Consider the following 55,332-nt stretch of genomic DNA (forward strand, 5'->3'; position numbering starts at 1 on the left):
ACAAGTCTCATGGAACGACGCCATTGCTTTTGCCACCTGGGTTGGCGGGCGCTTGCCGAGCGAAGCTGAATGGGAACATGCGGCGCGAGGTGGGAGCCTGCGCCGGCGCTTCCCCTGGGGAGACAAGGAGCCGGATGACACGACCATTTTTTATAATATCTGGCAGGGCCGATTTCCTGAAGAGAATACGGTCTGTGATGGCTATGAGCGCACCGCGCCGACGAGGAGTTTCGAGCCCAATAGTCTGGGATTCTACAATTTGTGCGGCAACGCCTGGGAGTGGACGAAAGATGCTTTCCGGGTGCGTTCGATGTCCAAGCAAGCCCGGCAATGCAATGCGCATGCGCTCATGCATTCGGAAAAGGTTCTGAAAGGTGGCTCGTTCCTATGCCACGCCAGCTATTGCTACCGCTATCGCATCGCCGCACGCATGGCGCTCTCGCCCGACAGCGCTGTCAGCAATGCGGGTTTCCGCGTGGCCTACGACGTACAGCAACAGGCAGATATCTATGAGTGATCTGGACTCCATCGTGCGGGACGTCACGCATTGTGATCGCGAGCGCTTGTGAGCAGGGCTTCCCTGATGGTTCTGATCGGCTGCGACGCCATCAAGGATGACTTGCACATGATATCGATGTCCAACTGCCACAAGCCCTCCTCGACAGGGAGCTGATCGAGGCTCTCGCGTCTCGCGCGCGGCAATATCATCTCGCTGACAATGGCGTAATAATCCGTCGCGACCAAGATTCCGAACATAATGCTCAACGAGCTTGTCTGAAGAACGGGCTGCAGCCTTTCGGCCCGCGAACCGAGCATATGTCGGGACTTCTTTTCAAATTCCCGATCTTCGACGAACCCGACCCTTCCGTATCGCGACAACTCGCGGAGCGACGTCGTCTTCCGTGAGCGCAGAGGGTGCCCCTGGCGGCAGATCACCACCATGTCGCTCTTGAACAAGGGAGTCGCGGCGAAACGCTCCGGCAATGGCACTTCCGGCAAGGCGGCGACGACGACATCCAGTCTCTCGTTCACCAGAGCGTCCACCAATTGGGTCGAGATACCGGTTTCGACGGTCGCCTGAACTTTGGGAAACTGCATGTGGAAGGCAACGAGAACCTGCGGGAACGTGCTGACCGCCAGGACCTGCCCGACACCGATCCTGATATGACCTCCAAGATTCTGGTGCAGTTCCTGGACGTCCAGCCCCGCAAAGCGCGCCTCTTGGTCGATGGCGCGGGCGTGCAGGTAAAGGATGTTCCCGGCGTCCGTGGGCTCAAGCCCACGGCTCGTGCGCAGAAACAGCTCCATGCCGAGCTCGCTCTCCAAAAGCTTCAAGCTTTTCGTCAGCGCGGGTTGACTTACCCCTTTCCGTTCCGCGGCCACATGCATGTTCCGCGCATCGTAAAGGGCAAGAAAGTTCTCGAGATGGCGTGAGATCAGAAGCCGCAAAGCCGATAACTCCTGGAAATCGAATGAGTAGAAACATTCATTATCGTTTATCGGCTTCCTGCGCCATTGTCGTTTTGCAGGGAGGAACCATGCGAACGATCTTTGTCCTGTTCGACTCGCTCAACCGCAGCGCGATGGGTGCCTACGGCAGCGAAGCGGTAAAGACGCCTAATTTCGACCGTTTTGCCGCGCGTGCTGTCACATTCGACAAGCATTATGTCGGCTCGTTACCATGCATGCCGGCGCGGCGCGACATGCATGCAGGTCGGCTCAATTTCACCCATCGGTCCTGGGGACCGCTCGAACCCTTCGACAACTCTTTTGCGCAGATCCTGAAGGATCACGGCGTCTACACGCATCTGATCTCCGACCACCTTCACTATTTCGAGGATGGCGGGCATGGCTTCCACACGCGTTTTTCCAGCTACGACTTCATTCGTGGCCAGGAATACGATCCCTGGATCGCGATGGTTGAGCCGCCGGTCGAGCGGATCAGGGTGAAGTTCGATGAACGCCACTACGATCCTTCCAAGCGCGACAAGCGCCTCCAGCATGCCATCAACCGTGAGCAGATCATCGAAGAGAGAGACTTCCCTGGTCCACGCTGCTTTGCATCCGCCTTCGATTTCCTTGATCGCAATCGGCATGCGGACGACTGGTTCTTGATGTTGGAGTGCTTCGATCCGCATGAGCCCTTTCACGCGCCCGAACGTTTCAAGGCGGCTTACGATACGGGCTATGAAGGGCGTATCCTCGACTGGCCGCACTATGAGCGTGTCGTGGACGGCCCCGAGGAAATCGCCGAAATCCGCGCCAACTACGCCGCACTCGTCGCCATGTGCGACGAGTATTTCGGCAAGCTCATCGACTATCTCGACGAGCACGACATGTGGAAGGACACCTGCATCGTTCTTTCCACGGATCACGGCTTCCTGCTCTCCGAGCACGGATGGTGGGGCAAATGCCGAATGCCCTATTATGAGGAGGTCTCGCATATCCCGCTGATCGTCCATCATCCGGATCACACGGCACAGGCCGGCACGCGCCGGCGACAGCTCACCCAGACGATGGACCTGATGCCGACGTTTCTTGAGCTTTATGGTTTGCCAGTGCCTGCGGAGGTCACCGGGCGAAGCATCCTCCCAGCGCTCGCCGAGGACAGGCCGCTCAGGGAAACGGCCGTCTTCGGCGTTTTTTCAGGCCCGATCGGCGTCACCGATGGCGACTGGGTGCTCTACCACTACCCGCCGGACATATTCCGCGAGGGACTGGTTGAATACACGCTGGCTCCTGCGCACATGACCGCCCCGTTCACGGTCGATGAGCTGCGGACGGCACGGCTTGTCCCGCCCTTCGACTTCACCAAAGGCGTTCCCGTGCTCGGCATCGACGCACTCAAAGAGGCGAAGCGTGTGCCGAACAATGACGGCATCGGCTTCGATGATCTGGGGACAAGGCTCTACGACCTTCGCACCGATCCTCGCCAGGAGAAACCGGTCGAGGATGGAGTAGCAGGTGCGCGACTTTATCGTGAACTGATACGGGAGCTTCGCGCCCATGACACCCCACCGGAAGTCTACCGGTGGTACGAACTCGAATCCGATGAAACCAGGGGAGGTACCCATGAGGAAACTGCTGAGCCTCGCGACGGCGATGCTGCTGTTCGCCGGCACCGCGCGGGCTGAATTTCCCGATCGCAACATCGAGAACATCTATCCGTGGGGGCCAGGCGCCACCATGGCTGCCAGTCAGGTCATCGCCGATGCGATGGGCGCCGAACTCGGCGTGAATATCTCCGTGGTATCCACGCCGGGTGCAGCGGGCACAAAGGCATTTCAGACGGCCCTGTCGAAACCGGCAGATGGCTACACGATCTTCGACGGTTACGTGGCGCCGCTCGTGTTGCAGCCAATGCTGGGCAAAGCCGAGTGGACGTATGAGGACTTCACGCCGCTCTGGTCGGCAACGTCCAACAGCTTTGCGATCGTCGTGCGCAAGGACGACGACCGTTTCCCCGATTTTCCCGCATTGATCGCCCACGCCAAGGAAAACCCTGGCAAGCTGCGTTATTCACCGGGAGTTACGGATGCCTTGCCCCATATGGTCGCCGCGAAGGTGATGCAGACTTCGGACGTGGTGGCGCAGGTCGTTCCGTATCCCGAAATCGACAATGCAGTGAAGGATTTGCGGGGAGGAGTGCTCGACTTCATCGTCATCAATCCGGGCGTCTATACGACGAACAAGGACGAAGTGAGGGTGCTGGCTGTTCTTTCGGACCTTGAAGATGCATCCAAGACCTATGACGGCGCACCGCTCGTCCAGGGGTTCGGTATCGACCTCGGCATGAAGGGGCTCGCGCCGATGGGCTGGAGCTGGTGGCTCGTGCGCAAGGAAACGCCTGAGGATGTCGTCGCTAAACTGCAAGAGGCGATGGGCAAGGCGCTGGCGCGCGAGGATGTCCAGCAGAAGCTGCTCGATATGGGCTATGTGCCGCTTGGCTACGGACCCGAGAGATACGCGGAGATTGTCGGCCCGGTCGCGGACGATCTGAAGTCCGGCATCGATGCGATCGCCTGGGAGAAAGAGCAACTCCAGTCGGTCAAGTAGGGGGGCGGCACGATGGCTGCTCACAAGAGCAGCCACCGTTGAACGGAGACCGCGATGTCACGCTTTCGCGAACACGCATTCGACTGGATCGCATGGCTCCTCTTCGCCTCGATTCCGGTGGTGATCTTTTGGCAGTCAGCCACATCTCTCGCCGAGCAGGGCGCTGCCACCGGAGGTCCGCTCGATAACGCCGCCTTCTATCCCCGTGTGATCGCTGTCCTGATGAGTGCTGCCGTGCTTCTGCACGGCTTACGCCTGCTGCTCGGACGTGTGCAGCATCGCACGGCGCTCGAGGCTGCACCCGGGACACGGCTTGCGCTGAGCCTTTCCGTTCTCTTCGTCGCTTATCTCATCCTCATGCCATATGTAGGATTCCATCTGGCGACGCCGATCCTGCTGGTCATCATGATGCGTGCTCTCGGTGTGAGGATCTTGCAGTCGATCCTGGGAAGCGCCGTTCTCTGGCTGGTCACCTCCTACACCTTCGAGGGGCTTCTCAACGTCGTGCTGCCCGTCGGGATGCTGAACATCTCCATCTTCAGTTGACGGTTCGCCGATGTTGTACCTGCTCCAGGAGGGGTTGCCTCTCTTCTTTAATTTCCAGGCGGTTCTACTGACCACCTTGGGCATCGTCGGCGGCCTCGTCATCGGCGTCCTACCCGGTCTTGGGCCGCTGATGGGCATCGTGCTGCTTCTACCCTTAGCGTTTCACCTGCCGCCCATTCCGGCCATGGGCATGCTCATCGCCATTTATATCGGCGGGTCGGCGGGCGGCTCCATTTCAGCCGTTCTGCTCAGGATACCCGGCACGCCGCTTGCGGCCGCCACGCTCTTCGACGGCTTTCCCATGGCGCAGAAGGGGCGGGCACAGGATGCCGTTGGGCTGGCGATGAGCTCCTCGGCGCTCGGCGGCCTCATCGCAGGCCTGGTGCTCGTTTTCCTTTCGCCGCTTCTGGCCAAGTTTGCGCTGCGCTTCGCGCCGCCCGAGTATTTCGCCATGGCGGTCCTTGGCGTGCTCACCATCGCTCTCGTGTCGGAGGGATCCGCGCTGAAGGGCCTGCTCGCAGGCGGCCTGGGCCTATTCCTGTCGATGATCGGTACGGACGAGTTCACCAACGCCTACCGGTTCACCTTCGGTGACTTCCGACTTTCCAGCGGGCCGCATCTGGTGGCCGTGGTGGTCGGTCTCTTCGCCCTTTCAGAGATATTCTTCCAGATCGAAGCAGGCGGCTATCTCGACAAGCCAAAGGTCCAGCGCCTGCGGGTTTCGTTTGCCGCGCTTCGCATTTTGATCCGGCACAAGCTCAATCTGATCCGCTCGTCGCTGATCGGCACATTCTTCGGCGCCATTCCCGGCGCTGGAGGCGATGTGAGTGCCTTCATCTCCTATGCAACCGCCAAGAAACTGGCCCGGCCCGGCGAAAAATATGGCGAGGGCGCGGAGGGTGGGGTCGTGGCCACCGAATCCGCCAATAATGGCTGCTGTGGCGGCGCGCTCATCCCCACGCTGTCCTTGGGAATTCCCGGCGATGCCTCGACCGCCGTGCTCATGGGCGCGTTGATCCTGCTCGGCTTCTTTCCAGGGCCTGATCTCTTTCGCGACCACCCCGATGTCGCGGGCGGCATCTTCATCGCGTATCTGATGGCAAACATCACGCTGCTCGTGATGGGTGCGCTTCTCGCACCACTCTTCGGATCGGTGCTCAAGGTTCCAAAGGCCTGGCTGTTGCCAGCCGTTCTTCTGCTTTCAACACTCGGCACCTATTCGCTCCAGAATTCGACTTTCGATCTGTGGGTGATGCTGGTCTTCGGTGGCATCGGATACGTGATGCGGCGTGCCGGGTATCCGCTCGCTCCCCTCATCATAGGTATGATCCTGGGAGGCATCATGGAGAGCAACCTGCGGCGCTCGCTCCTGATTTCCCAGGATGGACTCATGATTTTCCTCGATCGTCCGATCTCCGTGGCCATACTTGCGATCGATCTCATTCTCTTCCTGTCCATCGTATATTCGATCGTCAGATCATCACGCAAAACGGAAGACCGTGAGGCGGCGGTGCCCAAGCAGGCGGCGTCATCCACGGCAGAAATGCGGTCAGGTGCCGGAAAGTCATGAAACCTCAGATACCCGAAGGATCTCCCTCCGCAACGGATAAAACCACATCAATCCGGCTGCAGTTCGCAGATATTTTTGAGCGACTACGTCAGCGTGTGGAAGGAATGTTTACGACGTACCATCCCGAGCGCCATTACATGCGCGGTCCAGGCCCGGCAGCAAGCAGAAAGAACGCCGGTTCTCCTGAAGTGTCGGATTGAACCCCTGGGAACCGCTCATGATGGACAGCCCATCAGGCCGATCTACAGGTCAGAACAGTGTCGGCATTCCGATCGGTGCTGATCGTTTTCAAAGGCACATTGATACCCGTCGAGCTGACAATGAAGCCTCACTCGAATTTTTTGCGATTGTCGCGGCAGAATGTGCGCACGCGATTCACCAACCGAGACAGCAGTTGGTTCGGCCCGCTCTCTTGCGCGAGAATGATGCCCGAGACGAAGATCGGGCTTTCGGGATCTTCCATCAGACGAACAACACCGAAACGCGCAAAGAGCGGTGCCATCGACTTCGCCGTCGACATCAACATCTGCGAGCCACGCAATGTCTCGATCGCGTGCATCATGGCGTTGCTGCGATGTGCGAAGACGCGTGCAGTGCGCAGGGCGGAACTCGGATCATAGTCATACTCGAACTTGTGATTGAGCCAAGGATAGGCCAGCAGGTCAGCCTCCGTCGGTGCCCCCTGCTTCAGCAGAGGATGATCCCTGTCACAGTAAACGTCGTAGGGAGCCCGCACGAGCGGCTCGAAACAGTAGCGCCCGCTGTCGAGCATTTCGGGGGAGATCACGCCGCAAGCCACGTCGTAGTTTCGGGTGTCGAGACCGCGTAACCGCTCGTCGTGCTCCAGCAGGTCGACCTGGATGGATACTTCCGGTACTTCACTCCCGAAATCGTTCAATATTCGCGGCAGGATGCCATAGCCCCAGCTATCTCCGCAGCATATCCGCAATGTCCGTCGCTTCAGACGGAGCGCATGCCCGATCTCCTCCTGCGCACTCTGGATCGCCCGCACAGCCCGGCTCGCGTAGAGAAACAGGGTCTTGCCCGCCTCAGTGAGTTCCACCCCTTGGGAGGTCCGCTCGAAAAGCGGAGTGCCGTAGCGCTCCTCAAGAAGTGAGATCGTGCGCGACAGGGCGGGCTGGGAGAGGTTTAGGACCTGTGCCGCCGCCGAAATGCTGCGGTGCTCGGCAACCGCCAGGAAGCGGCCGTATTCATCGTTCATGTGCAAACCGGGCTATCCACTTATTCGATAGCCTATCAGCTATTGGCATTTGCACAACTGCATGCATTTGGGCTTCTAAGTCCGGAGGAGATTTGAGAATGGCGGCTTCACGAAGCAATGGCCTATGGCCGTTAATTCTTCCAACGTTCCTTGCACTGGTCGCCATCACTGTCGCGCCGATTCTCGTCACCTTCGGCATCAGCTTATTTTATATTGACCTCGCCACATGCCGGGTATGAGCCGGTTTGCCGGCGCGGAGAATTATCTTGAGCTTTTCTCCGACAGCCGATTTCTCAATTCGCTCATCGTTACCGTCGAGCTGATCTTCATCCCCGTGGCGCTACAGATCGGCATTTGGCTCCTGTTGGCGATGGTGCTCAAGGAGAAGCTGCCCGGCACCGGCTGGATGCGTTTGGCCTTCCTGCTTCCGGCGGTAATCCCACCCGCCGTCAGCGGTCTTGTCTGGAAGCTCTTCATCGTTCCGGGTGCCGGCGGTCTAAGCTATGGCGCCAGCGTTTTTGGAGTTGACCTTTCGCTCGACCTCCTTTCGATGCCGGGCACTGCGCTGGCCACGGTGATCGTCGCCTCAGTATGGATCGGAACGCCTTTCGTCGCGCTGCTGATGCTTTCGGCGCTCGAAAGCATCGGCGACGAACAATACGAGGCCGCCCGCATCGACGGAGCGAGTTGGTTCCAGTCGCACTGGCACATCTCGCTGCCCGAGATCCGCCCGGTCATCCTGACCGTCGCCGTCTTCCGCATTCTCGAAGCGCTCGATCAGCTTCTTGCCGAGCGGACCGGTGATCGGAGCCACCTCGGCTGGATCGCAGAGGCGCCTGAGGGGGCAAAACTGAAGAACCTCAAGGGCCTGATGGCCCGCCTCGACGTTCTGCGTTCGGCCGCCATTTCTGACGAGCGGCGGAAAACAATTATGCCAATCGCTATGGCATTGTCGCCCGGGATGCCCGCATTCTGCATGCGCGCGAGATACGACGGCTGACATCCGAGCGCCGGTACGCCACGCTGACTGCCTTCGTCACCGAGAGGCAGGCGGCGATCACCGACCTTGCGGTCGACATGTTCTGCAAGCTGATCGGCAGCACCCGTCGCAAGGCCGAAATCAGCCGCAAGGAGCGCCGCCTGAAAAAGGCTGACGTTCTCGATGGAGTGGCGCGCGATCACTTCAAGCTCGGCGAGGCGATTCTGGCCGCCCGCGAGAGCAACACCGATCTCGCATCCGCTATCGCAACCTCTCTCGGCTGGGATGGGTTGATCGCCAGCATGGCGGCAGCCAATTCTGTCGTGCGCCCTGATCGCAGCGACGAGTTCGACGAGCTCGTTGAGCGGCACAAATCATTGCGCAAGCTGGGCAGGCTCATGTTCGGTGCGTTCTCTTTCCGGTCGTTTCGTCCCGATGATCCGGTTCTGCGGCAGTTGACCATCTGCGTGCGCTCTACAGCGGCCGGAAATTGCCCGCGCAGGTGCCGCTCGCGTTCATGACCCGCAAGTCGCGGCGGCGCGTGCGCCCGGATGGTATCAACATCGACCTGCGCGCCTGGGAAGTTGCGGTGCTCGTTCACCTGCGGGAGCGCCTGCGGGCCGGCGACATATGGGTCGATGGCAGTCGAGAGCCTCCGTGCGGCCCTCCAGATGCTCGCGGATCTCGGAACGAAACGGCTCCTCGCGGCCCGCCACCTGCTTGGCCGAGTATTCCACAAAACCTTCCGCCGTCTTTAGCCGCCCGCTGCGCATCCCGTTGCGGTAACCTTGGCCGGGCGCGGCGCCATGTTCCTAATAGTCCCGACCGACCGCATCTCGGCTCTCCCCCTCCAACGCTTCCTCAACAATCAGGCGGGTCGCAAGCTTCATGAGCTCGGAGCGCCCCGCCGGTGCGGAAACACGCCCTTCAATCAGGTCGGAAAGGGATTGGCGCGTGCGCATCGATGCCGGTATTCTCGTCGTCAGGGGTGCCTCCCTTTCCGGTGCCGGCGCCAACCGGCATGGGTTTTTGATTCCTCAGCAAAGGATGCACCCCGCCCTCAATTTCCAGCAACTCTAGGACTTCACGCCTTGTCCGGCCGAGGCGGACGGCAAGGAACGGCAGTTTTTGCCCGTCCGGATCTTTCGGATCGGCCGGTAGCCGTTCTTCCTCCACCAGTTGCTCGATGCGCAGCGGACGCGATCTCGGCGGGCCGCCCGAGGCGAAGGCGGCGAGCAGCAGCGCGAGATCGCGGACGTCGCCCAGGCGGTCGCCGGCACAGCTCTTAAATTTAAGCGGGGCGGTCAGGATGTCGGCCGTCAGCACCTTTGTGCTCTTGCGCGTTCTTGGCCGTGCGCTGGCGCGAACCGCCAGTTTGAGCGCGCTCCGTAGGCCTGGCGCGTTGAATCTTCCGCGTAGTCCGCGCCATCTGGTCAGCGTCGACCAGCTCGACAACCGCCGGCGAACGGTGGACGGCGCATGCGGGCGATTCGCGCGCAGCAGCCCGTCTGCTCGAAGTACCGCGGCCACCTTATCGGGCATGCCGCGCGAAGAATCGGTCTCCCGATTTGCCGGAGGCCCGCGAGCCCCGCAACATTTCCGGCTATCCGGTTCAGTGCGATATCAGCACTGGAACCGTCGTATTTTTCAGAACCGCCCGGGTCACGCTTCCGAAGAGCAACTGCCTGGAGCGACCGTGACTGTAAGCACCCATGACAATCAGGTCGGCATTGTGACGAATGGCGGCATTCACGACGGCGTCGGCGATAGATGCGCCGTCGGACTCAAGTTGTTCAACGTCCACCGGGGCTCCATGGCGTGCCAGATGGAGAGCGATGTTGGCGCCGGGTTCTTCTCCATGCCGGCCGGGATTTCTGTTTGGATCGACAACGAGTATTTTGACGAGTTCGGCCTCTGAGAGGAGCGGCGACGCATCTGTGGCGGCCCTGCGCGCTTCCTTGCTGGCATTCCACGCAATCAGGATGCGGGTGCCAACGCTGTCCGACGTCCAGCTATTCGGCACAATCAGCATCGGAACGCCGGTCGCAAGCAGAAGATGCTCGGGAAGCCAATGTTCTGGCAACCCACGCGGCTCTGTTTTGACCTACGATCACCAGATCAGCATAGAAAGAATTGAGAAGAATATTCCGGTCACTCTCTGTATTCCATACCAGCCGCAACTCTGCCTGAAAACCTCTATCACCCACCAGATCGGCAAATTGCCGCCCCGCTTGCAAAACGGCCCGTTCCTGCGACGAACGGTGACATTCGAGTACCTCCCGGACAGCCCGCTGGCCACGGGCAAAGCCATCGTGTGAATGATGATCGATGTTGTCCGGGACGACGTAGATGCCGATCAGATGAGCCATGCTCCGCCGCGCGAGATCAGCCGCAATGCGAAGCCGGTGCATGCTTGCTGATGATGCATCGATGAAGACGATTATATCCTTGTATGCCATGTGGCTTCCGCTTTGGAGATTTTGGTCAAACCGAAATGAGGCTGAACGGCGCCTAGAGACGCTTCTCTACGCTCCCCTATGTTGCCGTAACATTGCATTGAGGTTGTTTATGACGGCGGACGCGGTTAGAGCTGACTCTCGGGGACCGACCGCCTTCCAGGTCATCCGCCGCATCACCACCTCGCGACCGATACGAAAATAGAGCACCTGGCCTATCAGAGTGAAGACGGTGATGCGTGTTGTCTCTTCCTCGGCGGGCTCGCCCGTCGCCGCTTCCCACAACCGGCACAGGTGACGGTGAACCGGTTCTACGACGCCTGTATAGATTCGGTCCAGCGCGGAAGTCGGATGCGCCATCTCGCGGAGTATGAACTGGACAATCGACGACATTTCCGGGCGACTCATTAAGAAAATGGCCATGGTTTCCAGCGCCACGCGCAATTCCTCGGCTGCAGTGTCCGGGTCAGCGGCGTTGACCGGGTCACGACCGTCGGAGGGGAATGCGCGTGCGGCGGCGCCTGCGATCGTCTCGACGATGAAGTCCGCGCAGGCATTCCGGAGGCCTTCCTTGCCGCCGAAATGATAGGTGATGCTGGCGATATTGGCTTTCGCTTTGGCGGCGATTTCGCGGGTCGAGGTACCGTCAAAGCCCTTGCCGCCGAATAGCTCCAGTGCGGCGCGGATCAACGCCTGCCGTGTCTGCTCGGAAGCGCCGGCGTGATGGGGTCGGGTTTGCATGGGTTCGTTTCCAAGTCACTGGCGCCCGAATTCGCGCGAGGCACGGTTCGATGCTGCCGCGTTGATGCGGCTGGCCGCCCGGCCGAAGAACGCCGTGCCCGACATCGTCAGTCGGTCGCGCCGACAGGGGCGCTGTGCGCGTCGAGTTTATGACGCGTTTCGGCGCGATACAGCAGCCATGTCGGCAACAGCGCAATCGAAAAGACGATCGCCACAACAATGAAGCCGTCGCGGAACGCGGCCGTATTCGCCTGAATTGCGATGCTTTGCGCGAGAAAGGACATCGCCGCCGGCAGTTGTTGGAAATCCGGTATGCCGGCCGCCTTGACCATTCCGGCAACCTGGTTCAGCAGCGAAATTGTCGCGGTGTTGTCGCTGGTCTGGGTCGCGGCGAACGCGTCGGCGTGCATCACGGTCCGTCGCTCGAGGAAGACGGCAAGCAGGTTGACGCCGAAGGCACCGCCGAGCTGTCGTATGAAATTGATCGCTCCCGACCCCTGGGCGACCAGCTTTGCGGGCAGCACCTTCAGCGAGCTCGCGGTCAGCGACGGGAAAATGAGGCCCAGACCGACCCGCGACAGCACGGTGAGCCAGGCGAGCGTCCAAAAGCTCGTGTTGATGTCGATGTCCGACGTGAGATAGGAGGAATAGGCGAAGATCGCGAGACCGGAGCCGATCAGCCAGCCTGATGGGAGGCGATCGGACATGCGTCCGGCGATGGGGAACACGAGCACCAGAACAAAGCCCGAGGGCATCAGCAGCAGGCCCGCCTGTGTCGGCGTCAACCCCTGGATCGTCTGCACGAACAGCGGGACCAGATAGGTCGAGCCGAAGAGGCCCGCGCCCATGATGAAGCCGACCAGGCAGGCGGAGGCGAAGGGCAACTGCGCGAAAAGCCGCATGTCGAGCATGGGCTTCTCGGTCCTGATCTCCCAAAGAACGAACCCCGACGCTGCAAGCGCGGCAATCGCGAACTGCGCCAGGATCGGATCCGAGGTCCAGCCCTCGCGCTGGGCGTTGGTCAGTGCGTTCAACAGAAAACCGAGAAAGACGCAAAGAAGGATCATGCCGGTCCAGTCGAATCCCGGGCGCGGCCCTCTTTCGACCCGCGACGGCAGAAAAAGGTTCGACAGGACAATGGCTAGCGCGGCAAAGGGAAGACCGAGATAAAAGACATACCGCCAGTTGAACGCATCGATCAGGATTCCGCCGATCCACGGGCCGAGCGCCGGTGCGAGCACGACGCCAATGCCGAAAATCCCCATGGCGGCGCCGCGCTGGTTCGCAGGAAAGACCTGAAAAAGCAAAACCATTGCAAGTGGCTGTACGATTCCGGCGGCCGCCCCCTGGATCACCCGCGCAATGGTCAGCACGGTTTCGTTGGGAGCAAGCCCGCCCAGGACCGATCCCGCAGCGAACACGACGAGCGCTGTGATCATGCTTAGCCGTTGGCCGAAGGCCCTGTTGGCCCAGTCGGCCAGCAGCATCGTCGCCGTCATCGCGGCGAGAAATCCGGTCGAAATCCATTGCGCCTCGACCTGGCTGATGCCGAACGTCCCCATGACCCCGGGAATTGCGACATTGACGATCGTGGTCGAGAGCACGACCGCAATCGCGGCGATCATCACGGTTCCCGTCGCCAGCCAACGGTAGGCCGGACCATAACGGTCGAAGAGATTATCGATCGACGACATCGATGCTGACTTCCACCATCATTCCGGGACGCAGCAGACCGTCCTGCTTTCCGATGGAAATCCGCACCGGCAGGCGTTGGGTCACCTTGGTGAAGTTGCCGCTCGGATTGGGGCTGGGCAGCAGCGCGAACTGGCTTGTAGCCGCCGCGCCGAGCCGCACGACCTCGCCGTGGAACTCCCGTCCGGGATAGGCGTCAACGGTGATCCGAGCGGGTGCGCCGATTTGAACATTCCGGAAATCCGTCTCCTTTACGTTCGCATCGACCCATACGTTCTCGGGATCGTGATAGATAAGCAGCCTGGTGCCGGGCGAGACAAATTCACCGGCGTCAACGAAGGTGCTGTCGATCACGCCGTCGAACTCCGCTCGGATTTCGCGCTTCGTCAGGTCGATGCGCTTCTGTTCGATCTGCGCGGTCAATGCTTCGATCTGCGCGTCAAGCGTTGCGATCTGCCGTTCAAGTACACCGATCTGGGCCTCCTCCGCCTCGACCACCTGCAGATTTGCCTTGGCGGTCTCAATGCCTGCCGCGGTCGAACGCTCCTGTTGCGTAGCGGCCGCGAGCTGGGCTTCTGCATCCTCGAGCTGCTGGATTGACACAACATTTCGCCCTGCAAGAGCCGCGATACGGTCGAACTGGGACTGCGCGCTCTCAAGCGTCGCCTCGGCAGATGCGTGCGCGGCTTCCGCGGCGGCAATTTGGGCGCGGGCCGCGTCGAGCTTGGCGGCGACCTGGGTTCGTATCAAGTCCTGCTGCGCGCGCAACTCGTTCTGCTGTGACTTGGCGCCGGATACCTGAGCCTTCAAGCCTTTCAGCTCTTGCGTGACCGAGGCCGACTCCAGCGTCGCAAGAACCTGGCCCCTTGCGACTCTGTCACCCGCCATAACAGAAAGCGTCACGATCCTGCCGGAGACCTCGCTGCTGACGGCGACCAGATTGCCGGCGATTCGGGCATCGTCGAGGAAGACATGGGTCCACCGCGCCGCCAGCCACGGATAGGTGAAATAGGCTGCAACACCAAGCGCCGCCAGAATCACCACCGTTCGGACGAGGCGGCGCACTCTTCCGTCGCGCCGCCCTGGCGAGGCGGTCGTTTCGACGGTGTCCCCCGAAGGCTCGGCTTCGGCGACGTCCAGCTCCCTCACCTTCGCGTACTGCGAGGGCTTTGCTTCCATGTTCATTCTATAGTCCTTCAAGTCGGCTGCCGATGAGACGCAGCACGCGATGCGCGGTCGCCACATCGTCCGGGTGTATGCCTTCCATCACTTCTTTCCTGAAGGCATCCGCAATGCGGTCTATCTCGTCAATGAGCGGTGTGGCGCTCTCGGTGAGGTGGATTTTCTTGACGCGCCTGTCATCGCCGGCCTCGAGGCGCTCGATCAGCCCCCGCTCCTGGAGCGCGTCCAGCAGACGCACCAAGGTGGGTCCTTCCACGCCGATCTTGTCGGCGAGGTCCCTTTGCGCAAGACAGCCTGAGTGCCGCAGATGCAGAAGTGCAATCCACCGCGCCTGCGTCAGTCCCAGATGCTTCACGCGCGCGTCGAGGAGCGTTCGCCAACGGCGCCCGACCCGGCCAAGTTCCACGACAAACTCTCTGCTTGGATCCAAAGTCTTAGCTTTCTTATTGATAGTGTGCTACTCAATAGCTTAGCCTCGATCATGAAGCAAGGGCTACTGATATGTACCGCAAGATGCTGCTGGCATATGATGGGTCTGTCGACGGGCGTCTTGCCCTTGGCGAGGGTGCGCGGCTCGCGCAACTGTGCGGAGCGCAGGTCTGCCTGCTGGCGGTGGTGCAGATTTCCACGGGCATCGTGCTTGCGGAGGGCGTGCATTCGGGAATTGTCGGCGACCAGAGCGAGGTCTACCGAAACATTCTCGCCGAAGGCGAGCGGCGGTTGCGAGACATGGGTCTTCGGCCCGAAGCCCGCCTCAATATGGGCGACCCCGGACCGGAGATTTGCGCCGTCGCAAGGGAGATCGAGGCCGATCTCGTTGTCGTCGGCCACCGCCAGCATGGAACCTTGGCAAGGTGGTGGTCAGGGTCGGTGACCACGTATCTCGCCGACCATCTGGCCTGCAGCCTGCTGATCGGGCGGATGGAGATGTCCAACCCACACGTCGACAGGCCGAAGGTCCGATCAAAGGCTCTTTGACAAACCATGGCCGATAGAGTTCCGAAAGAGGTCGCCCTTGCCCTTGAAGCGCTCGCCTTTGCCAAGTCGTTCCACCGACAGCTTTCGCTCGCACTCGAGGCTGCGGGGATTGCAGTGACGCCTACCCAGGCGCGCGTGCTCTTGACGGTGGCGGAAAATGAAGGTCTCCGCCAGACGCAATTGGCGCAATTGCTTTGCTGCGAGGCCATGACCCTCGTCGGCGCGCTCGATCGCTTGCAGGCTGCCGGCCTGGTCAAGCGGGAGCTTGACGAAGACGACCGCCGAGCGAGGCGGGTTCTATTGCAGCCCGAGGCGATTCCACTCGTCAGAAGGATCAAGAAACTCGTAACAGAGCTCTGCGTTGCCACTGGCAACGAATTGGACGACCAAGCGGTGAAACGGTCACGGGATATCCTATCGCGAATGCGTGGGAATCTTGCCGAGCTTGCGGCAGGCGCGTCTCCTGCGCGCAGAACTGATCAGAGGGCAGAGGAGCGTTCCGGCAGCGACCAGAAATACAGTGTCGAGCACAACCAAGATCGTTACCTTTCTCCGTCTCAGTGCCGGATGGCCAGAGTAGGGCTGGGACTCTCCGTCCGTGAACTCGCGAGACAGGCAAAGGTCTCTGGACTTACGGTTACCCGCCTTGAGAATGGCAACGTCTCGTGCCCTGACGAAGTGCTAGACGCTCTGAAACAGGTCTTGGAATCAAACGGCGCGGAGTTCATCAACGAGAATGGAGGCGGTCCGGGTGTGCGGCTCCGAAAGTAAAGATTTCCGGTAGCGACGGCGTGTCTTTTCGCAGAACAACCATCAGCATCAGTGTGGCGAGGCAAGGAGCGTGCCCTGGTTGAGGTGAAATGCCGCCGTCGCCAGTGCGCAGCACCTAGCGAGCCGGATTTCCCAGAGGGGCGCAGAATCGGAACTGGAACCTCTAAGTTCCTCCAGACCGGATGATGCTTCCGATTTGTTTTTCATCCGAAGTTTCATGCTCTGTAAACTGGCTGTTCGTCCGCAACCGGCATTGTGGCAAACTCAATCGTATCGAGCCGGAAACCGAGAACTCCTGTCCGTCGCAATCTCGCCTCATCGGGCTTCCCGGGTAGTGTCGATAGTTCTGCAAATTCGCTGATTGGGGCGGTCACGGCCGCGCGCCTGAGGCCGAGCCGTTCTTTCAGCTCCACGCCCAAGTTCGCAGGATGCTGGAATCCGTCGACCTGTGCGCCGTGACCGCAGCCGCCACTTATGGCAGTCGGCGCAGCCCTTTGTCGCCACAGCGCAATATGGCTGTCGAAACCTATGAAAACCGGCTCGAGGCAGATCGCTGCATCAACAGCGGCGACCTCAAGGAACACAAGTAACTCGTGCTCAATGCTGCCGCGTGGCCAATTACAAGGCCGACCCAACTTGCTGAACTTGACGCACACAACCGTGAGCGCCACGACGAGCGCAGCCTTGGCACGCCGCGCGTACGGACGGAAGATCTGAACGGCGAGCTTCGTGATCGATTACGGGCACCGTTCCGACAGCCAGAGCCGAACGTGCTATCACTATTCAAGCCCAAGCGTAGCGGGGATCGCTCCTTCAGTGCTGCTCTACGCGAGGGACTTGAAGCGGTGCTCATCTTGATTGCTGTGGGCGCAGGCGGGGCCTCCTGTGATCGGCAAGCATCGGCGTGGCAGCAGCCTTCGCACTGTTCTTCCTCGTCGCAACTTGTTCCCCGGCCGCTGTCGCAGGTGCTGGAGAACACGCTTGCCGTTGGAGTTGAGTGGGGCGGTGGTTCGGCCGTCCGTAGCAATGGAGTTCGTCGGCGGAAACAGAAAATTCAGGATATTGTCAGGCGAATGACAACCGTGACGAGTGCTAGGACACTGACGCTCGCTACCCAAATCCCGACGAACCAGAGCCAGCGTGAGAAACGGGAACGACCGAACATCAGTGATACCCGGCCTCCGGGTCCATCTTGCCGCGGAACACCCAATAGGCATAGGCGGTATAGGCTAGGATTATCGGGATCAAGACTGCTGCGCCGACGAGAGCGAACGCAAGACTGCTGTCGGGCGCTGCAGCTTCCCAGATCGTGAGGCTCGGCGGCACCATCATCGGATAGAAGCTGATCCCGATTCCGACGAAACTGACCACGAAGAAACCGAGGGCCGAGAGGAACGGCTGCAGATCCCTATGGTCGTTCAATCCTGTGTAGAACAGCCAGACCAGCGTTAGCATGACGAGCGGGACGATCATCGTCCAGAGACTGCCCGGCAAGCTGAACCAGCGCTGAAAGTATATCCCGTCCTGGAGCGGGGTCAGCAGACTGACGAGCCCGATCAACACGAGCGTGGCCGTGCCGAGCCACCATGCGTGTCTGCGCATCTGCGCCTGGACGTCGCCTTCGGTCTTCATCACCAGCCAGGCGGCGCCGAGGAGCGCGTATCCGACCACGACGGCAAGTCCCGTCAGGATCGAGAACGGCGTCAGCCAGTCGAACCAGCCACCTGCATAGGCGCGACCTTCGACTTCGATCCCCTGCACGAGGGCGCCGAGCGCGATGCCCTGACAGAGCGCTGCGAGGAACGATCCGCCGAAGAAGGCCGCATCCCAGACGCCTTTCCAGCGCCGTGTCCGCCACCGGTACTCGAAGGAGACGCCACGGAAGACGAGCGCCAGAAGCATCAGGGTGATCGGCATATAGAGTGCCGGCATGACGATGGCGTAGGCCAGCGGGAAGACGGCGAAGAGCCCGCCGCCGCCCAGCACCAGCCAGGTTTCGTTGCCGTCCCAGACCGGAGCGACCGAGTTCATCATCAGGTCCTTGTCGCTCTCGGACCGGCCAAATGGAAACAGGATTCCGATCCCGAGATCGAAGCCGTCGAGAACAACATAGGTGAGCACGGCGAAGGCGATCAGGCCGGCCCAGATGAATGCAAGATCGAACGGCATGGGGCCCTCCTTACTCTCCGGGGATGAAATCAGGATCAATCTCGGGGGCGGGCGTAATGCCGGCGGTCCGGATCGGTCCTTCGCGCAGACCCAGCTTCGGTGTGCCGGCGCGCATGTTCATCATTCGGAGCATGTAGAACGTACCCGCACCGAAGATGAAGAAATAGACGACGATGAAGGCCAGAAGCGACGTCGCCACGGCGGGGGCATCGACCGGAGCGAGACTGTCGCTGGTGCGAAGCATTCCGTAGACTGTGAAGGGCTGCCGGCCGACCTCGGTGGTGATCCAGCCCGCCAGAACCGCCACAAAGCCGCTCGGCCCCATCAGGACGGCCGTGCGATGCAGCCACAGGCTGTCATAGAGCCGCCCGCGCCAGCGCGCCCAGAGGCTCCAAAGCCCGAGTCCGAGCATCGCGAAACCGAGCCCCACCATCACGCGGAAGCTGAAGAAGACGATCCCGACCGGAGGCTCCTCATCGTCGGGAATGGTGTCGAGGCCCTCGAGAGGGGCGTCCCAGTGGTGTTTCAGGATCAGTGAGCTCAGGTTCGGGATCTCGAGCGCGTAGTCGATCCGCCGTTGCTCTTCGTTCGGGATTCCGAACAGGATGAGCGGGGCGCCATCAGGATGGCTCTCGTAATGACCTTCCATCGCCATGACCTTGGCAGGCTGATGCTCGAGCGTGTTGAGGCCATGCAAGTCGCCGGCGAAGATCTGGATCGGGGTGACGATGGCGGCCATCCACATGGCCATGGAGAACATGCGCCGTGCCTCCCGGTCCGAGCGATCGCGCAGGAGGTGAACTCCGCCGACCGCGCCAACGACCAGGGCGGTCGTTAGGAAGGCCGCGAGCACCATGTGTGCAAGGCGGTAGGGAAAGGACGGGTTAAAGACGATCGCCCACCAATCCTCCGGCACGAATTGGCCCGCTTCACTGATGGCGTGGCCCTGTGGCGTCTGCATCCAGCTGTTGGCTGACAGTATCCAGAAGGCCGACATCAGCGTGCCGAAAGCGACCATGGCCGTGGCGAACATATGAAGCCGGTCGCCGACCTTCTCGCGACCGAACAGCATGATTCCGAGGAACCCTGCCTCGAGGAAGAAGGCCGAAAGAACCTCATAGGCCATAAGCGGGCCGATCACCGGTCCAGCGCGATCCGAAAAGACCGACCAATTGGTGCCGAACTGGTAGGACATCACGATGCCCGACACGACACCCATCCCGAAGGCAATGGCGAAGATCTTCTTCCAGTAGTCGAACAGCTTCAGATACGTCCTGTCCCGTGTTCGCAGCCAAAGGCCGTTCAGGACGGCAACATAGCTGGCCAGGCCGATCGTGAAGGCTGGAAAGATGATGTGGAAGGACACGGTGAACGCGAACTGGAACCGGGCAAGCGTTTCTGCACTGAAGCTGTCGAACATGAAAGTTCTTCCGATTTGTGCGTCAGGCGACGGTGAACTGTCCCATCATGCCGCCATCCTCGTGTTCGAGGATGTGGCAGTGGAACATGTAGGGTGCCGCGCGGTCGGCGGGTTTTCGGAATTCGACGAGGATCTCCGCCTTGCCGTCGACCAGGAGGATGTCCTTGGCTCCCAATTGTTCGAAGGGAACGCTGCGTCCGTTGCGGCTCAGGACGGTGAACGCGGTGCCATGCACATGGAAGGGATGCGCCATCATGTCGGATGACACCTCCCAGAGTTCGACCTCTCCACGTCGCGTTTCGAAGTCGATCCGGCCCATGTCGTAGGATTGGCCGTTGATGGCCAGCGGGTTGCCGGCGCCGCGCATGGCCATCGGACCCATCTGAAGATCGATCCGCCGGCGCCGCACCGGCTCGGCGGTGATTGGCGCGGGTCCGCCGGCAAGGACGCGCGGCAGTGCCTGCGAAGCGGGTGCGGGGCGGTCGGGTGTAAGGCTCAGGACCGCGAATGCGCCCTCATCCGTCACGGCTTCCGGATCAGTGCCATCCATACCGCCCATCATGCGCTGCATCATCCCGCCGCCGCCCATCATGCCTTCCATCGGCGAATTCGCATCAGGCAACGAAACCATCCGGACGGTTGCACCATCCGACAGGTCCATGACAATTTCGGCCCGCTCGGCAGGAGCCAGCACCAGCGAATCCCGCGCCACGGGCGCGGGCAGAAAACCACCGTCCGACGCGATCTGGTGAAACCCGCGCCCGTCTTCGAACTTCAGCGTGTAGATCCGTGCATTGGAGCCGTTCAGCAAACGCAGGCGCACAAGACCGCGTGCGACGCTGGCGTTCGGCTGCACCGCGCCGTTGACGAGGATCGTATCTCCTTGAAAACCGTGCATGACGGTCGGCATGTCGAGGTCATAAGCGAGTTCCCCGCCGCGCCCGAACCGACGATCCTGAATGATCACCGGTATGTCGTCCACACCCCACTCCGAGGGCAGCCCTGGATTTTTCGCACCCGGATCCTCGACAATCATCATGCCGGCGAGCCCGTGATAGACCTGTCGTCCGGTCTGTCCGTGAATGTGCGAATGATACCAGAGCGTCGCCGCCGGCTGGTCAATCTCCAACTCCGGCGCCCATGTCCCGCCCGAGGCAATGGCGAGTTGGGGACCGCCGTCCACAGCACCGGCAACATGCGCCCCGTGCCAATGCGCGGTCACGGGACTGTCGAGACGGTTCCTCACCACCGGCCTGGCAATCTCGCCCCGGCGCATTCGCAGCACCGGGCCGAGATAAGATTGGCTGTACCCTGTTGTGCGAGCCGCACCGCCGTCGACAAAGGCCGTCGTGCCCTGGATCGCCTCCAGAACAGCGTCGGCGGAGCCCGTGACATCCAGGATGTCAGGGATCGGCAGGGACTGGCCCGCGACCGGGCTCGCATTGGCGCGACCAATCAGACCGGGAATGGCCAGAGTGGTGGCGGCAAGGGTCAGGAAGCGGCGGCGGTCCATTTACGAGGCTCCGTCAGTAGACAAGGGTGTGCGGTATCAGGCGTTCAGCTTTACCTTGCGCAGATAGGGGCGAAGTTCTTCCCAGCCCTGGGGAAACAGCCCCTTGGCCTGATCGTTCGGGATCGACGGCGGGATAATCGCGTAATCGCCCGGACGCCAGTCGGCGGGGAGCGCAACGCCCATTGCATCGCCGGTCTTCAGCGCGTCGATCACACGCAGGATCTCGTCGAAGTTGCGCCCGACACTCATCGGGTAGGTCATTGTCAGGCGCAGCTTCTTTTCATTGTCGATGATGAAGACCGAGCGCACGGCGGCGGTTTCGGACTGGGCCGGATGGATCATGTCGTAGAGCCGCGCGATTTTCAGATCCGGGTCCGCGACGATAGGGAACCGCAGCGTCGTGTTCTGCGTGTCGTTGACGTCCTCGATCCATTTCAGATGCTCATCGACCGTGTCGGTGCTGAGCCCGATCGGCTTGACGCCGCGCTTGTCGAACTCGGCGCTGAGTTGCGATGTCCGGCCCATCTCGGTGGTGCAGACCGGCGTGAAGTCCGCCGGATGGCTGAAGAAGAAGGCCCAGTCGTCTCCGATCCATTCATGGAACGAGATCGGTCCGAGCGTCGTGTCGGCGGTGAAGTCCGGAACGGTGTCTCCTAGTAGCAGAGGCATGATGTTTCCTTTCAGTGGGTTGCCCGGCGGATACCGCGCCTCGCCGTGCCGTTCAGTGACATTGTCACCCAGCTTGCAAAAAAGTTATATGCTGGGTAGAAGTTTCACCGGGAGACATGATGAAGCTCACGGCATATTCCAACTACGCGCTTCGATCACTTCAACTTGCCGCACTTAGGGCGCCGGATCTTATCCGCGTCGATGACGTGGTGCGGGTGCATGGGCTGGCCCGGCCGCACATCGTCAAGATCGTCCACGAGCTGGGACGCGCCGGCTTCGTCAAGACCCAGCGCGGGCGGGGCGGCGGGTTCCGTCTTGCACGTCCGGCCGAGGAGATCGTCGTGGGTGACGTCATCAGGTTGACCGAGGGACCGCTCGATGTTGTCGAATGTTTCAATCCGGCCTCGAATACATGCCCCCTCATTGGGATATGCCGGCTCTCCTGGGGCCTCCACGAGGCGACGCGGGCGTTCATGGAGGTGCTCGACGATCTCACGCTGGCTGACATCTCCGCCAATCACGATCAGCTGCTGGGGCGCATCGCGACGGTCGAGAAGGGCGCCCCGGCGCCGACGCGGAACGCGACATGAGCATCGGCGACTGGACCGAACGGTTCCAGGGTATGCGCGGTCTTCCCCGGACGGTGCGAGACAGGCTTCTCGCCAGCGCACGGGTTGCGCGATACGCACGCGGCCAAACTGTCTTCAGTCCCGACAACCGCCCTGACAATCTGCTGTTTCTGGTCGAAGGAACGCTCCGGGTCTCGCAAACGGCGGAATCGGGGCGCGAGATCGTGCTCTACCGGGTGGAGGCGGGTGAAAGCTGCGTGCTGACGACGGCCTGCATGCTGGCCGAAGAGGCCTACAACGCCGAGGGGGTGGCGGAAACGGCGCTGGTTGCCGTTGCGCTCTCGCAAGAGACCTTCGATCTGCTGGCGGCGGAGGAACCGGCCTTTCGCAAGTTCGTGTTTGCGGCCTATTCGCGCCGTCTGCTGGATCTCCTACATGTCGTGGACGAGGTGGCCTTCGGACGGATCGACGTGCGCCTTGCGGCGAGGCTGCTCGCCCTCGCCGGTACGGCCGTCGAGGTGTCGGCAACGCACGACGAGCTCGCCCGGGAGCTGGGCACGGCGCGCGAAGTCGTGTCCCGCGTCCTGCAGGACTTCCAGAAACGCGGGTTCGTAAGCCAGGCGCGCGGTCGGGTCCGGCTGCTCTCCAGGGAGAGTCTGACGCGGATCGCCGAAAGCGATTGAACGAAACTCACCGCACGCGGCCTCCGGCGACCGACTTTTCCTGCGCTCAGTGACAATGTCACTGAAGCTTGTGCGGCAAAGTTATATCCGTCAGACAGCTTTCATCCTGGAGGATCTGCCGTGAGCGTCAATGTTGGAACCGTCGATCGCATCTTTCGGGCCGCCCTTGGCCTCGCGCTTCTCTATCTCGCGTTTCTGAGCGGTCTGCCGCTCTTCGAAGGGGCGCTGCTCAAGTACGGCGCGGCTGTCGTGGGGCTCGTCATGCTGATCGTTGCCGCGACCCGTGTCTGCCCGATCTACTCGGTGCTCGGCGTCAAGACCTGCCGGGCCTGAGCCGATGGAGACCGTGTTCACACCCTGGGCCTCCCTCGGCGGTGGCGTTCTGATCGGTCTCGCGGCCACGTTGCTGATGCTGTTTCTCGGCCGGATCATGGGCGCGACCGGCATTCTTGCGGGCTTGCTCACACCGTCCTCGGGCAGCGAGTTCGCATGGCGCGGCGCGGTGCTGCTCGGCATGGTGAGCGGGCCGCTTGCGCTGCTCGCGATCACCGGCGAGATGCCAGCGGTCCAGGTGCCCATTTCGACAGCGATGCTGATCGGGGGCGGGTTGCTGGTGGGTGTCGGCGTGACCTTCGGGTCCGGCTGCACGTCCGGGCATGGGGTGTGCGGCATGGCGCGCTTGAGCGTCAGGTCGGTCGCAGCGACGCTCACCTTCATGATCACCACCTTCGCCACGGTCTACGTCGTTCGTCACGTTCTGGGAGCCTGAGCCTTGCGTTTGATCGCCGCCTACATCATCGGACTGGTGTTCGGCACCGGAATCGCACTCTCCGGCATGGCGAACCCGGCCAAGGTGCTGAACTTCTTTGACATCGCGGGCAGTTGGGACCCGTCGCTCATCTTCGTTATAGGCGGAGCGCTGGTGACGACCTTCATCGGCTACCGGCTGGCCTTCGGGCTGCCCGCGCCCATTCTGGCCGAGGCGTTTCAGGTGCCCATCAGCCGCACCGTCGATGCCCGCCTTCTGGGCGGCTCGGCGGTGTTCGGTATGGGCTGGGGCATCGCCGGCTTCTGCCCGGGCGGGGGCTGCCCGCGCTCGGGACCGGCCGGTGGGAGGTGATCGCCTTCACCGCGGCCGTGATCTCGGGGATCTTCCTCGCGAAATTTCTGCAATCCCAAGGCGGCGGCGGGAGGCGCGAGGGCGGAAAACGGTCTTTGAGCCCGCAGCTTTGATAAACCTGGTCGAGGGCCTACGATAAGCGGACATCGACTTTGCGACTGTAACAACTGAACCGGTTCCGAGCTGTTCCGAGTCCGAATTGATCAAACCAACCAACCAAAGGAGAATGAAAATGACGAGCAACATCGAAATGACTGACGAAGCCAAGAAGGCATGCGCTGAGGCGCTCTCCAAGGTCCTAGCGGACACCTACGTCTTGTACCTCAAGACCCACAACTACCACTGGAACGTGGAAGGGCCGAAATTCCGTAGCTTGCATGAAATGTTCGAGGAGCAATACCGTGATCTATGGAGCTCGATCGACGATATCGCTGAACGGATTCGCGCCCTCGGGCATTATGCGCCGGGGACCTACGCGAAGTTCCAGGCCCTCTCCACCGTCAAGGACAACGAGGACATTCCGGCCGCGGACGACATGCTCAAGGAGCTGATCGCGGACAACGGAATGGTGGCCAGGACGATCCGCTCCGCGCTCCCGACGATCCAGGAGGCCGGCGACGAGGCCTCGGCCGGGCTGCTGGCCGACCGTCTCACGACGCACGAGAAGCAACTCTGGATGATGAAGAGCATGCAGGCCTTGTGACGCGGCCTTCGCAACCGTTTGCCCCGTTCCGCGCGCCGATACAGGCCGTTTCCCCGCCGGGTCGCCCGTGATCTCGGGAAAGTCGGCCCTCGAATGCCGTTCGATCTGATCGAGAGACTCGGCGAAAAAAACGTACAGCGCCAAATTCTTTGCCGTTGGCGACAACGATGACAAAGACCCGTCTGCATAGCGATAGAGATCATTTCTGATCTGTCGAAACGAATACCAGGCGGGCCCGCCAGATCAGGAGATGGAGGAACCGCTTCATGAATGTCAACCGTATCGACGACCGACTTGCCGTGTCGCCGCAGATCGCCCCCGACGACCTCGCTACGCTTGCAGCCGAGGGCTATCGGGCAGTGATCTGCAACCGGCCCGATGGAGAGAGCGCGGACCAGCCGTCATTCGAGGAAATCGAGCGTGCGTCGCGCGAGAATGGCTTGGAGGCGCGGTATCTGCCTGTGGCGTCGGGCCTCGTGCGTGACGAGGATGCGGAGGAATTCACCGGAGCGATGCGCACCCTGCCTGGTCCCGTCCTGGCCTATTGCCGCTCGGGAACACGCTCGGCGACTCTTTGGGCGCTGTCCGAGGCGAAACGCCGTCCGCTCGCTGAGATCCTCGGCAAGACCAAGGCCGCGGGCTACGACATGTCGGGCGTCGCGCGCCGCGTCGCCAATGGGGGCAAGACACCGACCGACACGGGCGACGCCCACTACAAGGTGGTGATCGTTGGCGCGGGGGCAGCCGGTATTGCCGTCGCGGCAAGCCTCAAGGCGCGCAAGTCGGACCTCGAGATCGCGATCATCGATCCCGCCGAAATACACTATTACCAGCCCGGCTGGACGATGGTCGGTGGCGGCATATTCGAGGCGCAGGAAACCGCCAAGACCATGGGCATCCTGATCCCGAAGGGTGTCACCTGGATCAAGGCCGCGGTCGCTGCGTTCGAGCCGCAGAACAACGCTGTCATCCTGGATGGCTGCCGCGTGGTGAAATACGACCGGCTTGTTGTCTGCCCTGGTCTCAAATTGGACTGGGGCAAGGTCGAGGGGCTTGTCGAGACGCTCGGACGAAACGGCGTGACCTCGAACTATCGCTACGACCTCGCGCCCTATACCTGGCAACTGGTGCAGGAGATGCGGGGCGGGACTGCGATCTTCACGCAGCCTCCGATGCCCATCAAGTGCGCCGGCGCGCCGCAGAAGGCGATGTATCTCTCGGCCGACCACTGGCACCGGTCCGGACGGCTCAAGAATATCGACATTCACTTCTGCAACGCGGGCGGCGTTCTCTTCGGCGTGAAGGACTACGTGCCGGCGCTGATGGAGTACGTGAAGAAATACGACGCCAAGCTCGACTTCTTCCACAACCTCGTGGCGGTGGACGGCCCCGCCAGGAAAGCCACCTTCGAGGTCAAGGAGCCGGAGAAAGAGCCCCGGCGCGTCGAGATGGCATTCGACATGATGCATGTCTGCCCGCCGCAGACTGCGCCGGACTTCATCCGCGTCTCGCCGCTGGCCGATCAGGCCGGCTGGGTCGATGTCGACCAGGCGACACTACGGCACAAGAGGTTCGACAATATCTGGGCGCTCGGCGACGTGATGAACGCGCCCAATGCCAAAACGGCCGCCGCAGCGCGTAAGCAGGCGCCCACGGTGGCCGAGAATATTGTCGCCGATATCGCCGGACGTTCGGCCGTGGCGCAGTATGATGGCTACGGCTCGTGTCCGTTGACGGTCGAACGCGGCAAGATCGTGCTGGCGGAGTTCGGCTACGGCGGGGTGGTGAAGCCGACCTTCCCCTCCTTTCTGATCGACGGAACAAGGCCGAGCCGGGCGGCGTGGTTTCTGAAGGAAAAGATGCTGCCGCCGATCTACTGGCAGGCGATGCTGAAGGGCCGCGAATGGATGGCGAAGCCTGAGCTTGATGTTGCCGCCGAGTAATAGGAACGCGCGGCCTTTCCTCCCGCTGAACGCGCGTCAGCGAACGCGGCGCACCGGTTGCGCCCGTTCCCTAAACCCCAGAGCGTACCCGCAATGATGCCAAGACTTGCCCGCTATTTTCCGATCCTCAAATGGGGGCCTCACTACGACCGCTCTGCGCTGACGAACGACCTTCTCGCGGCGGTGATCGTGACGATCATGCTGATCCCGCAGTCGCTGGCTTATGCACTGCTGGCGGGCCTGCCGCCCGAGGCCGGGATCTATGCTTCGATCGCCCCGATCCTCCTCTACGCGGTCTTCGGCACCTCCCGCGCGCTCGCCGTGGGCCCGGTGGCGGTCGTGTCGCTCCTGACCGCATCCGCCGTTGGACAGGTGGCCGAACAGGGCACGGCGGGCTATGCCGTCGCCGCGCTGACGCTCGCGGCGCTCTCGGGCGGGTTCCTTCTGCTGCTCGGCGTCTTCCGGCTGGGCTTTCTGGCGAATTTCCTCAGCCATCCGGTGATCGCCGGGTTCATCACCGCTTCCGGAATCCTGATCGCGACGAGCCAGCTCAAGCACATCCTCGGCATCGATGCGGGCGGCCACACGCTGATCGAGATGGGTGGTGCGCTTGTCTCGCATCTCGGGCAGATAAACCCGACTACGGTAGTCATCGGCGTCGCCGCAACAGCATTCCTGTTCTGGGTTCGCAAGGGGCTGAAGCCGCTCTTGCGCGGGATGGGCGCGGGCCCGCTTCTCGCCGACATCGTCACCAAAGCCGGTCCCGTGGCTGCTGTTGTGGTCACGACACTCGCGGTTTGGGCTTTCGGTCTCGCCGAGCGCGGCGTCTCCATCGTCGGCGAGGTGCCGCAAGCGTTGCCGCCTTTGACCATGCCGGGCCTCGCACCCGAGCTGATCCGCCAACTGGCGATCCCGGCGATCCTGATCTCCATCATCGGCTTCGTGGAATCCATTTCCGTCGCCCAGACTCTCGCGGCCAAGAAGCGTCAGCGTATCGATCCCGACCAGGAACTCATCGGGCTGGGCGCCGCCAACCTCGGTGCGGCCTTCACCGGCGGCTATCCCGTCACCGGCGGGTTCGCGCGCTCGGTCGTGAACTTCGACGCGGGCGCCGAAACGCCGGCGGCCGGCGCTTTTACCGCAATCGGCCTAGCGATTGCCGCGCTCGCCCTGACGCCGCTGGTCTACTATCTGCCCAACGCCACGCTGGCAGCAACCATCGTCGTCGCCGTGCTCAGCCTTGTAGACTTCTCGATCCTGAAGAAAACCTGGTCCTACTCGCGCGCTGATTTTGCAGCGGTCGCTGCAACGATCCTTCTGACCCTGACTCTGGGCGTCGAGATTGGCGTCGCCTCCGGTGTGATCCTGTCCATAGCGCTGCACCTCTACAAGACGTCGAAGCCCCATGTCGCCGAGGTCGGACTCGTTCCTGGAACGAACCATTTCCGCAACATCAACCGGCATGAAGTCGAAACGGATCCGGAGCTCCTCACCCTGCGCGTGGACGAGAGCCTCTACTTCGTGAATGCCCGGTTCCTCGAGGATCTCATCCAGGACCGCGTGGTCGACGGTCATTCGCTACGGCACGTGATCCTCATGTGCTCCGCGGTAAACGAGATCGATTACTCGGCCCTCGAGAGCCTGGAGGCGATCAACCGCAGGCTCACGGATCTGGGGGTCGGACTGCACCTCTCGGAAGTGAAGGGGCCGGTGATGGACCGCCTCGAGAGCACACACTTCCTCGACCAGCTCAACGGACGTGTCTTCCTGTCCCAGTATGACGCCTGGAAGGCCCTCGCCAAACTGGCCGATCCGGCCAAAGCCGCAGAATGACCTGAAAGGAAAGGACTGCATGACAATCCCGCATTCGAAAAGCGCATCCCGTGGACCTGGAAGCCCCGATGTCGTCGGTTTCTACGATGAGGCCTCGGGCAGTTGCCAGTACATCTGCATCGACCCGGCGACGAAGAAATGCGCGCTGATCGATGTGGTTCTCGACTTCAATCCGGCCCGCGCCCGCACCTCGACCGAATGTGCCGACTGGGCGCTCGACTGGATTGAGCGCGAGGGTCTGATACTCGAGTGGATCCTTGACACGCACCCCCATGCCGACCACCTGATGGCGGCGGCATATCTCAAGGAAAAGACCGGCGCGTCCAACGCAATCGGAGAGAAGGTGCGCGAGATCGCAGAGCTCTGGCGCGACTTCTACAACACGCCGTACGCATTCGACCCGGAGGCCGATTTCGACCGGCTCTTCGCCGATGGCGACACGTTCCGCGTGGGCGAGATCGACGTGCGCGTGATACTGTCGCCCGGCCATACGCTCGGCTCGATCACCTATGTGGTGGGCGATGCGATCTTCGCGCATGACACCTTCATGCAGCCCGACAGCGGCACCGCGCGTGCCGACTTCCCCGGCGGTTCGGCGGCCATGCTCTACGACTCCCTGATGGCGATCCTCGCGCTGCCAGACGAGCATCGCATCTTCATTGGCCACGACTACGGCGCGGAGGGCCGCGATGGCCCAGCCTGGGAAAGTACGGTCGCGGAGCAGAAGGCCTCGAACAAGCACCTTGGGGGCGGCGTTCCGAAAGAGGAATACGTGAAGGTCCGAGAGGAGCGCGACGCGACACTCAACCTTCCCGACCGGATGCTACATGCGCTGCAGTTCAATCTTCGAGGCGGCCGCCTGCCGGAGCCGGAGGGAGACGGAAACAGCTACTTCAAGGTACCAGCGAACAGGTTCTGATCATGGCACAACTCGAAAACTGGACCCCGGAAAGGGTAAAGGCGGCTCTCGACGCGCAGGAGATCGTATTGATCGATGTACGCACGCCGCCCGAATACATCATGGAGCATATCGACGGCGCGCTGCTGATGCCCATGGCGTTCTTCCGTCCCGAGGCGCTGCCCACACAGGACGGCAAGCGTATCGTGTTGCATTGCGGCTCGGGCGCCCGGTCCGGCAAGATGGCCGAGATCGCCCTGAAAGCAGGACTGACGCCACTCGCTCATATGGAGGGCGGCTTCGGTGCATGGAAGCAGGCCGGTCTGCCCTACACCGGCACCGATATGGCCACGGGCGCGCCCAAGCCTATGAATGCCAGCTCGTAACTTGGGATCAGCGATTTTCCGAAAAGGGCTACCTCTTCGGCCTGCGCCCGCGCGGTTTCTGGAACGCAAGGCGCCGCGGCAGATGGCGAGCCTGCTGTCGCGATCCGAGAAGGCGCATCGCCGACAGCGCGCTCGCAGCGGTGACGTCATCTTCGCAGCTTAAAACGCCGCGAAATGCTGGTTGCTTCAGGTGTCATTGAGGCACCGCAGGTGCGCAGTCTGTCCCAAAGCGCTCGATGGGCATCGCACAAAATGGGGCGGCCATCCCTTCTATAATCGGACCCTGGGCGTCAAGACGGGATTCAATCCAATCTACCCGCGTATCTCGATGGCTCAAAAGAGCTCATTGAGCGCAACGGCAACCAACACCAGTCCCGCCACCGCTTCGAGAGTTCTGGCCACGCCTTCGATCACCTTGGGGCGCGTCGCAAGCAGCTCGACAAGTTGACTGCGGAAGAACACGGTGACGATGGCGACGGCAGAAAGCGTCAGCGCTACTCCCATCATCATCGTGACGGCGAAGGCGATCCCGGCCTGCGGTACGCCTCTGGTGATGGCAAAGATCATGACGAACAGCGTCAACGGACAAGGGATCAGTCCGGCCATGATGCCGACCGCCGCGCCCTCTCCACCCGCGTGCGTATGTCCGGCGCGGGTGGCCGCGCGCCACAGCATCCACAGTCCGATGAGGCCGAGCAGCCCCCGGCTCACATCTTCCAGAAGCGGTGCCCGCCCGACGCTGCCCAATGCCACGGACACCAAGGGAAGCGAGAGCAGCGCAATCAGGACGGCCATGCCCACATGGACGAATGAGAGGACGAGCGACACAACCAGGCTGCGTCCCATACCCGACGACGATCCGGCCAGATAGGTCGCGAGGATGGATTTGCTGTGGCCGGGGGTCATGGCGTGCACCGCGCCGAAGACGATGCCCATCGGCAGGAAAGCGGCAAGCGCCGTCCAGCTTCCTCCTGCCGCGAACGCCTTTATGTGATCGGCAAACGTGAGGTAGATGTCCCGTTGTATATCGATGAGCCATTGCAGCATGGACGACTCTACACTCTCCTCAGGGCTCGCGTGGCCACTGCGGATGCAGATCGTCGATGATGAAGGCGTGGACGTGACGATGCCCGCCGCTCGGTGTGCCCTCTTTCCAGTGCGGATCGTTGTCCGGCAGGTTGGGATGTCGATGCGCGATGGTCTCTTTGTCGGATACCGGCCAGAGAAGCAACGCGGCGGCCAGAGCAGTGGCGGCGATGACCGCGAGGACCACGAATGTCGGGTTCAATCCGATCGTGGCGCCCAGCCACCCTGCCAGCGGGTAGGTAGCAAGCCAGCAGGCATGCGACAGGGCAAATTGCGCCGCAAACAGCGCGGGCCGATCCTCGGCATGCGAGGAGCGCCGCAGCAAGCGGCCGGACGGCGTTTGCGCGGTGGAATAGCCGATCCCGATCACGAACCAGAGCGGCAGAAGCGCGGCAAAGCCGGGAAGCACCGTTCCCGCGACAAGCCCGGCGATCATGAGTGCAACGCCGGCCAACATCGCCGTGCGGTCCGAGACGGATTCGAGAAGCCGCGGCAGGGTCAGCGCAGCCAGCATCGACCCGCCACCGAAAGCCGCTAGCGCCAAAGCCGTCGATTGTTGCGACAGCTCGAACGCGCCTTGCACGATAACCACCGTATTGACGATGACCATCGCGCCGGCGGCGGCAACGGCCATGTTGACGGCCAGCAGACCACGTAGTCGTGGTGTGGCGAGATAGATACGCAGCCCGCGCGTGGTCCGCTCATAGATCGGGCGCGGCGTGCTCGGCTTCGGGCTGGGCAGCAGAACTGACACGACAAGCGCGGCCGATGCGAAGAAGCCGATGACCGTGCCCGCGAACAGGGTATGAAAGCTGACCAGAGTGAGCAGGAGCGCGGCTAGCATCGGACTGACCAGGCTTTCGAGATCATAGGCCAGCCGCGACAGGGACAAGGCCCGTGTATAGTCCTTCTCGTCCGGCAGAACATCGGGGATCGTTGCCTGGAACGTCGGAGTAAACGCCGCCGAGGCCGATTGCAGCAGGAAGATCAGCACATAGATCTGCCAGACCTCGGTGACGAATGGCAGCAACACCGCGATTGCTGCGCGCACCAGATCGAGGTTGACCAGCATCGCGCGCCGTGGCAGACGTTCGGCAAAGGCGGCGGCAACCGGCGCGACGCCGACATAGGCGATCATTTTGATGGCGAGTGCGGTGCCGAGCACCGTCCCTGCATCGGCTCCTGCCAGATCGAAGGCCAACAACCCGAGAGCAACGGTTGCGAGGCCCGTACCGATCAGAGCGATGATCTGTGCGCTGAACAGATGCCGATAGGTGCGGTTCGAGAGGATATCGAGCATCGGCGCGTTACAGGTACTTCGCGATCGCCTTGAACTCGGCGATCGATTGTTTCTGCGCGTCCGGCAAGCTCTCCGCTGCTTCGCCCAGGCAATGGTCGAGATGATCGCGGATCAGCGTTTTCTTGGCTTCGGCGATCGCTTTTTCGACAGCATGAAGTTGCTGCGCGAGATCGAGGCACGGACGGCCGTCCTCGAACATGCCGATGACACTTTGCAGGTGACCTCCGGCGCGTCTGAGACGTTTGATGATGGCGGGATGGGTGGAATGGAGTGCTTCCTTCATGCTTTGATCTTATCCTCCCTGGGGGGATAGAGTCAAAAGCATCCCGCATGCCGGAGCCGGACGCAAAGGTGGCTCGAGACAAGTATTCTGGGCAGTCGCGCGTTACGCGCGACCGTGCTCTATCTCCAGCCGGCAAGCCGGCTTCCTACCGAACCCGCTTTTGAGCGGTTTCGGCCCATTAGGGTCACGATCACTCTGCCGGTTAGTCCGCATCACTCTTCTATTCGGAGTCGCATCTTTTGCGCTCCATGATGGGTTTCGATGAGGTGGTCGTCCACGCTGACGGCGCGTGCTCTGGTGATCACAGGGATGGCCTCGGACTGACCGGCACAGGGATCGCGACGGACTGACTTTCTCCCTTCGGAGCTGAACGTCTCCGGCGGAACCTCCGGTCAGGCGGTCGCGGCCTCCTGTTGATCGCTGCTGCCGAACCGGAAGCATTCTCCTGTAATCCACATCTGGTGCATGACGATCGCAATGCGGCGCGCGAGCGCGACAATCGCCTTGGCTGTTCCCGAACGCTTTGCGACCTTTACTGCCCACGCTTTGAGGGAACACCATTTCTTGGACACCAGCATCATCGACGTCGCGGCTTCGACCAGCAGATAGCGCAAGAGCTTGTCGCCGGATTTGGAGACATGCCCCGACCGGTCGGTCTCTCCCGATTGATACACCCGCGGCGTCAGTCCCAGATGCGCTGGAACCAGTTTCGAGCGCTTGAAGCGGCTGGGATCGTCGATGGTCGCCTTGAACGCGAGCGCTGTCAGTCGGCCGACCCCCGGTATCGTCTGGAACAGCTTGCAGATCGGATCGGCACGCGAGGCGCGTTCCAGGGCATTGTTCAGCTTGCGCATTTGAGCACGCATTTCATCGCGCGCCGCCAGAAGCGGTTCGATTGCCGGCAGCAGCAAGGGTTCCTCAGCACAGAGTTCCTTGACGCGCTCGCTGAACTGGCAGCGGTGAACCTTTCCAAGTTTAAGCCCCTGGGTGCGTAAGAGGGCCCGGATCGTGTTCTCGATCTGCAGCATCGTCGTCATGAACTGGCGGCGGCCGATCAACAAAGACCGGACGAACTGCGACGGGCGGCTATTCACATGCACGGGTTTGAAGTGCCCGACACGCATCATGGTTGCGATCCCGTGCGCATCGTTGCGGTCGGTCTTGTTCGGCCGCGTTGAGAGGAAACGCTGTGTATGTCTGGTTTCCAGGCAGAACACCGGAAAGCCCGCGTCCTGCACAGCGCTGTAAATCCACTCCGACAACGGACAGGCCTCGAGCCCGACCAGGGTTATCTCCCCTTTCAGCTTCGACAGTTTCGCGATGATTTCCGCCGGTTCTGAGCGAACCGTGACCTGAAGAACAGGTGAGCCTTCCTCATCGATGGCGCACGTCCCCGTTTTGTTGAGACCGAGATCCAATCCGATAAATAGTTTCATTGCCAGATTCTCCATCATGTTTCGAACCAGGCACGAGGGTAGCAGAAGCCCAGGGTCCGATTATCCCATCTGACGCGGTAGAGAATAGGGAACGGGGCTATGATCGTCGTGATCCGCCGTTGGTTCGAACACAGAAGCGCAATCCGCCGGCGCTGGCAGGCCGATGCCCGTCGCCTCGCCGCGGCCGAGGGGCCCAACGCCTACTATGAGGCGCAGCGCCGTGCCGTCCTGGCACGCGTTCGCGGCGAGACAACCGAATTCTATCACTGGGCCAAGGTCGCCGCGGAAGTCGCCCGCATCTCTCCGCAGGCGGAAATAGACATCGAGATGGTGACCGCGATCGTCGCCGAGGAAGAGCGACGCAGCGGTTGACGTGCGCGTGTGCGTGCCGCTTGCGCGCTGCGCCCGGCAAGGGAGGCTTCGCCGCGGCGGGCGAGATCGGTCCGGCCCCGCGAATCTGCCGGGTTGCCCGCCGCGCCCTTGCCCGTCTTGCTCTTCGCGGCGTGCCGATCCTCGTCCCGGCACAGAGCGGGAGCGGGAAGCGGATAAGAGGAGCGCGCGAAGGCGCAGGCGAGATATGGAAAAAACAGACCTGGAAGAGCTGAGAGGAAAGGTGCCCTGCAGCGCCGTGCTGGAGGACGCGGGGTTCGCGCTCGATCTCAAGGAGAGCAGCCGAAAGGCGATGAAGTATCGCCGCGCCGCCGAGATCATCATCGTCATCCATGACGGCAAGGGCTGGTTCGATCCCTTGTCGGATGCAAAGGGCGATGTCTTCTCTCTGGTGGAACATCTCGACGGCGTTCCATTTGCCGCCGCGCTCTATGTCGTCGCCGAACTGGTCGGCTTTGTGCCGTCCGAACCGGTCTGGACACGCGAGGCCAGGGACCGCGCGCCCGACCTGACGATCATGGAACGCTGGCTGGTCCGGCGCAAACCCTGGCCCGGCTCGGCGACATGGCGCTATCTGCGCGACACGCGCCACATCCCAGAACGTGTCATTCGGAAGGCCATCACCGCGAACCTCCTGCGCGAAGGCCCGAAGGGCAGCATGTGGGCCGGCCACACCGATCACGCCGGCGAGGTGACCGGCTGGGAGGAGCGCGGTCCCGAGTGGCGCGGCTTCGCGACCGGCGGCGCCAAGATGCTGTTCCGTCTCGGCCGGCCCGATGCGCCTCGACTCTGTGTCACCGAGGCGGCGATCGACGCCATGAGCCTGGCGGCGATCGAGGGGCTTCGCGCGGATACTCTCTATCTCAGCACCGGCGGCGGCTGGGCCCCGGCCACGGCCGAAGCTCTTAAAACATACGCCCACCGGCCGGGCGCCCATCTCGTGGCGGCCACCGACAACAACGCGCAGGGCGAGATCTATGCCCGCCGACTGCAGGCCCTTGCGGCCGAGGCAGGATGCGGGTTCGAGCGGATCTGTCCGCTGAAAGACGATTGGAACGCCGAACTGGGAAGGAGTGAGGTATCGAAAGGAAGGGAGAAGCCGAAGGAGGATGGCTGCCGCATTCCCGCCGGCCGCCTCAAGGGTGACGCTTCGCCCGGCTGACGCCGGCCCTTGACCCGGCCGGACGGAGAGGCGGCCGCTTGAGAGGGGTCCGGAAGGGCTGAAGACGATGGCGACGTCGAGAGGATGAGCCGCGCTCCAGCCCCGGAGGCCAAGGAGCCCACCCATGACCCTCTCTCCCATCCGCAAGATCTATTTCGGGGTTGCCGATCGCCGGCAGATGTTCCGTCTGTTCGATCGCCACGCCCAGCGCCCGAACCGTTGGCAGAACGACGATGGTGCCCTGTTCGCGGGCGAATGGTTCGAGATCGCCCGGCCCGAACACGATTACATGCTCGATATCCTGCCGCCGCTCTGGATGCGCGGCGAGATGTTCGCCCTGGGCGAATTCCTGACCGGCAGCATCACCAGCGTGTTCTATACGCTGCGCATCAACGGGGTTGACCGCTACTTCCATGCCTATTGCGATCTCGCCCGGCCGGGTTCGCCGGTCGAGATGCGCGACGCCATCGTCGAGCGGGAGTGCCGCCCGGTCAAGGCGATGACCCGCGAGGAGCAGATCGAGCATATCTGGAGCGTCACCGAGGACCGGTATCGCGGCTATGCCGGGCCGAATTTCCGGCCCGAGCATCGGGGCCAGCGCACTGTCATCGTCTATGGCAGGCATGAAAGCAGCTTCGCGCTGCTGGATCATCTGACCGACGCGCAAATCTCGGAAAAGCTCCCGGTTCATCTGCGCCACCTGCCGCTCGCCGAGGCCGCGTGAGGCCGCCATGTTCACGTTCCCGATCATGGCCGTGCGCAAGGTCATCGCGCGCGGGGAAGCGGACGCGGCCGCCAATGGCGGCTTCCGCAATCCCTATTACGGCTTGAAACCCGGCCAGGGCGAAAAGCCCGGCCTGTGGCTCGTTGGCGACGAGGGGGTCTACATCATCTCGAACGGAAAACTCGCCGACGGACAAAAGCCGCTCGTCGTCTATTCCGCCGAATGCCACCCTAAGGGCAATCCGGATTGGTGGGACTACAAGCGCCGGCATTTCGGTGGCGATGACGGCGTCGAATTCATCGATGCCGACCTGCTGATCCCGAGCTTCAACGGGAACTTCGGCGCCACCCATCTGAGGGTGCAGCTCACCGAGCACGACATCTCGTTCGCGCTGATCACCCGCTGATCCCATCCCGAATCTGTCGCGTGCGTCGCGCCACCGGTCATCCGGCGGCGGGCGGGCGTGCATCTCAACACACGGAGAACAACCGATGCCCAAGGACGACCCCTTCACGCTCGATCTTTTTGGCAACACCTCCCTTTCATCCGGTCTCGGTCTTGGCGTCACCGCGTTCGGCACGACGATCGAACCGCTGGAGGATCATGATGATACGCCGGAAGAGCCGGTGCCGGCGGCCTCACAACGCGCCGGCAAGGCCGCCGACAACGAACGCGGCGAGGACTTCCATCTCGCCGGCGATCGCGGTCTGGCCCGCGGCTGGAGACAACGCGCCAAGGACAACATCGCCGCCATCGCGCTCGCCCAGACAATCGAATCCGAAGCCCGCCCAGCGACGGCCAAGGAACAGGCGGCGCTCATCAAGTTCACCGGGTTCGGCGCCTCGGAACTGGCCAATGCGGTGTTCCGGCGTCCGGGCGAAGAGGCGTTTCGCAAGGGTTGGCAGGAGATCGGCGCCGATCTGCAGGATGCCACCACCGAGCAGGAATACGCTTCGCTCGCCCGCTGCACGCAGTATGCGCATTTCACGCCGGAGTTCATCGTACGGGCCATCTGGTCGGGCTTGCTGCGGCTCGGCTGGCGCGGCGGCCGGGTGCTCGAACCCGGCATCGGCACGGGGCTGTTTCCCGCCTTGATGCCTGAGGACCTGCGCCCGGTCAGCCATGTCACCGGTATCGAACTCGACCCGGTCACGGCGCGGATCGCCCGCCTGCTCCGGCCCCGCGCCCGGATCGTCAATGGCGACTTCGCCCGTACGGATCTGCCGGCGCATTTCGATCTGGCGATCGGCAATCCGCCCTTTTCCGATCGCACGGTGCGCTCGGACCGGGCGTATCGCGGCCTCGGTCTGCGGCTGCATGACTATTTCATCGTCAAGGCGATCGACCGGCTGAAGCCCGGCGGGCTTGCGGCTTTCGTCACCTCCAGCGGCACCATGGACAAGGCCGATACAGGTGCCCGGGAGACGATTGCCAGACAGGCCGATCTTGTCGCCGCCGTCCGCCTGCCGGAGCGCAGTTTCTGGGCCGAAGCCGGCACGAACGTGGTGGTCGACATCCTCTATTTCCGGAAGCGCAGGCCAGACGACGATGGCGACATGTCCTGGCTGGAAACAGAAGAGGTCCGGCCTGCAACCGAGGACGAGGGCCCCATCCGCATCAATCGCTGGTTCGCGCAGCATCCGGATCACGTGTTGGGAACACATGCCACGACGTCCGGACCTTACGGCGAGACCTATACCTGCCTGCCGCAGCCTCATGTCGATCTGGAGCACGCGCTTGCCGCCGCCATCCATCTTCTTCCGGAAGCGATCTATGACGGCGAGCCCGAAGCCATCGCTCCAGAAACCGATGCCGGCGATGCCGACCAATTCGACGGGCCCGAAGGGCAGGGGATCCGCGAGGGCAGCTTCTTTGTAGGGAAGAACCAGGCGCTGATGCAGATGCGCGACGGTGAACCCGTCAGCATCACGGTGCGCAAGGGCCGCGCCGCTGACGGCATCTCCGACAAACATGCCAGGATCATCCGCAAGTTGATCCCGATCCGCGACGCCGTGCGCGAGGTCCTGAAGGCCCAGGAGCTTGATCAGCCCTTTAAGCAGCACCAAGTCAGGCTGCGGATCGCATGGTCGAATTTCGTGCGTGCCTTCGGTCCGGTCAATTCCACCTCCGTGTCGGTGAAGGAGGATCCCGAGACCGGCGAAGTCCGCGAAACGCACCGTCGTCCCAATCTCCAGCCCTTCCTCGACGATCCCGATTGCTGGCTCGTCGCCTCTATCGAGGATTACGACCTCGAGACGAACACGGCGCGCCCCGGTCCGATCTTTACCGAGCGCGTGATTGCTCCGCCCTCGGCGCCGGTCATCGCTTCTGCCGCCGATGCGCTGGCCGTGGTGCTCAACGAGCGCGGTCATGTCGATGTCGATCACATTGCCGAGCTCATGCACGCCGATGTGGACACCGTTATCGCCGAGCTGGGCGACGCCGTTTTCCGCGACCCCGAGACCGGGTCCTGGCAGACCGCCGACGCCTATCTCTCGGGCAAGGTGCGCGACAAGCTCAGGGCCGCGGAAGCCGCCGCTGCACTCGATCCGGTGTTTGAACGCAATGTCAGGGCGTTGCGTGATGTCCAGCCGGCCGACCTGAACCCCTCCGATATCACGGCACGTCTCGGTGCCCCGTGGATTCCCGCCGCCGACATTGTCGCCTTCGTCAGGGAGATGATGGGCGCCGAAATCAAGATCCGCCACATGCCGGAGCTCGCCTCTTGGACGGTCGAGGCGCGCCAGCTTGGGGTTTGCGCCGCGGGGACCTCGGAATGGGGCACGGATCGACGGCACGCGGGCGAGCTTCTCGCCGATGCGCTCAACAGCCGGGTGCCGCAGATTTTCGATACCGTGAAGGAAGGCGACAGCGAACGTCGCGTCCTCAATGTGGTCGACACCGAGGCGGCCAAGGAGAAGCTCACAAAGATTAAGACGGCCTTCCAGGCCTGGATCTGGTCCGATCCGGACCGCACCGACCGGCTTGCCCGGGACTACAACGACCGGTTCAACAACATCGCTCCGCGAACGTTCAACGGCGATCACCTTCAGCTTCCGGGCGCCTCGGGCGCCTTTTCTCTTTATGGGCACCAGAAACGCGGCATCTGGCGCATCATCTCGGCGGGTTCGACCTATCTCGCCCACGCCGTCGGCGCCGGCAAGACCATGACCATGGCGGCCGCCATCATGGAGCAGAAGCGGCTCGGGCTGATCGCCAAGGCGATGCTGGTCGTGCCCGGTCATTGCCTCGCCCAGGCGGCGCGCGAGTTCCTGGCGCTCTATCCGACCGCCCGCATCCTCGTTGCCGACGAAACCAACTTCACCAAGGACAAGCGGCATCGCTTCCTCGCTCGGGCCGCCACGGCCAAATGGGACGCGATCATCATCACGCATTCGGCGTTCAGGTTCATCTCCATTCCGTCCGTCTTCGAACAGCAGATGATCCAGGACGAACTGGAGCTTTACGAGGAGCTACTGACCAAGGTCGACGGCGATGACCGTGTGTCGCGCAAACGGCTCGAGCGGCTGAAAGAAGGCCTCAAGGAACGGCTCGAGGCGCTCGCCACGCGGAAGGACGATCTACTGACCATCTCCGAGCTCGGCATCGATCAGATCATCGTCGACGAGGCCCAGGAGTTCCGCAAGCTCTCCTTTGCCACCAACATGTCGAGCTTGAAGGGCGTCGATCCTACGGGCTCACAGCGGGCGTGGGACCTTTACGTCAAGTCCCGCTTCGTTGAAACGAAGAACCCCGGCCGCGCGCTCGTGCTGGCGTCGGGCACCCCGATCACCAACACGCTCGGCGAGATGTTCTCGGTGCAGCGCTCCCTCGGCATTGAGGCGCTGAAGGAGCGTGGCCTGCACGAGTTCGACGCCTGGGCCTCGACCTTCGGCGATGTGACGACCGAACTCGAGCTTCAGCCATCGGGCAAATACAAGCCGGTCACGCGCTTTGCCACATTCGTCAACGTGCCCGAGCTCATCGCGATGTTCCGCTCCTTTGCGGACGTCGTGCTGCCGGAGGATTTGCGGCAATATGTGAAGGTGCCCGCGGTCTCGACCGGCAAGCGGCAGATCAGGACCTCCAAGCCGTCTGCCGCTTTCAAGCGCTATCAGACCGTGCTCGATGCCCGCATCAATGCGATCGAGGAACGGGAGGGACCGGCGCAGCCCGGAGACGACATCCTGCTGTCGGTGATCACCGACGGCCGTCACGCTGCGATCGATCTGCGCCTGATCGATCCCGACAATGGCGACGAGCCCGACAACAAGCTCAACGACCTGATCGGCAACGCCTTCCGCATCTGGTCGGAAACCTCACAGAACACCTATCGCAAGCCCGATGGCGATTGCTTTGAGTTGTCCGGCGCCGCGCAGATGATCTTTTCCGATCTCGGAACGATCAGCGTGGAAAAGAGCAGGGGGTTCTCTGCCTACCGCTGGATCCGGGACGAGCTCGTGCGCAGGGGCGTGCCGGCGTCGGAAATCGCCTTCATGCAGGATTTCAGACGCGCGCAGGCCAAGCAGCGGTTGTTCGGTGACGTCAATGCCGGCAAGGTCCGGTTCCTGATCGGCTCGTCGGAAACCATGGGCACCGGCGTCAACGCCCAGCTGCGCCTCAAGGCCCTGCATCACCTTGACGTGCCGTGGCTGCCCTCGCAGATCGAGCAGCGTGAGGGGCGCATCGGCCGGCAGGGCAATCAGCATGACGAGATCGACATTTTCGCCTATGCCACCGAAGGCTCGCTCGACGCCACCATGTGGCAGAACAACGAACGCAAGGCTCGGTTCATCGCCGCCGCGCTTTCCGGCGACACCTCGATCCGCAGGCTCGAGGACATGGGCGAGAGCCAGGCCAACCAGTTCGCCATGGCCAAGGCGATCGCTTCGGGCGACCCGCGCCTGATGCAGAAAGCCGGGCTCGAGGCCGACATCGCCCGGCTGGAGCATCTGCGCGCCGCCCATTTGGACGATCAGCATGCGGTCCGCCGTCAGATCCGCGAGGCCGAACGCGACATCGAGATCGCGACCCGCCGCATCGCTGACATCGGCATGGACATCGACCGGCGCGTTTCGACAGCGGGGGAGGCCTTCGCCATGACGGTCGCCGACAAATTCTTTTCCGAGCGCAAACCCGCCGGCAGGGCGCTGATGAAGGAGATCCTCACCCTGGTCCAGCTCCAGCAGGAGGGTGATGCCGCGATCGCCTCGATCGGCGGCTTCGATGTCGAATTCTCCGGCGAGCGGGTCGATGGGGACGGATATCGCTACACGACCATGCTGATGCGCACCGGCGCTGAAGACGAGACCGAACTTCCCGTCACGACGACACCGCTCGGCGCTGTCTCCAGGCTCGAGCACGCGCTCTCGGGATTCGAGGATGAGCGGGTTCGCTATCGCCAGCGTCTGGCGGACGCGGAGCGCAGGCTCGCCTCCTACCGCGCTCGCCAGGGCGAGGCCTTCGCCTTTGCGGGAGAGCTTGAAGACAAGCGCCGGCAACTGGCCGAGATTGAAGCCGAGCTCGCGGACACAGCGACAGTGTCCGAACGGGCCGCCGCGTGATGAAACTGCGCGGGCGTTGACCTCAACCGTTCAGCGGCTAATCTTGCAAACTGCCTGAGCACACGACGGAGCCGGGCAGTTTTCATGATCTGCCAAAGGAACCGAAGCAGATCGCAAAGGTCAGAAGTCGGCCAGAGTCTTCGTCAACGAACCGTCGACGGCTGGAATCGACCTCAAGTCGGTGGTTCTGGGTCGGAAGGCCGTGTCGCGAAAGCGGCCGTGATACCATTGCCTGTGTCGGCCATGCGCCTCTACGGCCAGAAGGTCTTCAGGGGCTGGTGGATGAGCCAGCCTCTTCGTTCTTCTTTCGCCGAAACCGCAGCAGGTACTCAAAGAGCGTCGGGCGCGGCTTGGTGCCAAAGTGTTCAGCAATGAAATCCTTCATGCTGTCGTCTCGTGCGAACACGAACTTCCTTGCAGCCCCGGCGATCGATTTATTTAGGCCCGTTACCCATTGTTCAGGGGCGCAAGATTCAATCCTGCGCTGCGTCTCGAGATTATTCACTGCGCAGAATGCTGCCTTCGGACCGATTGGAAGAATGACGTAGGAGTCGCGGGCGGCAAACTCATACCAAGTGATGATGGGCCGATCGCTGGTTAAGAACTCCGCATTCCCTTCTATCCGCCGAATGAACCAGCGCATATTGTTGAGCAACCCACCGATGGGGGCGTGGTCCACTAGGGTGGGGAGAACGGTGATCATCCAACTCCGCATCTCTTCGGGCGAGCGCGTGTCCATAAATTCGGCGAACGTGGGCGGGGCGTCCGAATTCTTCTTCTCTGCATAGGCCGTTTCCAATTCAGGCATGTGACGAGCCCACTCCTCGGCTAGCCCCGTTTCGAGCGTATCGAGATGGTCCGGCATCCGCATCATGAGCGACATGAGGAAGCGGGACCACGCGCTGCGCATCCGTGGATCCCGCCGGATGCGCGGGTCCCCCTGTTCGAGCGCGGTCAGAGCTTCTGCCGCAAGCGAATCCAGCGGCGACATGAACCCTGTCTCCAGAGCCTGCGCACTTTCTGGCACCGCAACCGGGTCCGTATACAGCAATTCTTCTCCGCCGGAGACCTGAGGCGAAACCCACTTCGCAACCAGCCTGTCAGCGTGCGGCTTGCTGAACCGGCGTAGTTTGCCATTTTCGCCCGCCCAACGCGCCTGATAAAACGAGGGCAGATAGTGGTGGTACAGAGGCTGTTCGGTCATCGGCGAAATCCAAATGACGGCAAAGTAGTTGCACCAGAACCTAACTTGCCAGATCTCGAACGTCTAATATCCCAGCGGACCGCCCATAAGCAGACCTTCGGCTCCCCACCCCACCGTGGACGGGCAAGCGCGTGTGGAGAGCGGCGCATCTGACAACCCGCTGCCAACGCCACATAAAAGGGGAGAGGGACGGAGAGGGACCCCTCGCAGAGCGGCCAGGCCGCTGACGGTTTCACCTCAACCGCGCCGCTCGCGATCCCGGCCGCGTCGTCCTGCGCAGGGCTGCCAGCCCTGCTCGCCCTGCCGGGCAGGGATGCTCCGCCGCAGTTGCACCGGCCCGTCCGCTCCGCGGGCCGGGGGATGTCTTCGGGAAGAAGACGAAAGGGACCGGCGTGGTGCCGGATTCCCCAACCCCGAAAGGAGCATCCCGATGGAAATCAAGCTCGTCGATCCGCGCGCGCTCGTCGAAAACCCCGACAAGGCCCGCCGCTCAAAATCCAATCCCCAGGCCGATGCGCTGCTGCTCGCAACGATCAAGGCGGTCGGCATCGTGCAGCCGCCCGTCGTGGCGCCTCAGCGGGGTGGCGGTAACGGCTTTGTCATCCAGGCCGGGCACCGCCGCGTCAAACAGGCGATCGCCGCCGGTCTCGAAGAGATTACGGTCATTGTCGGAGAGGCCGCCGAGGATGGTGGCGCCATGCGTTCGCTCGTCGAAACGCTCGCCCATGAAGGGCTCAATCCGGTCGACCAGTGGCGGGCGATCGAGCGCCTCGTCGCCATTGGCTGGACGGAAGAGGCGATCGCCGTGGCGCTCGCGCTTTCGGTCCGCCAGATCCGAAAGCTGCGGCTGCTCGCCAATGTGCTGCCGGCCATGCTCGATCATATGGCCAAGGGCGACATGCCGAACGAAAGCCAACTCCGCACGATCGCGGCTGCCTCGCTCGAGGAGCAGAAGGAGGTCTGGAAGGCCCACAAGCCCAGCAAGGGCGATCCTCATGTGTCCTGGTGGAGCGTGGCCAACGGCCTTTCCAAGACCCGCATGTATGCGCGCGATGCGAGTTTCGACGACGAGCTCGCTCAGGCCTACGGCATTTCCTGGGTGGAGGACCTGTTCGCGCCCGCCGACGAGGACAGCCGCTACACCACCGACGTCGAAGCCTATCTCGGTGCGCAGCAGGAGTGGATGACGCGGAACCTGCCCAAGAAGGGGGTCATCACCGAGGCCAACACATGGGGCCAGCCGGAGCTGCCCAAGAAGGCCGAACGGGTCTATGGCAAGCCGAAGAAGTCCGATCACTCCGCCATGTATCTCGATCGCGACGGCAAGGTGCAGACCGTTCACTTCCGTATGCCGGAGCCGAAAGCGGCCAAGGGCAAGGGGTCTTCGGGCGACGACGCCGTCGTGATGCCCAAGACGCGGCCCGACGTCACTCGCAAGGGCTTCGAGATGATCGGCGACTTCCGCACCGACGCCCTTCATGAGGCGCTCGGCCGCGCCCCGATCGAGGACGACACGCTGATGGCCTTGCTGGTCCTCGCCTTCGCCGGCCAGAATGTCAGGGTGGACTCCGCCAATGGGGGTGGAGACGATTACTACTATGGCAATCGGCGGATCGCGCGCCACGCGGCGTCGCTCTTCGACGCCGAGGGCAAGCTCACCTTCGACATGGAGACCCTGCGCGTCGCGGTCCGCTCCATGCTGATCGAGGTGCTCTCCTGCCAAGAGAACCGGACCAATAGCGGCATCGTTGCCCGCGCTGCGGGCGAAGTGATCGGCGCCGACGGTTTTTTGCCAAACATGGGCACGGAGGAATTTCTGTCCTGCCTGTCGCGCTCCGCCCTCGAAGCATCGTGCGAAGGCACGTCCGTCCTGCCCCGGCCCCGGGTCAAGGATACGCGGGCGGCGCTGGTCGATGCGTTCAACGAGCAGACTTTCGTTCATCCCTCGGCGTTCTTTGCACCCGACCGCGACGCGCTCGCCGCGTGGCTCGCGTCCAACACGGTCACCGAGGAGAACGAGGAGCCGGACGGCACGGGCGCCGAACCGGTCGACCCGGACCACGACGACAGCGAAGACTTCCGTGAGGCGGCAGAATAGCCCCACCACCCTTCTCTTTCGAATGCCCAATCCGCCGCCGGCCCGCTCCGGCGGCGCTTTCGTTTTCAGCATCCAGAACAGGAGGACGTCATGTCCGCGCAACTGATCTTCGACCACGTGCCGCTGGGCGCGATCATCCGCTACTCCGACGGCTCCCCGCGGCCTCCCGAACGAAATCGGCGCAAGCTGCGGGCCTGGGACAGTCGAAACAACACGGGCCGGCTCGTCAGGAAACAGACCGGCACACGCGTCGGGGAAACCACAATACCGGCCGCGATTACGCTTCATGAGGGCGATTTCGGCAGCAAGGCGGTGATCGTGCTCAAGGTATTCAAGACCTTTTCGGTCGATAGCGACCTCGCCTTCACGGTGGTCGAACGGCCCGCCATCGGCTCCGTCCTCGTGCTCGACCGCCCCGGCGATGAGGCCGAGCTCGTCCATGTCGCGACCAGTCGGCAGGCCGCCGATGAATGGTTGTCGCGGCACGGTTATCCAAATGCCGTGCTTCGTGAGGTGACCGCCGACGAGGCCGCGGCCGACCAGGTCGAGGGGAGGGCGGCATGACCATCTATCTCGTCGCGGTGCACATTCTCATCGATACCACCGGCGCCGATCCTCGTTCGGCCGTCTCCGCAATCCTGGAGAGGCAGCTCGACGGACCCCCTGCATCCATTCTTCCGGCGGGCGCGATTGTCGACTGGGCCGTCGCCGGCGAGGATCTCGCTGCATCCATGACGCCTGCCGTTATTCCGCCGGGCTACACCGCGGGGTCGACACCGTTTCCGGATTGGCATCGGCTAAGAGCGGGAAGGACGCCACGATGATGCGGGTTACCCGCTTGTCACTGCTTTCCCGAATGGAAGCATCCTGCCGGGAAACGCGCGCGCATCTCGACAGGATCGAGCGCCAGATCGCGGCCCGTGCCGAAAGGATGACGGTAACCGCCAAGGCGAAGGCGAGATTGCACCGGAGAGGTGGTTCGCGCTGGACACTGTCGGACGAAGCCCTATTCAGGGCGTATGTCGATCAGCTCGGTTTTGAGCGGCGCGGCGAGATTGATGCCCTGTCTCGCAAACTCTTGCGTCAGGAACGGGCGATCGCCGTCGTCAGGGCAAAGAGCGGCAACGACAATGAGGATCGGCTATCCTCGGCCGTACCCGGCCTGGCGGAGTGACTGGATGCGCGGCCCCGGGCGTCATCGTCATTTCCTTCATGACACGGCCGGGGGGACGCAAACTCCATGCCGGCCCTCCCTTCGGTTCTGGCTTCGGTCCTAAACCGGTGGCCGGAGGCTTCAAGGCCGCTGGCGCGCCGCGGAGCGGCCGTGAGCACCAGCCTCGGCAAACCAGCCCCGCGGGTCGGCGCAAGGGCAATAGGCCCTGCTTGCCCGCAAGGCTGGTCCGCTCGGCTTTGGTCCGCACGGACCCTGAAGCCTCCTCCTTCCGCCGGTTTTTCTGGACCGCGCCCGAAGGGAGGGCCGGCAGGGGTCGGCTCGAGCCTTCGGCCAGACCGTGAAGGAAAGGATCTCACATGACCAGAACCGCTCGTTCCAGCCGTCAATCCAGCAAGGTCGTCCAGCTCCGAAAGGGCGCCTCCCTCGAAATGGTCCGCCTCGCCTGTCCCGACAGCGCCCAGGCATCGCTCATTTCCGAAAGCTTCGGCCTCCCAGTCATCGACAGCGACGGCATCCGCGATCTCCATCGCAAGATCATCATCGACACAGCCGAGTCCTTGAACGAAGGCCTCGGCGAACGGGCCATGCAGATCCATCTTCAGCGGATCGTCGGCTCCTATGTCGGCTCAGCCCACGGCGCCGGTCAGTTCTATTCCCGGTCGGTTTCGGAAGCCCGCGATGCCACGGCCAGAAGCGCCAACGACGCCCGCGACGCGGACCTCGATGGTCCAGTCGGTTTCGACAGCGCCGCCCAGCGCAAGCGCGAATTCGCCGCCGATATGGGCATTCAGGCCCACGCGCTCCGCTGCGCCGCCGAGGGCGTCGTGGCCGCCTACGAAGAGGTCGTCGGCGAAGCCTGGAAGCCCTTCGAGCGCCATGTCGAGAATCCCGGCCAGACCGTCGATCGCAAGGCGGCCGAAATGCAGATGTCCGCTCTTGGCTGAGCGGCTCGGGCGGAGCTCCGGCTCCGCCCGTTGTTTCGTCTCCGACAACTCGGATTGACAGAATGACGTAAAATACCTATTTTACGTGAAACACCGGAGCCAAGAGATGAAACAGTACACCTTCTCCGACATGAACCGCTCCTCGGGCGAAATCCTCGAGACGGCGATGATCGAGCCGGTCGTGCTCACCAAGCACGGCAAGGAAAAGCTCTATGTCCTCTCGGCCCGGGATTATCACCGAATGCGGGGCGAGCCGAGCCCGACAAAGGCCTATTCGCTGCATGATGCGCCGGACGATGTCCACGAGGAGCTCATGTCGGGGATAGACGCCATACTTGAACCTGCCAAGACCGATGTTTGAGCAGGGCGACGTCACAGAGTTCCACTATCTCTGGCACCGCGAAGCACAAAAGGGCGAGGAATCCGGACGGAAGCCTCGCCCCGTCTGCATCGTCATCAAGATACCGGGCAATCCGGATGTCGTTTTTCTCTTTCCCTTAACGTCCAAGCCACCTCTTGCCGGCCAACTCGCCCTGAGCGTGCCCGAAACCGAATGCCGCCGCATAGGACTTGCCGCGCCGTGCTGGATCATCCTCGACGAGTACAATCGCGTCGAAATGGACAAGGACTACGACTTTGTTTCAACCGAGCCCATCGGATCGGTAAGTGCTGCCTTTCTCCGCGAGATTGCCGCGACCATCAAACAGTCGGCCCGAACAGCCGCCATCAAGGCCGTGAAGCGCACATGATCTTTTCAACCGCCACCGTGTCCGCAATCGGACAATTGGATGCCGTCGAGTTTTGTGTAGAAATCAGTCACGCGGTAGTGGTATCCGAAGTTGCGTAGTCGGGTCGGCGAAAGAAGTTGCGCGCCGGCACAATTTTGTTACTCAATCTTCAACCGCTGTTGCTTCCAATGCGTCTCATGCGATCGGGTGGCGCGCGCGTGTCGCGCGATCCTGCTAACGAAGACCTCTGGCGACTGCATGTATGGCTCCAACTTGTGCTCACGCATGAGCACAACAAAGAGCGCACACGACTTTGCTTGGCAGTTCACAGATTTTGCAGGGTTAAACTCGATATCGGTGAAGCCGGCATACTCTACGTCTGAGGTGATGCGCTTCATCAGCCATTCGCGATGAGGAAATACCGCTTGCAGATAGAGCCAATCGTAGAACACGGTCGTCGGGTTCAATGGAAAGTTGATGCTCTCGAAGCCAAATCCAACGAGTGGCCCAGACTCCCTTAATCGAGCATCGCGTTTGGCCTCCCTCGGTTCCACGCGATACAGGTCAATGAACGGTCCACCATTTTCGAAGATCTTGCTGCCTTGGAATGCATTCTCTAGCGGGATGCTGTCATCTTCGAAAGGCACTCGCAGATGAAATGCGCTCAGGTGGCGACCTGCCTTTACATCCGATTTGCTGGAAATCTCTAGAAGGGGAGCGTACCCGGCTCGTTCTGCCGCGCTGTGCAGAGCTCGGATGTTCTTCTGTTTTTGCACGTCAGCGAAGCCGCCCGCCCAAGGAATCTCAAAGTCCACCCGCTTGACGTATCCGTCCTGCTCACTCGTCGGGACAAAGATTGGTCGTTCCGCCATGCTAGACGTTCCTTATCAACGCGAGCGGGATAGCATGGGGGACTAGCACTTCGCACTTCTCGGCCTGCTGGAGGCGCGCCAAAATAGCAGGGTCGTTCCAATCGGTTCGCGTATAGAGAACCTCGAAGTCGATCATTGGTTCAGCGTTGGCTATGGGAATAGGAACGACACCTGCCTTGTTGGCGACATCACTTGTGAACCTTACGCCCGGCCACTGCAAAACCGAAGCATGGATTTGGAGGAAGATCGTGTCTGCGATCCGACCGTCCTGGCGAGCGACATGCTCCATCGGGTGATTGTTGCGAAAACAGAGGTGAACGTCACCGTCCACACCCTTCATCGCATCGGCGTCATGGCTCCAATCGTTCCCGCCTGGCGCAGCGATAGCGGCGCCTTGCTGAGCCAGCATCGAGTATGGATACAGTCCGCCAAGCTGACGGATGGAGTCGAGATTCCGTCTATCAGTAAAATGATGCAGAAGTGGTATTTGCCCAAGTGTCGTGATGGCCATGCCTACCTCCCGCCAACGGTCAGTAGATGTTACGGGATTCTTGGGTTAGTGGCCATGCGTGCACAAGAAGGGCACAATGAGTTGCTTGTGACATCATCGCCTTAATGTCCTTGAGAAATGGCCAAGTCTCAGGGATGCGGAACATTGTGTAGCGTAGCAGGGCGGTGACGAAGATCGTGCACTTCCGACTGCACGAAAAACGTACAACCTTGAACGGTCCAACCCCGCTCGTTAGGGATGGCATCTCTGGTGCGGCCGCGGAACTTCCACGATCAACCAATAGACGGTCCGCTAGCACAGCTGCTGCGGCCGTTGGGCCGACACCAGCACCGTGATCGCCTCCGCTTCTCGGGCCGGTGGAAATGGCGATTGGGAACCCCGGCGAGCTCTATGCCCGCAACCGCGCTGCCGACGCGGAAACTCATCGAAACACACGGCCGCTGCCGACATTAAGATAGATCCGGTCGGAGCCGCCTCCGCAGTAGCTGAAATAGATGCCAGCGCCCTTGTTCGACGACTTCATCCAGCCGCCCCATTCCTCGAAATCCGATGCCCGGCACGTTCCGGAGGCGATGAGTTCGTCCGTGGCCTTCACGAAGGCCTCTCGGTGCAGCCGGAAGTCATCGCTCTGGCCGATGAGCGCCGCTGTCCCGGTCGCCCCCTCGGACGGATCTGCGGGGCGTTGTGCCGTCAGCAGGTCGGAGAGCACCCATTCGGCAAACTGCCCGCCTTCGAACCCATTAGTTGGCGAGCAGTCGGCTTTCCCCGATTCCACATAGGCCGACCGCCCTCCCGAACAGGCGGCGTCGTAGTATTGAGACACCCGGGACCAGCCGTTCCGGGTCTCGAAGACCGTCGCCGACTCCCGATAGAAGAGCATGCCGACGCTGCCGCATTCAGTCGACGGGCAAGTGCGTCGGTGGGCCGAGTCGACGGACGTCCACATCTGCGTCTGCGCCACCGCCGGAACAGAAATCGCGACTGCGGCTATGGCCGATAGCAGTAGAATCTTCCTCATCGGTGTTCCCCCGGTCAATCAAGGAAAGCTATCCCGCGTTGCCAAGTCCGGCAACCGTCATAGTCTCCAACCGTCGGTCTGTCCTTCGCCGGGTCCGTAGGCACACTGTCGCCTGTCTGCCGCAAGCACGAATACGCTCAACTCGGACTCGTTCCCAGGACAGTCCAATCCCGCTCTTCAGGGATGGCATTCCTGGTGCGGCCGCGGAACTTTCACGATCAACCCGTAAAGGGTCCGCTAGCAAAGCTGCGGCCGTTTGGCTGACGCCTGCACGGTGATCGCGCCCGCTTGCCGCACACTGACGGAGCCATCAGAGCGGGAATTGGCCCGCTCCAACGATGGAGCCCTCGGATGTCAAACGATCTTTCCCTTGCCCAGAAACACGCCTGGAGACTCGCCCGCACCCTGATGACCCCGGTGGTCCTCTTCCAGTCCGACGACGCATACGGGGTGCTGCCCGCCGATGAAGTCGAGGAGTCTGAGGTCAACATACTCTTCGAATACGATCCCTACACCGGTGGACACGCGGTCCATTGAACCGCCCTTCAACTCACTGTCCGCAACGGCGGCGCCTGGCGCCGCCGCCCCTTTTTGTTTGGACCGCCCGCGGCCCGTCTCGGTCGGTGGCCTTGGCGGTGCCGGCCGCGCCAGCAACGGCTTGCGCCGTCCTCCCCTTCGGTCCGGCCCTGCGGGTGCAGGCGCGCCCTGAAGCTCCGCCTGAACCGGCCCCGTGACGGGGGCCGCGATCGGCGCGGCCTCCAGATACGGAGGTTGAAATGAGCAGGAAAGAAAAGGGCGCGAAGTCCGATATCTACGCGCGCATCACGGAAAAGATCGTTGCCGATCTGGAGAAGGGCGTGCGGCCATGGGTGAAACCCTGGAGCGCAGGCCATGCCGACGGCCGGATCACCCGGCCGCTGCGCCATACCGGTGAACCATACACCGGCATCAACGTCCTGTTGCTGTGGTCGGAGAGCCTGGCGCGCGGGTTCACCGCGCCGCTCTGGATGACCTATCGGCAGGCGGCTCAGATCGGCGCGCAAGTCCGCAAGGGCGAAACCGGCGCGACGGTGGTCTATGCGAGCCGGTTCACGAAAACCGAGACGGACGCCCAGGGCGAGGAACTGGAGCGCGATATTCCGTTCCTCAAGACGTACACCGTCTTCAATTGCGATCAGATCGACGGGCTTCCCGATCACTATTACCACCGGCCCGCGAAGGTCATCGATCCTGTCGAGCGGATCGAACATGCCGACCGGTTCTTCGCCAACACCGGGGCCGTGGTCCGGCATGGCGGCGCGCGAGCATTCTACGCGCCGGCAAGCGATCACATCCAGATGCCGCCCTTCGAGACGTTCCGGGACGCCGAATCCTACGTCGCCGTGCTCAGTCACGAAACGGTCCATTGGACCTCGAGGCCCGATCGGGTTGGCCGCGATCTGAGCCGCTACGCCAAGGACAAGACCGAGCGCGCGCGCGAAGAGCTCGTGGCCGAGGTCGGCTCGGCGCTGCTTTGCGCGGACCTCGGCATCGTTCCCGAACTCGAACCGCGGCCGGACCATGCGTCCTATGTTGCGAGCTGGTTGCGCGTCCTTTCCGACGACCGAAGGGCAATCTTTCAGGCCGCCGCCCATGCGCAACGGGCCGTGACCTACCTGCACGGTCTGCAGCCCTCCGCCACCGGCACGGGAAAGTTGGAGGCGGCCTGATGCTTTCCTTTTCGAATGCTGCTGCAGAGGGCATCGAGCCCTCCGCCATCCGGCTGCGCGTGCTATCGCTCGGCGCCGGCGTCCAATCGACCACCCTGGCGCTGATGGCCGCCCATGGCGAGATCGGCCCGATGCCCGATTGCGCCATATTCGCCGATACTGGCTGGGAGCCGAAGGCGGTCTATGAGCATCTCGACTGGCTGCGGTCGCCCAACGTTTTGCCGTTCCCCATCCACGTCGTTTCGGCGGGCAACATACGTGATCAGCTCATGGGAGCCGCAAAGGGTAAACGCTGGGCGTCGATTCCGGCGTTCGCCAAAACGGTCACGCGGGCGGGCTCGACCGCGCCGGTGTTCGACGAGGATGCGGCCGGTGCGCTCGTCGAGGTCTCCACACGGCGCACAACACGCGACACGGTTTCCATCGGCATGATCCGGCGTCAATGCACCACGGATTTCAAGATCGTACCGATCCGCCGGAAGGTGAGGGAGCTTGCGGGGCTCGCCCGGAAGCGCTCGCCCGGCCATGCCGTTGTCGAGCAATGGATCGGAATCTCGTGCGATGAGATCATGCGCGTGAAGCCGAGCCGCGAAACCTGGCAGGTCAACCGCTGGCCGTTGATCGAGATGCGCATGAGCCGTCAGGGCTGCCTCGCCTGGCTGCGCCGCCACGATTACCCCGAACCGCCGAAATCGGCCTGCATCGGGTGTTCATTTCACGACAACGCACGCTGGCGCGCCATGCGCGATCATGATCCGGATGCCTGGTTCGATGCCGTCGAGGTCGATCGAGCCATCCGGACGGGTTTGCGTGGCATTCGGGGAGAGGTCTTTCTCCATCGGTCCGCCGTTCCTCTTGACGAAGCCGATCTGTCGACGCTGTCCGACCACGGGCAACTCGACCTGTGGCCGAACGAGTGCGAGGGCATGTGCGGTGTCTAGGCAGCCTTCGATCCTTCCGATTGCCGTCCGGTCGCGAGATATCGTGGGCATCGGGCATCGGGCTTCCAGCGGATGCCAGAAGCGGACTCTATCGAAGCTGGCTGACCAGCGGAGGACGGTAAGGGCGACGGTTAGTTCTTCGACCGACTGGGCACGGCACCGCTCGTCCTGCGCGCGAGAACCAGCGAATGGAGCCCGGTTGCAGGCGTGACAGTCTGCCGTCAAAGTCGCCGGCGTCGAGCGCGCGATTGATCCCGCCGACGGACGTTGCTGAAGCGCAATGGCTCCGGGCCCGGGCGCCATGTCGTGTTCCCCTCATCTCGATGATTTGGAGCTCGCCCAGCGCGTCTCGATGGGGCATGTCTGACCGGGACCGGCTTCGCCTCGCCCGGCCTCTGCAACGCCCGTCCGGAACTTTCTTCCCCTGCGAACGTGAGTTCGCATTCCTCGCGCAAGAAAGTTCCTCCCGGCCGTCCTCCATTTCATTGCGGCCTTTCAGGTGCATGCCGGTCGTTCCCGATCTTTTCGACAGCCATCGAGACCGCGATGGGCGCGGCTCGGAACTTCGAAAGGAACACGACAATGGCTAACATCGGCACCTTCACCACCACCCGCAACGGTTTCACTGGCACGATCAAGACCCTCACGCTGAACGTCAAGGCCCGCTTCGAGCGCGTCGAAAGCCCTTCCGAGAACGGACCGCATTTCCGCATCTTCTCGGGCGCAGTCGAGCTGGGTGCGGCGTGGCAGAAACAGGCCAAGCAGACCGAACGCGACTACCTTTCGGTCAAGCTGGATGACCCGAGCTTTCCGGCTCCCATCTACGCCACCCTGATCGAGGTGGAAGGCCAGGAAGGCGTGCAGCTCATCTGGTCCCGCCCCAACGGCAATCGGGACTGACGAGATCCCCAACGGCCCCGCCGAAAAGGCGGGGCCGTTTTTGGGTCAAACGGTCGCCAGATTAGACCCCAGTCTCCACCTCACTCCCGCCTGCCGCTCAGCGAAAAATGCGGGTCGCGATAGCCCCGGCGCCGCTTCCTGCGTTCGAGCCGCAACATCGCATCGCCGGCCTCGGCGGGCGTGTCGAATGTTTCGATCATCGACTGGCCGCGCGTTCCGATCCGACCCCAGTCCCGCACGAGGGACGCCCCGCCGAACAATGTGGGCTGAACGGAAAGGCTGTAGAACCGCCGCATGTTCTGCGACGGGTCAATGCGGCGAAGATGAACCAAACGGCGATCGTTCATGTGCGGAAGTCTCGCTCCACGCGGAAGCGTCGTCCAACGCATTTCTTGAATCGGTTGGCCCTGATCGATTCACGGGATTGATACGACTTCAAACCCGGGGAAACCGCGGGTGGAGAGAACGCCGATCGTTCCTGCAATAGTCGGAAGAGGGGCCATGCAGAGGAACCCCGACCCTCGCCGGCTGGTCAGGAGGGCACCGCGCCGCACTTCTTGGCTCTTTCGACAATTTTGGCGTAGGTGGTGCCATTCCCGGACGGAAAATGCTTGCACCACGCGGCCAGAAACTGCTTCTCTCGAGCAAAATCCCGGGCCCTGTGCAAAAGAACAGCAATCCTCATCGGATAGTGAGGCGCCGGAACTTCGCCTGTGGCGAGATACCCTTTGAAGGCATCCGCGACCGTGTCGCACTGCCACGACAGGTCCTGATCGGCCTCTTTCATGTAAGCACGAAAGGAGGCTTCGTCCTGGTTCAGGAAATCCGGCGCACCAGATGCCTCTCCATAGGTGAGCCCTTGATCGAGCATCTTCTTTGTGGCGACCTGCATCGATCGCCTGCTTAACCGCTCTCGCCTCTCGTCATCCATCACCGGCTCTTTCGCGAGGAGGCCAATGACCTTGTCGACCTTGCCGGCCAGTTCATCTGTCAACTGGCTGTCCTGGACGGGGGCGTTGCGCGGTGGGCGCTGTTTCTGCCTGGCTTCGATCCTGGCACTAATCTCTCGGGCAAGTTCAGAAAGCGTCTGCGCCTGCCGTTTCGCCACTTGGATCAGTTCCGGCGAAACATCGGCACGGTGGTATTCGGCAACTTGCCATTCGAGCTGCTTGATGTGGCTGGCGACCTT

At 62.3% G+C, this 55,332-nt stretch carries 56 protein-coding genes and 4 pseudogenes (2 of these 60 running past the window's edge); 37 read left to right on the plus strand and 23 right to left on the minus strand.

Features of this window, described 5'->3' with window-relative positions:
* Nucleotides 1-517 carry the 3' portion of a formylglycine-generating enzyme family protein gene (locus PVE73_RS26760; RefSeq protein ID WP_277367640.1) on the plus strand. 500 nt of this gene lie to the left of the window's left edge, so the window shows 517 of its 1,017 coding nt (coding positions 501-1,017); its start codon lies off the left edge, out of view; it ends in the stop codon at nucleotides 515-517.
* Between the two features lie 23 nt (nucleotides 518-540).
* Here the strand turns inward: PVE73_RS26760 and PVE73_RS26765 are convergent, their stop codons facing one another.
* Entirely contained in the window at nucleotides 541-1,449 is a 909-nt protein-coding gene (locus PVE73_RS26765) for a LysR family transcriptional regulator (protein WP_277367641.1), read from the minus strand.
* 89 nt (nucleotides 1,450-1,538) lie between these two features.
* Here PVE73_RS26765 and PVE73_RS26770 point away from each other — a divergent pair, with 89 nt between their 5' ends.
* From PVE73_RS26770 to PVE73_RS26785, 4 genes are read left to right on the plus strand one after another with little or no spacing between them, the layout of a single operon-like run.
* Complete coding sequence (locus PVE73_RS26770; protein WP_277367642.1) at nucleotides 1,539-3,134, plus strand: sulfatase; 1,596 nt, start codon at nucleotides 1,539-1,541, stop codon at nucleotides 3,132-3,134.
* Nucleotides 3,073-4,056, plus strand: a complete 984-nt coding sequence (locus PVE73_RS26775) for a tripartite tricarboxylate transporter substrate binding protein (protein ID WP_277367643.1) — start codon at nucleotides 3,073-3,075, stop codon at nucleotides 4,054-4,056. Before PVE73_RS26770 ends, PVE73_RS26775 begins: the two co-directional genes overlap by 62 nt.
* Nucleotides 4,057-4,110: 54 nt before the next feature.
* Nucleotides 4,111-4,602 (plus strand): tripartite tricarboxylate transporter TctB family protein, encoded by a 492-nt coding sequence (locus PVE73_RS26780; RefSeq protein ID WP_277367644.1) that lies wholly within the window; start codon nucleotides 4,111-4,113, stop codon nucleotides 4,600-4,602.
* A 10-nt stretch (nucleotides 4,603-4,612) separates the two neighbouring features.
* A complete protein-coding gene (locus tag PVE73_RS26785; protein ID WP_277367645.1) occupies nucleotides 4,613-6,172 on the plus strand; it encodes a tripartite tricarboxylate transporter permease in 1,560 nt (519 codons plus the stop codon).
* Between the two features lie 328 nt (nucleotides 6,173-6,500).
* Here PVE73_RS26785 and PVE73_RS26790 read toward each other — a convergent pair whose 3' ends face one another.
* On the minus strand, nucleotides 6,501-7,394 hold the full coding sequence (locus PVE73_RS26790) for a LysR family transcriptional regulator (protein WP_277367646.1): 894 nt from the start codon (nucleotides 7,392-7,394) through the stop codon (nucleotides 6,501-6,503).
* 98 nt (nucleotides 7,395-7,492) lie between these two features.
* On the opposite strand from PVE73_RS26790, the gene PVE73_RS26795 reads away from it, so the two are divergent.
* The 3 genes and pseudogenes from PVE73_RS26795 to PVE73_RS28295 form a co-directional block, all read left to right on the plus strand.
* On the plus strand, nucleotides 7,493-7,633 hold the full coding sequence (locus PVE73_RS26795) for a hypothetical protein (RefSeq protein WP_277367647.1): 141 nt from the start codon (nucleotides 7,493-7,495) through the stop codon (nucleotides 7,631-7,633).
* Between the two features lie 167 nt (nucleotides 7,634-7,800).
* Nucleotides 7,801-8,118, plus strand: a pseudogene (locus PVE73_RS28290) (sugar ABC transporter permease); the annotation flags it as partial.
* A gap of 42 nt (nucleotides 8,119-8,160) precedes the next feature.
* Nucleotides 8,161-9,022 (plus strand): annotated as a pseudogene (locus tag PVE73_RS28295) (Tn3 family transposase); the annotation flags it as partial.
* Between the two features lie 440 nt (nucleotides 9,023-9,462).
* On the opposite strand, the pseudogene PVE73_RS26810 reads toward PVE73_RS28295, so the two are convergent.
* The 7 genes and pseudogenes from PVE73_RS26810 to PVE73_RS26840 form a co-directional block, all read right to left on the minus strand.
* Nucleotides 9,463-9,948 (minus strand): annotated as a pseudogene (locus PVE73_RS26810) (integrase); the annotation flags it as partial.
* Between the two features lie 37 nt (nucleotides 9,949-9,985).
* Complete coding sequence (locus PVE73_RS26815) at nucleotides 9,986-10,405, minus strand: universal stress protein (RefSeq protein WP_277367650.1); 420 nt, start codon at nucleotides 10,403-10,405, stop codon at nucleotides 9,986-9,988.
* On the minus strand, nucleotides 10,386-10,832 hold the full coding sequence (locus tag PVE73_RS26820; protein ID WP_277367651.1) for a universal stress protein: 447 nt from the start codon (nucleotides 10,830-10,832) through the stop codon (nucleotides 10,386-10,388). The genes PVE73_RS26815 and PVE73_RS26820 overlap by 20 nt, the downstream gene beginning before the upstream one ends.
* Before the next feature lie 66 nt (nucleotides 10,833-10,898).
* The gene (locus PVE73_RS26825; RefSeq protein WP_277367652.1) at nucleotides 10,899-11,570 is read right to left on the minus strand and encodes a CerR family C-terminal domain-containing protein; all 672 of its coding nucleotides are present in this window, start codon (nucleotides 11,568-11,570) and stop codon (nucleotides 10,899-10,901) included.
* A gap of 107 nt (nucleotides 11,571-11,677) precedes the next feature.
* Complete coding sequence (locus tag PVE73_RS26830) at nucleotides 11,678-13,264, minus strand: DHA2 family efflux MFS transporter permease subunit (protein ID WP_277367653.1); 1,587 nt, start codon at nucleotides 13,262-13,264, stop codon at nucleotides 11,678-11,680.
* The gene (locus PVE73_RS26835; RefSeq protein WP_277367654.1) at nucleotides 13,248-14,447 is read right to left on the minus strand and encodes an HlyD family secretion protein; all 1,200 of its coding nucleotides are present in this window, start codon (nucleotides 14,445-14,447) and stop codon (nucleotides 13,248-13,250) included. Before PVE73_RS26835 ends, PVE73_RS26830 begins: the two co-directional genes overlap by 17 nt.
* A 1-nt stretch (nucleotide 14,448) precedes the next feature.
* The gene (locus tag PVE73_RS26840) at nucleotides 14,449-14,850 is read right to left on the minus strand and encodes a MarR family transcriptional regulator (protein ID WP_277367655.1); all 402 of its coding nucleotides are present in this window, start codon (nucleotides 14,848-14,850) and stop codon (nucleotides 14,449-14,451) included.
* Between the two features lie 95 nt (nucleotides 14,851-14,945).
* On the opposite strand from PVE73_RS26840, the gene PVE73_RS26845 reads away from it, so the two are divergent.
* From PVE73_RS26845 to PVE73_RS26860, 3 genes are all read left to right on the plus strand, one after another.
* Nucleotides 14,946-15,422 carry a universal stress protein gene (locus PVE73_RS26845; RefSeq protein WP_277367656.1) on the plus strand — a complete coding sequence of 159 codons (477 nt, stop codon included), beginning with the start codon at nucleotides 14,946-14,948 and terminating at the stop codon, nucleotides 15,420-15,422.
* 6 nt (nucleotides 15,423-15,428) lie between these two features.
* Complete coding sequence (locus PVE73_RS28300; RefSeq protein WP_346772427.1) at nucleotides 15,429-16,193, plus strand: MarR family transcriptional regulator; 765 nt, start codon at nucleotides 15,429-15,431, stop codon at nucleotides 16,191-16,193.
* 428 nt (nucleotides 16,194-16,621) lie between these two features.
* On the plus strand, nucleotides 16,622-16,783 hold the full coding sequence (locus tag PVE73_RS26860) for a hypothetical protein (protein ID WP_277367780.1): 162 nt from the start codon (nucleotides 16,622-16,624) through the stop codon (nucleotides 16,781-16,783).
* Between the two features lie 574 nt (nucleotides 16,784-17,357).
* Here PVE73_RS26860 and cydB read toward each other — a convergent pair.
* The 4 genes from cydB to PVE73_RS26880 are packed head-to-tail and all read right to left on the minus strand — an operon-like array spanning nucleotide 17,358 to nucleotide 21,964.
* Nucleotides 17,358-18,362, minus strand: coding sequence for a cytochrome d ubiquinol oxidase subunit II (gene cydB / locus PVE73_RS26865; RefSeq protein WP_277367657.1), 1,005 nt, complete (start codon nucleotides 18,360-18,362; stop codon nucleotides 17,358-17,360).
* Nucleotides 18,363-18,372: 10 nt separating this feature from the next.
* Entirely contained in the window at nucleotides 18,373-19,782 is a 1,410-nt protein-coding gene (locus PVE73_RS26870; protein ID WP_277367658.1) for a cytochrome ubiquinol oxidase subunit I, read from the minus strand.
* Nucleotides 19,783-19,804: 22 nt separating this feature from the next.
* The gene (locus tag PVE73_RS26875; protein ID WP_277367659.1) at nucleotides 19,805-21,295 is read right to left on the minus strand and encodes a multicopper oxidase domain-containing protein; all 1,491 of its coding nucleotides are present in this window, start codon (nucleotides 21,293-21,295) and stop codon (nucleotides 19,805-19,807) included.
* Between the two features lie 36 nt (nucleotides 21,296-21,331).
* Nucleotides 21,332-21,964, minus strand: coding sequence for a peroxiredoxin (locus tag PVE73_RS26880; RefSeq protein ID WP_277367660.1), 633 nt, complete (start codon nucleotides 21,962-21,964; stop codon nucleotides 21,332-21,334).
* A gap of 119 nt (nucleotides 21,965-22,083) precedes the next feature.
* Here PVE73_RS26880 and PVE73_RS26885 point away from each other — a divergent pair, with 119 nt between their 5' ends.
* The 10 genes and pseudogenes from PVE73_RS26885 (at nucleotide 22,084) to PVE73_RS26930 (ending at nucleotide 30,099) form a co-directional block, all read left to right on the plus strand.
* On the plus strand, nucleotides 22,084-22,554 hold the full coding sequence (locus PVE73_RS26885) for an Rrf2 family transcriptional regulator (protein WP_277367661.1): 471 nt from the start codon (nucleotides 22,084-22,086) through the stop codon (nucleotides 22,552-22,554).
* On the plus strand, nucleotides 22,551-23,216 hold the full coding sequence (locus tag PVE73_RS26890) for a Crp/Fnr family transcriptional regulator (RefSeq protein ID WP_277367662.1): 666 nt from the start codon (nucleotides 22,551-22,553) through the stop codon (nucleotides 23,214-23,216). Before PVE73_RS26885 ends, PVE73_RS26890 begins: the two co-directional genes overlap by 4 nt.
* A 120-nt stretch (nucleotides 23,217-23,336) precedes the next feature.
* Nucleotides 23,337-23,549: a DUF2892 domain-containing protein gene (locus PVE73_RS26895; protein ID WP_277367663.1), complete on the plus strand. Its 213-nt coding sequence runs from the start codon at nucleotides 23,337-23,339 to the stop codon at nucleotides 23,547-23,549.
* A 4-nt stretch (nucleotides 23,550-23,553) separates the two neighbouring features.
* Nucleotides 23,554-23,985 (plus strand): YeeE/YedE thiosulfate transporter family protein, encoded by a 432-nt coding sequence (locus PVE73_RS26900; protein ID WP_277367664.1) that lies wholly within the window; start codon nucleotides 23,554-23,556, stop codon nucleotides 23,983-23,985.
* A 3-nt stretch (nucleotides 23,986-23,988) separates the two neighbouring features.
* Nucleotides 23,989-24,449 (plus strand): annotated as a pseudogene (locus PVE73_RS26905) (DUF6691 family protein).
* A gap of 119 nt (nucleotides 24,450-24,568) precedes the next feature.
* Nucleotides 24,569-25,039, plus strand: coding sequence for a Dps family protein (locus PVE73_RS26910; RefSeq protein WP_277367665.1), 471 nt, complete (start codon nucleotides 24,569-24,571; stop codon nucleotides 25,037-25,039).
* Between the two features lie 266 nt (nucleotides 25,040-25,305).
* Complete coding sequence (locus tag PVE73_RS26915; protein ID WP_277367666.1) at nucleotides 25,306-26,982, plus strand: bifunctional protein tyrosine phosphatase family protein/NAD(P)/FAD-dependent oxidoreductase; 1,677 nt, start codon at nucleotides 25,306-25,308, stop codon at nucleotides 26,980-26,982.
* Between the two features lie 96 nt (nucleotides 26,983-27,078).
* Nucleotides 27,079-28,815 carry a sulfate permease gene (gene sulP / locus PVE73_RS26920; RefSeq protein WP_277367778.1) on the plus strand — a complete coding sequence of 579 codons (1,737 nt, stop codon included), beginning with the start codon at nucleotides 27,079-27,081 and terminating at the stop codon, nucleotides 28,813-28,815.
* A 19-nt stretch (nucleotides 28,816-28,834) separates the two neighbouring features.
* The gene (locus PVE73_RS26925; protein WP_277367667.1) at nucleotides 28,835-29,734 is read left to right on the plus strand and encodes an MBL fold metallo-hydrolase; all 900 of its coding nucleotides are present in this window, start codon (nucleotides 28,835-28,837) and stop codon (nucleotides 29,732-29,734) included.
* Nucleotides 29,735-29,736: 2 nt separating this feature from the next.
* On the plus strand, nucleotides 29,737-30,099 hold the full coding sequence (locus PVE73_RS26930; RefSeq protein WP_277367668.1) for a rhodanese-like domain-containing protein: 363 nt from the start codon (nucleotides 29,737-29,739) through the stop codon (nucleotides 30,097-30,099).
* A gap of 333 nt (nucleotides 30,100-30,432) precedes the next feature.
* Here the strand turns inward: PVE73_RS26930 and PVE73_RS26935 are convergent, their stop codons facing one another.
* The 4 genes from PVE73_RS26935 to PVE73_RS26950 form a co-directional block, all read right to left on the minus strand.
* A complete protein-coding gene (locus PVE73_RS26935; RefSeq protein WP_277367669.1) occupies nucleotides 30,433-31,146 on the minus strand; it encodes an ABC transporter permease in 714 nt (237 codons plus the stop codon).
* Between the two features lie 19 nt (nucleotides 31,147-31,165).
* Nucleotides 31,166-32,485: an MFS transporter gene (locus PVE73_RS26940; RefSeq protein ID WP_277367670.1), complete on the minus strand. Its 1,320-nt coding sequence runs from the start codon at nucleotides 32,483-32,485 to the stop codon at nucleotides 31,166-31,168.
* A gap of 7 nt (nucleotides 32,486-32,492) precedes the next feature.
* Nucleotides 32,493-32,768, minus strand: coding sequence for a metal-sensing transcriptional repressor (locus PVE73_RS26945; protein ID WP_277367671.1), 276 nt, complete (start codon nucleotides 32,766-32,768; stop codon nucleotides 32,493-32,495).
* A gap of 392 nt (nucleotides 32,769-33,160) precedes the next feature.
* Nucleotides 33,161-34,204, minus strand: coding sequence for an IS110 family transposase (locus PVE73_RS26950; protein ID WP_277367672.1), 1,044 nt, complete (start codon nucleotides 34,202-34,204; stop codon nucleotides 33,161-33,163).
* A gap of 99 nt (nucleotides 34,205-34,303) precedes the next feature.
* Between PVE73_RS26950 and PVE73_RS26955 the strand changes: the two genes are divergently transcribed.
* The 5 genes from PVE73_RS26955 to PVE73_RS26975 all read left to right on the plus strand — a co-directional run bounded on the left by PVE73_RS26955 (nucleotide 34,304) and on the right by PVE73_RS26975 (nucleotide 42,044).
* A complete protein-coding gene (locus tag PVE73_RS26955; protein ID WP_277367673.1) occupies nucleotides 34,304-34,576 on the plus strand; it encodes a hypothetical protein in 273 nt (90 codons plus the stop codon).
* 205 nt (nucleotides 34,577-34,781) lie between these two features.
* Entirely contained in the window at nucleotides 34,782-35,756 is a 975-nt protein-coding gene (locus tag PVE73_RS26960; RefSeq protein WP_277367674.1) for a DUF3991 domain-containing protein, read from the plus strand.
* 124 nt (nucleotides 35,757-35,880) lie between these two features.
* Nucleotides 35,881-36,480 carry a DUF1419 domain-containing protein gene (locus tag PVE73_RS26965; RefSeq protein ID WP_277367675.1) on the plus strand — a complete coding sequence of 200 codons (600 nt, stop codon included), beginning with the start codon at nucleotides 35,881-35,883 and terminating at the stop codon, nucleotides 36,478-36,480.
* 7 nt (nucleotides 36,481-36,487) lie between these two features.
* Nucleotides 36,488-36,886: a DUF3085 domain-containing protein gene (locus PVE73_RS26970; protein ID WP_277367676.1), complete on the plus strand. Its 399-nt coding sequence runs from the start codon at nucleotides 36,488-36,490 to the stop codon at nucleotides 36,884-36,886.
* An 85-nt stretch (nucleotides 36,887-36,971) separates the two neighbouring features.
* Complete coding sequence (locus PVE73_RS26975; protein ID WP_277367677.1) at nucleotides 36,972-42,044, plus strand: N-6 DNA methylase; 5,073 nt, start codon at nucleotides 36,972-36,974, stop codon at nucleotides 42,042-42,044.
* A gap of 268 nt (nucleotides 42,045-42,312) precedes the next feature.
* Here the strand turns inward: PVE73_RS26975 and PVE73_RS26980 are convergent, their stop codons facing one another.
* Nucleotides 42,313-43,248 (minus strand): DUF4238 domain-containing protein, encoded by a 936-nt coding sequence (locus tag PVE73_RS26980; RefSeq protein WP_277367678.1) that lies wholly within the window; start codon nucleotides 43,246-43,248, stop codon nucleotides 42,313-42,315.
* Nucleotides 43,249-43,678: 430 nt separating this feature from the next.
* Here PVE73_RS26980 and PVE73_RS26985 point away from each other — a divergent pair, with 430 nt between their 5' ends.
* The 7 genes from PVE73_RS26985 to PVE73_RS27015 all read left to right on the plus strand — a co-directional run bounded on the left by PVE73_RS26985 (nucleotide 43,679) and on the right by PVE73_RS27015 (nucleotide 48,213).
* Nucleotides 43,679-45,346 (plus strand): ParB N-terminal domain-containing protein, encoded by a 1,668-nt coding sequence (locus PVE73_RS26985; RefSeq protein WP_277367679.1) that lies wholly within the window; start codon nucleotides 43,679-43,681, stop codon nucleotides 45,344-45,346.
* 90 nt (nucleotides 45,347-45,436) lie between these two features.
* The gene (locus tag PVE73_RS26990; protein ID WP_277367680.1) at nucleotides 45,437-45,910 is read left to right on the plus strand and encodes a hypothetical protein; all 474 of its coding nucleotides are present in this window, start codon (nucleotides 45,437-45,439) and stop codon (nucleotides 45,908-45,910) included.
* The gene (locus PVE73_RS26995; RefSeq protein ID WP_277367681.1) at nucleotides 45,907-46,170 is read left to right on the plus strand and encodes a hypothetical protein; all 264 of its coding nucleotides are present in this window, start codon (nucleotides 45,907-45,909) and stop codon (nucleotides 46,168-46,170) included. The genes PVE73_RS26990 and PVE73_RS26995 overlap by 4 nt, the downstream gene beginning before the upstream one ends.
* Entirely contained in the window at nucleotides 46,167-46,520 is a 354-nt protein-coding gene (locus PVE73_RS27000) for a hypothetical protein (RefSeq protein WP_277367682.1), read from the plus strand. Before PVE73_RS26995 ends, PVE73_RS27000 begins: the two co-directional genes overlap by 4 nt.
* 356 nt (nucleotides 46,521-46,876) lie before the next feature.
* Nucleotides 46,877-47,464 carry a hypothetical protein gene (locus PVE73_RS27005; protein WP_277367683.1) on the plus strand — a complete coding sequence of 196 codons (588 nt, stop codon included), beginning with the start codon at nucleotides 46,877-46,879 and terminating at the stop codon, nucleotides 47,462-47,464.
* Between the two features lie 106 nt (nucleotides 47,465-47,570).
* A complete protein-coding gene (locus PVE73_RS27010) occupies nucleotides 47,571-47,825 on the plus strand; it encodes a type II toxin-antitoxin system prevent-host-death family antitoxin (RefSeq protein ID WP_065818563.1) in 255 nt (84 codons plus the stop codon).
* The gene (locus PVE73_RS27015) at nucleotides 47,818-48,213 is read left to right on the plus strand and encodes a type II toxin-antitoxin system PemK/MazF family toxin (protein ID WP_277367684.1); all 396 of its coding nucleotides are present in this window, start codon (nucleotides 47,818-47,820) and stop codon (nucleotides 48,211-48,213) included. Before PVE73_RS27010 ends, PVE73_RS27015 begins: the two co-directional genes overlap by 8 nt.
* Before the next feature lie 137 nt (nucleotides 48,214-48,350).
* Here PVE73_RS27015 and PVE73_RS27020 read toward each other — a convergent pair whose 3' ends face one another.
* From PVE73_RS27020 to PVE73_RS27030, 3 genes are all read right to left on the minus strand, one after another.
* The gene (locus PVE73_RS27020; protein WP_277367685.1) at nucleotides 48,351-49,064 is read right to left on the minus strand and encodes a hypothetical protein; all 714 of its coding nucleotides are present in this window, start codon (nucleotides 49,062-49,064) and stop codon (nucleotides 48,351-48,353) included.
* A 1-nt stretch (nucleotide 49,065) separates the two neighbouring features.
* Entirely contained in the window at nucleotides 49,066-49,575 is a 510-nt protein-coding gene (locus tag PVE73_RS27025) for a DarT ssDNA thymidine ADP-ribosyltransferase family protein (RefSeq protein WP_277367686.1), read from the minus strand.
* Between the two features lie 421 nt (nucleotides 49,576-49,996).
* Nucleotides 49,997-50,593, minus strand: coding sequence for a hypothetical protein (locus PVE73_RS27030; protein ID WP_277367687.1), 597 nt, complete (start codon nucleotides 50,591-50,593; stop codon nucleotides 49,997-49,999).
* Between the two features lie 351 nt (nucleotides 50,594-50,944).
* Here PVE73_RS27030 and PVE73_RS27035 point away from each other — a divergent pair, with 351 nt between their 5' ends.
* From PVE73_RS27035 to PVE73_RS27050, 4 genes are all read left to right on the plus strand, one after another.
* Nucleotides 50,945-51,130: a hypothetical protein gene (locus PVE73_RS27035; RefSeq protein ID WP_277367688.1), complete on the plus strand. Its 186-nt coding sequence runs from the start codon at nucleotides 50,945-50,947 to the stop codon at nucleotides 51,128-51,130.
* Between the two features lie 239 nt (nucleotides 51,131-51,369).
* Entirely contained in the window at nucleotides 51,370-52,302 is a 933-nt protein-coding gene (locus PVE73_RS27040) for a zincin-like metallopeptidase domain-containing protein (RefSeq protein WP_277367689.1), read from the plus strand.
* The gene (locus PVE73_RS27045; protein WP_277367690.1) at nucleotides 52,302-53,243 is read left to right on the plus strand and encodes a hypothetical protein; all 942 of its coding nucleotides are present in this window, start codon (nucleotides 52,302-52,304) and stop codon (nucleotides 53,241-53,243) included. The genes PVE73_RS27040 and PVE73_RS27045 overlap by 1 nt, the downstream gene beginning before the upstream one ends.
* Nucleotides 53,244-53,825: 582 nt before the next feature.
* Entirely contained in the window at nucleotides 53,826-54,143 is a 318-nt protein-coding gene (locus PVE73_RS27050; RefSeq protein ID WP_261522637.1) for a DUF736 domain-containing protein, read from the plus strand.
* Nucleotides 54,144-54,223: 80 nt separating this feature from the next.
* Here the strand turns inward: PVE73_RS27050 and PVE73_RS27055 are convergent, their stop codons facing one another.
* Together PVE73_RS27055 and PVE73_RS27060 are read right to left on the minus strand one after the other, a co-directional pair.
* Entirely contained in the window at nucleotides 54,224-54,490 is a 267-nt protein-coding gene (locus PVE73_RS27055) for a WGR domain-containing protein (protein WP_277367691.1), read from the minus strand.
* 185 nt (nucleotides 54,491-54,675) lie between these two features.
* Nucleotides 54,676-55,332 carry the 3' portion of a hypothetical protein gene (locus PVE73_RS27060; RefSeq protein ID WP_277367692.1) on the minus strand. Its footprint extends 393 nt past the window's final position, so only the last 657 of its 1,050 coding nucleotides appear in the window; its start codon lies beyond the right edge, outside the window; its stop codon occupies nucleotides 54,676-54,678.

It is taken from the genome of Chelativorans sp. AA-79, from assembly GCF_029457495.1.
Taxonomy (GTDB): Bacteria; Pseudomonadota; Alphaproteobacteria; order Rhizobiales; family Rhizobiaceae; genus Chelativorans.

Coding starts and splice junctions, on each gene's coding strand:
- PVE73_RS26775 (WP_277367643.1), top strand. CDS start 3,073: ATGAGGAAACTGCTGAGCCTCGCGACGGCGATGCTGCTGTTCGCCGGC.
- PVE73_RS27015 (WP_277367684.1), top strand. CDS start 47,818: ATGTTTGAGCAGGGCGACGTCACAGAGTTCCACTATCTCTGGCACCGC.
- PVE73_RS26780 (WP_277367644.1), top strand. CDS start 4,111: ATGTCACGCTTTCGCGAACACGCATTCGACTGGATCGCATGGCTCCTC.
- PVE73_RS26875 (WP_277367659.1), bottom strand. CDS start 21,295: ATGGACCGCCGCCGCTTCCTGACCCTTGCCGCCACCACTCTGGCCATT.
- PVE73_RS26830 (WP_277367653.1), bottom strand. CDS start 13,264: ATGTCGTCGATCGATAATCTCTTCGACCGTTATGGTCCGGCCTACCGT.
- PVE73_RS27050 (WP_261522637.1), top strand. CDS start 53,826: ATGGCTAACATCGGCACCTTCACCACCACCCGCAACGGTTTCACTGGC.
- PVE73_RS27000 (WP_277367682.1), top strand. CDS start 46,167: ATGATGCGGGTTACCCGCTTGTCACTGCTTTCCCGAATGGAAGCATCC.
- PVE73_RS26935 (WP_277367669.1), bottom strand. CDS start 31,146: ATGCTGCAATGGCTCATCGATATACAACGGGACATCTACCTCACGTTT.
- PVE73_RS26785 (WP_277367645.1), top strand. CDS start 4,613: ATGTTGTACCTGCTCCAGGAGGGGTTGCCTCTCTTCTTTAATTTCCAG.
- PVE73_RS26835 (WP_277367654.1), bottom strand. CDS start 14,447: ATGAACATGGAAGCAAAGCCCTCGCAGTACGCGAAGGTGAGGGAGCTG.
- PVE73_RS27025 (WP_277367686.1), bottom strand. CDS start 49,575: ATGGCCATCACGACACTTGGGCAAATACCACTTCTGCATCATTTTACT.
- PVE73_RS26790 (WP_277367646.1), bottom strand. CDS start 7,394: ATGAACGATGAATACGGCCGCTTCCTGGCGGTTGCCGAGCACCGCAGC.
- PVE73_RS26845 (WP_277367656.1), top strand. CDS start 14,946: ATGTACCGCAAGATGCTGCTGGCATATGATGGGTCTGTCGACGGGCGT.
- PVE73_RS26925 (WP_277367667.1), top strand. CDS start 28,835: ATGACAATCCCGCATTCGAAAAGCGCATCCCGTGGACCTGGAAGCCCC.
- PVE73_RS27010 (WP_065818563.1), top strand. CDS start 47,571: ATGAAACAGTACACCTTCTCCGACATGAACCGCTCCTCGGGCGAAATC.
- PVE73_RS26870 (WP_277367658.1), bottom strand. CDS start 19,782: ATGTTCGACAGCTTCAGTGCAGAAACGCTTGCCCGGTTCCAGTTCGCG.
- PVE73_RS26980 (WP_277367678.1), bottom strand. CDS start 43,248: ATGACCGAACAGCCTCTGTACCACCACTATCTGCCCTCGTTTTATCAG.
- PVE73_RS27030 (WP_277367687.1), bottom strand. CDS start 50,593: ATGAGGAAGATTCTACTGCTATCGGCCATAGCCGCAGTCGCGATTTCT.
- PVE73_RS26890 (WP_277367662.1), top strand. CDS start 22,551: ATGAGCATCGGCGACTGGACCGAACGGTTCCAGGGTATGCGCGGTCTT.
- PVE73_RS26955 (WP_277367673.1), top strand. CDS start 34,304: ATGATCGTCGTGATCCGCCGTTGGTTCGAACACAGAAGCGCAATCCGC.
- PVE73_RS26940 (WP_277367670.1), bottom strand. CDS start 32,485: ATGCTCGATATCCTCTCGAACCGCACCTATCGGCATCTGTTCAGCGCA.
- cydB (WP_277367657.1), bottom strand. CDS start 18,362: ATGCCGTTCGATCTTGCATTCATCTGGGCCGGCCTGATCGCCTTCGCC.
- PVE73_RS26820 (WP_277367651.1), bottom strand. CDS start 10,832: ATGGCATACAAGGATATAATCGTCTTCATCGATGCATCATCAGCAAGC.
- PVE73_RS26960 (WP_277367674.1), top strand. CDS start 34,782: ATGGAAAAAACAGACCTGGAAGAGCTGAGAGGAAAGGTGCCCTGCAGC.
- PVE73_RS26965 (WP_277367675.1), top strand. CDS start 35,881: ATGACCCTCTCTCCCATCCGCAAGATCTATTTCGGGGTTGCCGATCGC.
- PVE73_RS26985 (WP_277367679.1), top strand. CDS start 43,679: ATGGAAATCAAGCTCGTCGATCCGCGCGCGCTCGTCGAAAACCCCGAC.
- PVE73_RS27035 (WP_277367688.1), top strand. CDS start 50,945: ATGTCAAACGATCTTTCCCTTGCCCAGAAACACGCCTGGAGACTCGCC.
- PVE73_RS26970 (WP_277367676.1), top strand. CDS start 36,488: ATGTTCACGTTCCCGATCATGGCCGTGCGCAAGGTCATCGCGCGCGGG.
- PVE73_RS26995 (WP_277367681.1), top strand. CDS start 45,907: ATGACCATCTATCTCGTCGCGGTGCACATTCTCATCGATACCACCGGC.
- PVE73_RS27055 (WP_277367691.1), bottom strand. CDS start 54,490: ATGAACGATCGCCGTTTGGTTCATCTTCGCCGCATTGACCCGTCGCAG.
- PVE73_RS26915 (WP_277367666.1), top strand. CDS start 25,306: ATGAATGTCAACCGTATCGACGACCGACTTGCCGTGTCGCCGCAGATC.
- PVE73_RS26930 (WP_277367668.1), top strand. CDS start 29,737: ATGGCACAACTCGAAAACTGGACCCCGGAAAGGGTAAAGGCGGCTCTC.
- PVE73_RS26880 (WP_277367660.1), bottom strand. CDS start 21,964: ATGCCTCTGCTACTAGGAGACACCGTTCCGGACTTCACCGCCGACACG.
- PVE73_RS26950 (WP_277367672.1), bottom strand. CDS start 34,204: ATGAAACTATTTATCGGATTGGATCTCGGTCTCAACAAAACGGGGACG.
- PVE73_RS26825 (WP_277367652.1), bottom strand. CDS start 11,570: ATGCAAACCCGACCCCATCACGCCGGCGCTTCCGAGCAGACACGGCAG.
- PVE73_RS26815 (WP_277367650.1), bottom strand. CDS start 10,405: ATGCTGATTGTGCCGAATAGCTGGACGTCGGACAGCGTTGGCACCCGC.
- PVE73_RS27045 (WP_277367690.1), top strand. CDS start 52,302: ATGCTTTCCTTTTCGAATGCTGCTGCAGAGGGCATCGAGCCCTCCGCC.
- PVE73_RS26770 (WP_277367642.1), top strand. CDS start 1,539: ATGCGAACGATCTTTGTCCTGTTCGACTCGCTCAACCGCAGCGCGATG.
- PVE73_RS28300 (WP_346772427.1), top strand. CDS start 15,429: ATGGCCGATAGAGTTCCGAAAGAGGTCGCCCTTGCCCTTGAAGCGCTC.
- PVE73_RS26910 (WP_277367665.1), top strand. CDS start 24,569: ATGACGAGCAACATCGAAATGACTGACGAAGCCAAGAAGGCATGCGCT.
- PVE73_RS26975 (WP_277367677.1), top strand. CDS start 36,972: ATGCCCAAGGACGACCCCTTCACGCTCGATCTTTTTGGCAACACCTCC.
- PVE73_RS26885 (WP_277367661.1), top strand. CDS start 22,084: ATGAAGCTCACGGCATATTCCAACTACGCGCTTCGATCACTTCAACTT.
- PVE73_RS27040 (WP_277367689.1), top strand. CDS start 51,370: ATGAGCAGGAAAGAAAAGGGCGCGAAGTCCGATATCTACGCGCGCATC.
- sulP (WP_277367778.1), top strand. CDS start 27,079: ATGCCAAGACTTGCCCGCTATTTTCCGATCCTCAAATGGGGGCCTCAC.
- PVE73_RS27020 (WP_277367685.1), bottom strand. CDS start 49,064: ATGGCGGAACGACCAATCTTTGTCCCGACGAGTGAGCAGGACGGATAC.
- PVE73_RS26795 (WP_277367647.1), top strand. CDS start 7,493: ATGGCGGCTTCACGAAGCAATGGCCTATGGCCGTTAATTCTTCCAACG.
- PVE73_RS27005 (WP_277367683.1), top strand. CDS start 46,877: ATGACCAGAACCGCTCGTTCCAGCCGTCAATCCAGCAAGGTCGTCCAG.
- PVE73_RS26860 (WP_277367780.1), top strand. CDS start 16,622: ATGCTGGAATCCGTCGACCTGTGCGCCGTGACCGCAGCCGCCACTTAT.
- PVE73_RS26900 (WP_277367664.1), top strand. CDS start 23,554: ATGGAGACCGTGTTCACACCCTGGGCCTCCCTCGGCGGTGGCGTTCTG.
- PVE73_RS26990 (WP_277367680.1), top strand. CDS start 45,437: ATGTCCGCGCAACTGATCTTCGACCACGTGCCGCTGGGCGCGATCATC.
- PVE73_RS26945 (WP_277367671.1), bottom strand. CDS start 32,768: ATGAAGGAAGCACTCCATTCCACCCATCCCGCCATCATCAAACGTCTC.